Below are 47618 nucleotides of genomic sequence, written 5' to 3'. Positions count from 1 at the left end.
CATGTCGGCCGCGAAGTCGATCAGCGTCCAGTCCGTCTCGTGCCCGACGGCTGATATCACCGGGATGCGCGAGGCGGCGACCGCTCGCGCCAGACTTTCATCGTTGAAGCCCCAAAGGTCCTCGAGGCTGCCCCCGCCACGCGCCACGATCAGCACGTCGGGGTGGGGGATGGCGCCATCCCGGGTAAGCGCGTTGAAGCCATTGACCGCGCCAGTCACCTCCGTGCCGGCCGTCTCGCCCTGCACCCTGACCGGCCAGACCAGAACGTGCAGCGGGAAGCGATCCTTGATGCGGTGAATGATGTCGCGGATCACCGAGCCGGTCGGCGAGGTGACGACGCCGATGACGCTGGGCATGAACGGCAGCCGCCGCTTGCGGCCGGCATCGAACAGGCCTTCCGCCTGCAGCCGGCGCTTGCGCTCCTCGAGCAGCGCCATCAGCGCGCCGGCCCCGGCCGGTTCCAGATTGTCGATGACGATCTGGTAGTTGGACTTGCCGGGATAGGTCGTCAGCCTACCGGTGGCGATCACTTCCATCCCTTCCTCTGGACGGAATTTCAGCCGGCTCATCGTGGTCTTCCAGACCACGGCATCGAGCCGCGCGCGGTCGTCCTTCAACGCGAAATAGGCGTGGCCGGACGAGTGCGGGCCGCGATAGCCGGAAATCTCGCCGCGCACCCGCACATTGCCGAACGCGTCCTCCACCGTGCGCTTCAGCGCGCCGGAAATCTCGCTCACCGTGTATTCGGTGGCGTTGCTGCGTGATTCGGACGTGTCGCTCATCGGCCGATTGAGGGGCGGTTGCCTGTCCGCGTCAAGGCGGCGCTCAATCCTCGCTAATACAATAACGCGATCTTAAGCCCGATTTGCTTTGAGTTCGCCGTAACGCAGCCGGCCAGGAACGCATGAGCGCACGCGCAAGCCAAAGCCCATTGACGCATCAGGTCACGCTGACCGTGTTGATGCTGGCCGCCTTTGCGCTGGCCATGGTCGTCGGCTTTGGTTTCTATGCCACCGCCCAGGCCGACCATGTCTCGCTCGAACGGCAAAAGATATTCTTCGCCAATGGCTTGAAGGATCAGATCGCGGCGGTCGAGCGCGAGCAGGAGAGCGTGACCGTCTGGGATGATTCCATCATCAACGTGAAGGCGGGAAACCAGGCCTGGATAGAGGAGAACCTCAGCGTCTGGATGTACTCCTATTACGGCCACAACCGGGTCTATGTGCTGGATGCCGCAAACCGTCCGGTACACGCCATGCGGGAAGGCAAGGTGCTCGACCCGTCCGTCTATGGCGAGGATGAGCCCGAATTGCGGCCCACCATCGAAAGGCTGCGCGCAAAGATGGCCGAGCCGCCGAGTGAGGACGCTTCGGCCGCGCCGGCCAAGATGGTCGGCGAAGACCTGGTGTCGCTCGGCGGCAAGCCGGCCATACTCAGCATCATGCCGCACGTCCCCAGCACGAACCGGCTCACCCAGGCACGGGGCAGCGAATACCTCCACATCTCGGTCGAGTTCATCAACGACGCGGTCATCGGCAAGATTGCCGAAAAATACCTGCTGGCCGGCGCGCATCTGCTGCCGCTCTCGCAAACCAGCGGCTCGGCCGCCATTCCGCTGGTCGATTCTCGCGGCGTCATTCTCGGCTATATCGGCTGGGATCAGGAACGTCCCGGTCTGACGCTGGTGCGCAAGGCTGCCCCTGCCTTGATCGTCGGCCTGCTGCTCGCGGCGAGCGTGCTTGCATTCCTGCTGCGGCGCCTGCGCCGCGCCTCTTCGGCGCTGCAAACCAGCCAGGATCGGGCGCAGTATCTCGCCTTCCACGACACGCTCACCGGCCTGCCCAACCGGGCCCTGTTCGAGGATCGGCTGCGGCAGGCCATGCTCAGGACCGGGCAGGCCGGTCACGACATTGGGAAAGTGGCGCTGCTCTATCTCGACCTCGACCGCTTCAAGCATATCAATGACACGCTCGGTCATCCGGCGGGCGACGAGCTCGTGCGCCAGACTGCGGCCAGGCTCCAGCACACCATTCGTGAAGTCGATACCGTGGCGCGGCTGGGGGGTGACGAGTTCGCGCTGATCCTCATCGACATCCGCGATATCCGCGCCGCCGAGGACATTGCCGAGCGGCTGCTGCAGAAGTTGCAGGAGCCGTTCAAGCTCATCGGCGACCAGGTCTTCGTCAGCGCCAGCATCGGCATCGCGCTGTCGGCCGAGGCCGAGACCGATGCCGATGACCTGCTGCGCAAGGCCGACATCGCGCTTTACGAGGCCAAGAAGAACGGCCGTGGCCGGCACCAGGTCTTCGCCGGCGACATGGACGACCTTCTCTTACGCAAGCGCAAGGTTGAGACCGAGCTTCGCAAGGCCCTCGATGGCGGCACCGGCATCGGGCTCGCTTATCAGCCGGTGTTCGCGGCAAACGGCAAGACGATCCTCGGCGCCGAGGCGCTGATCCGCTGGGGGCATGAGGTGCATGGCGCCTTGCCGGCGGCGCAGTTCATCGCCATTGCCGAGGAGCGCGGCATGATCGGCCAACTCGGCGCATGGGTGCTGCAGGAAGCCTGCCGTTTCGCCGTGCGGACCGAACTGCCATGGCTCGCCGTCAATGTGTCGCCGTTGCAACTGCGCGACGCCGGCTTTGCCGAACAGGTTGCGTCGATCCTTGCCGACACCGGACTGGCGCCGCAGCGCCTGCAACTCGAGATCACCGAAAGTGTGCTTCTGGAGAACAGCGATGCCTCGAGGGCGGCTCTGGCCGCCTTGCGCCAGTCGGGCATCGGCATCGTGCTCGACGATTTCGGCACCGGCTATTCGTCGCTGAGCTATCTGCGCCGCCACGCCATCGACAAGCTCAAGATCGACCGCTCCTTCGTCCGGCTGCTCGACGGCGAAGGCAATGCGGCGGCGATCGTCAAGGCGCTGATCGACCTCGCCGTCGCGCTCGGCGTCGACGTCACCGCCGAGGGTGTCGAGACCGAGGCGCAGAAGATCCTGCTGGTCGCCATGGGATGCCGGCAGTTCCAGGGCTATTTCCTGTCGCCACCGCTCGAACCGGGCCAGTTGCTCGGTCTTTCCGGTCTGGCTTCGCCGGACGACGTCGTGCCGGCGGCCGCCCGGGCCTAGGGCATCTCTGACCCGGAAACAGGCCCTACCAGCCCGGCATGATCTGGTTTGCCTTGGTCCGCTTCATCTTGGTAAAGGCGAGCGCGGCGAAGTCGAAGTTTCCCGTCTCTTCGCCCAGCGGCACCGAGATGTTGTCGAGGCTTTCGCAGATGTGGCGGGCGAGCGCGTCGACGATCTCCGGCTGCGAGGTCTGGCCACGCATGATGCCGATGCGGCAGTCGGGCAGGGTGCCGAAGCCGTCGGCCTCGCCGAGCACGCGCATGCCGGGCCGCAGCGCGCATTCCGGTAGCACCGAGATCGCGAGGCCGGAAAGCACCGCGGCGGTGATGACGGTCGCCGAGAAACTCGAGAACAGGATGCGGTACTCGCGGTTCTGCCGGTCGAGCACGTCGACCGCGGCGCGGCGCCAGATACAGTTCGGCCGGCCGAAGGCCATCGGCAGGATTTCCTGCTCATGCGTGGCGTGGTTGGCCGAGGTCACCCACAACAGCGGCTCGCGCCGCACCACTTCCGACTGGCCGCGCGTGTCGTTGTGCGTCACCAGCGCCAGGTCGAGATTGCCGCGCTTGATGTGTTCGACCAGTCCGGGCGTCGGCTCGCAGATGACTGTCAGCTCGACCCGCGGGTTGGAGCGCGTGAAGCGCGCCATGATCTCTGGCAGGAAGCGGTCGGCATAGTCGTCCGGCGTGCCGATGCGGATGGTGCCTTCCAGTCGCTTGTCGTCGAAGGCGGCCAGCGTTTCCCGGTTGAGGAAGATCAGCCGCCTCGCATAGGAAAGCAGCCTGTCGCCTTCCTCGGTCAGCTTGTTGGTGCGGCCGTCCTTCTCGAACAGCGGCTTGCCGATCCGCTCCTCCAGCCGGCGCATCTGCATCGACACCGCCGACTGCGTCCGATGCACCTCTTCCGCCGCGCGGGTGAAGCTGCCGGTATCGGCGATCGAGATGAAGGTTTGCAACTGATCGAGATCGAGTGGCGCTTTCATCGGTCCAATCCATCATTGATGTTGATGCTAAAGATTAGAAACATTCGTTGGATTAATCAATCGCACCGTGGCACATTCTCCAACATCCACATGAAGGCATGTGAATCGAGACCGGAACGGCGCTCCTCCCAGCGACGTTTGCCCGGCTTCGCCCGCTCGACTCTGAAGGAGGACTGACATGACCACGTTTGATTTCGCCACCGAGACCTCGCGCATCACCACGCGTCCGTCCGTAGCGGCGCGCGTGGCCAATGCCATCGCTGATGCCTACCGCGCCTGGAAAAACCGCCGCCAATTCTATCGCCTCGGCGAGATGTCGGATGCCGAACTCGCCGATATCGGGCTGACGCGCGCCGACCTCCACGTCGCCGTCGCTGTGCCCTTCGGGCGTGACCCGACGGTGAAGCTGCGCGCCATCGCCAGCGACCGGGTCGGCTCGATCGAGGATCTCGCCCGCAAGGTGGCTTGATCCAGCCGGCTGGTGCATTCGGTCGCCCTGAACCTTTTCAAGGGGCGCGGCGACCAAGGTTCATGCAGGCTCCCCACTCCCTGCCGGTTCCCCCCGGCCTGCCTGCACGCTGCCCGGTCCTCCCAAGGACCGGGCTCTTCTTTTCGGGCTATCGTCGATCCATGCCGCGCTTGAACTGATCGAAGATCGATTCCATGCCCTTTTGGTACTCGTCGCGTTGCCGCGCGCCGGTCTCGAACATCTTACCGAACAGATCGTCGAACGGGTTCCTCGGCCTGCCGCTCGGGTTGGTCTGCGGTTGCGGCGCCTCGCGCTGCTGGGGTGCCTGCTGCTGTGGCACCGGCTGGCCGAACCCGCCGCCTCCGCTCTGACGCAGCATCTCCTCGAACATCTTGCCCAGCGGATTGTCGCCAAAGGGACTTTGCGTCTGTTGCGGCTGCGTCCGGCCTTGCGGCTGTTGCGCGCCGCCGAACATGTCCTGCAGGACCTTGCCGAGCGGGTTGTCGCCGTAGGGATTGGGCGCCTGTTGCGGCTGCTGCGCGCTGCCGCCCGCCTGCCGCATCATCTGCTCTATGATCTCGCCGAGCGGATTGCCGCCGCCGCCGAAGCCGCCCGCCGCCTGCATCTGGTTGGTGGTCTGCTTGAACAGCCCGCCCATCATCATCGAGGCCATCGCAGGCAGCATCTGCTGCAGCACCTGCTGGCTGAGACCGGTCGCTTGCGCGGCTTGGGCAGCCACGGCCCGCGACAGCTCCTTCGAGCCGAACAGATGGCCAAGAATGCCGTTGCCCTCGTTGATGCCTTGCGGCGAGAAGGCCCGGGTCGCGTCCTCGAAATATTTGGCGTGCTGGCCGCTCGCCATCGCCGTCATGAAAGCGCCGAGCCCGTAGGGGTCGGCCGTGTTGCGCTGCAGCCCTTGCGAAAAGGCCGGCAGCAGCGCCTCGACCGCGGCCTGGGTCTGCTGCATCGAAAGCCCGAACTGCTGAGCCAGCGCCTGCATGCCGGCGCCGTTCTGGGCCTGGGCGAATATGTCGAACAGGGAAGGCATTGGGTTCTCCTCCGGGAACATCCTCGTTGGAGAAGCCTAGTTCGTTTCCATCGCTGATTGAAGCGGCTTTTGCCGCCCTCTCCGCCGGGCGGACGGCGAAGGGTCAGTAAGCATATTCCATGAACACGGGCTCGATCGAGCCGCCCCAGCGCGTGTGGTAGGCCGACAGCATTTCTTCGGCGCTGGTCGTGCCGCGCGCCACGACTTCGTCCAGCGTGTTCAGGAACGAGGTCTCGTCATAGCCGTCGCGGTTCTTGCGGGCGCGGTTCTTCAGCCCCGAGCGCGAAATGGCGAGCACGTCGCGCGCGACATCGCGCAAGGTCGTGTTGCGGAACGGCGCCGAAATGCCCAGCTCCGGCACGGCGTTGCGCATTGCCAGCACTTCCCTGTAGGTCCAGCTCGAGGTCAGCGCCTCGGCGGCGTCCAGCGCGGCCTCGTCATAGAGCAGCCCGACCCAGAAGGCCGGCAGCGCGCAGATGCGCCGCCACGGTCCGCCATCGGCGCCGCGCATTTCGAGGAAGCGCTTAAGCCTGACGTCGGGGAACAGCGTCGACAGGTGGTTTGCCCAGTCGCCCATCGTCGGCAGCCCGTCCGGGACCTCATTGCGGGCGGCCCCTGTCATGAACTGGCGGAAGGTGATGTGCGTCATGTCGTGATAGTGGCCGTCGCGGATGACGAAATACATCGGCACGTCGAGCGCCCATTCGACATAGTCGGCGAAGCCGAAATCGGGCGAGAAGCAGAATTCGAGCAGGCCGGAGCGCTGGTTGTCGGTGTCGCGCCAGATGTCGCCGCGCCAGCTCTGCAGCCCGTTCGGGCGGCTTTCGGTGAAGGGCGAGTTGGCGAACAGCGCCGTCGACAGCGGCTGCAGCTTGAGCGAGACCTGCATCTTGCGGCGCATGTCCGCCTCGCTCTCGAAGTCGAGATTCACCTGGATGGTGCAGGTGCGGTACATCATGTCGAGGCCCTTGGTGCCGATCTTCGGCATGTAGCGGGTCATGATCTCGTAGCGCGACTTCGGCATTTTGGGCGTTTCGGCCAGCGACCATTTCGGGCTGCCGCCGAGGCCGAGGAAGCGGATGCCGAGCGGCTCGGCGATTTCGCGCACCTGCGCAAGATGCGCATTGCCCTCGCGGCAGGTCTGGTGGATCGACTCCAGCGGCGCGCCGGAGAGCTCGAACTGGCCGCCGGGCTCCAGCGAGATCGCGCCCTGGCCGGTCGGCTCGACCAGGCCAATGATGCGACCGTCATCCATGATCGGATCCCAGCCGAGCTTTTGCTGCATGCCCTCTAGAATGGCGCGGATGCCGCGCTCGCCGCCATAGGGCACCGGCGCATTGCCGTCGACATAGAACGGAAACTTCTCGTGCTCGGTGCCGATACGCCATTGGTCGCGCGGCTTATTGCCGGCGGCCAGGTAGGCGACAAGTTCGTCGACGCCCTCGATGGGCCGGAAATCGGTCGTGTCGCGCGCCATCAGAAGCCCTCCCGACGCGTGATCCGCAAGACCGATCATGCGCCAAACCATAGTGCTACAGCGTTCCTTGTGCGCACAAAAGAGCGCGGCGCTATAGGCGGCCGAACGACCGCCGGCGCTAGATGGACGAAATGTCAGTAGCCGATCAAGCGAAAAATCCTGAGCCAGGGCTCAACTCGAATTGATCACCAATCACCGATTGTCGCCTGGATCACCGCAAGCGCGGCCACCGCGGCCGTGTCGGCGCGAAGGATGCGCGGCCCGAGCGGGATGGCGGTGACGAAAGGCAGCGCCCTCAACATCTTGCGCTCGTCGTCGGAAAAGCCGCCCTCCGGTCCGACCAGCAGGCCGAGCTTGGTCTCGTCGACCGCCTGCAGCGCCGGCAGCGGATTGTTGGTCGAGGCATCCTCGTCGCAGAAGATCAGCCGCCGTTCCTTGTCCCAGCCTGTCAGCAGGCGTTCGAATTTTTCCGCCTCGAGCACCTCAGGCACCGCCAGGATGCCACATTGTTCGGCCGCCTCCACGACATTGGCGCGCAGCCGCTCGATGCCTGGCTTGGCCACTTGCGTGTGTTGCGTGATCACCGGCCGCAGGATACCGGCACCCATCTCGACCGCCTTCTGCACCAGATAGTCGAGCCGTCCCTGCTTCAGCGGCGCGAAGCAGTAGACGAGATCGGGCAGCGGCGGCTGCGGCCGCTGCAGGGAGGCAACCTTCAGCCGAACCGCCTTTTTGGACTTTGCCGCGATCGCCGCCGACCATTCGCCGTCGCGGCCGTTGAACACCAGGAGCTCGGCGCCTTCGCCGAGCCGCAGCACATGCATCAGGTAATGGCTTTGCTGTGGCCCGGCATCGAATTCAATGCCGGTTCCGAGATCGTCAGGCACGAACAGCCGCTGCATCTTGTAATTGGCGCGCATGGCCGAGCAATGGGCGAGGCGGTGTTTGCCGTCAAGCCTCGGCGGAAGGGTGCCATGCCGGCACGTAGCCTTGCCGCAGCACCGAAATGGTGGTCGCCGGTGTCAGCAGCCGGAGTGGCCGGCCGGCCAGATCGCCAAAAGCGGTCGGCGCGCCATAGCCAGCGAACGACCAGCGCAGCGCTTGGCCGCCGCGCAGGGCATAAGCCGCGTTGCCGTCAGCAACCATGGCGCCATCGGGCAGGGCGGCCAGCGCTTCCGGCTTGACCGCCGGCGGCTGGCCGCCAGCCGCCAGCCGCTCCCTGTGCAGCCGCTTGTCGAGCATCGGCGCGCGCGGCTCGGCGATGCCGAACGCTCCGCCGAAGCGGCGGACGAAGTCGCTTGCCCTTTCGCGCCGGCAGTAGAAGCAGGGCCGGTGGCCGGCGGCCAGCGCCGTCACCTCGTCGAGGAAGAACAGCTCGGTCCAGCCCGCCTTGCCACCTGGCCGGTTGCGGCCCATCGGCTCGCGCCGCACATTGCGGAACTCGCACACGCAGATGATCCACGCCTGAAGCGCCGATCGTTTCCTCAACAGCGTCTTCGTCTCGGGGTCGTGGATGATGCCGCGATTGCCGGTGAACAGGCCGCGTTCGGGCACGGCGTGGATTGCGCCGAACGGATCGACCCGGTTCTGCAGTGGCATAGGCGTTCCTTCTTGGCTGCGATGCGGGCGCCATGATATCGCTCGCGGGATCAAAATCATGTCAGCAGGGTTTCGATGCGCGTCCTGGTCGTCCAGAATTTCGACAATGAGGGCCTTGGCCAGATCGGCGCCGCACTGGTCGAGGCTGGCGCCGATATCGATCTGCGCAAGCCCTATCGTGGCGAGGCCCTGCCCGAGCACAGCGGCGAGCATGACGCCATGGTCGTGCTGGGCGGCGCCCAGAACGCGCTCGATGACGAGCTTTGCCCCTATTTTCCCGAATTGCTCGATCTGACCCGCGACTTCGCCGACAGGGACCGCTCGGTGCTCGGCATCTGCCTCGGCAGCCAGTTGCTGGCGCGTGCCTTCGGCGGCGAGAACCAGATCGGTGGCGCCACCGAGTTCGGCTGGCATCAGGTTTCGCTGACGCCGGCGGCGAAGACCGATCCGGTGCTGGCCGCCTTACCGGAGAATTTCCCGATCTTCGAATGGCACGACGACACCTTCGTGCTGCCGCAGAATGCCGTGCGGCTGGCCGGCAGCGCCGTCGCCGAGAACCAGGCCTTCCGCCTTGGCCGCGCCGTTTACGGCTTCCAGTTCCATTTCGAGGCGGATACGCCGATGGTGCGCGACTGGAGCACGTCCTTCGCCTCCCTCATCGCCGAGCGCCATCCCGATTGGAACGACCGGCTCGACCATGAAGTTGCCCGCAACGGTTCCGATGCCGACGCCGCCGGCCTGGCCATTGCCCGCGCCTGGGTGGCGACCATCTGAGGCGTGTCGATATTCAGGTGAGGCCGGCCTGCAAACAATGGCTTCCTGCGCTTCCGGTGCTCACGTACTTCAAGTATGCTCCGCTCCGGTTCTCAGAAGCCATAGTTTTCGGCTCGGCCTGACCTGAATCTCAACCCACCTTGGCGCACACCGACCTGGGGCGGCGTGACATTATTGGCACGCCACGGCAGTTCCGCCTGGGGAAAACCCTTTTCGTCCTTGGTTTGTGTCCGCCCGCCATCCTAGAAGGCGCGCGCTTTGTATCGCCGGTGCAACCGCGATGAACCTTCTGTGTGATCCGCGCGACACACCGGCGATACGGAATCTGCTTAGAAACGCGAAATCGTCGAAACATTGAGACGCATTTTATCGTTTCAACGCATTGGTAACCGGGTCGTGCACAGATGCAGGAAGCTCAACCAGAGATGACGTCCGTGAAAGCAGCGCTTCTGTCTTTTATCATGCTGTCTGCCATCGTCCTGTGCGGCCTCGGCATCTATTCGGCCGACGCCGCCAACAATCATCAGGCCGTCGACGGCTACGGCGTCACCGCCGCGCTTCGCTAAAGCCTGGTCCTTCCCGACAAACGGAAAGCTGATCCCATAGTCGGGATCATGACTGGAACGGCCGCCCTTCGACCGTCAGGATGCGCTTTTCCGCGCCGTCGACAACGAGCGCGCTGAGCGTTCCCGAATGCCATGCGAGCGTATCGACATTGACGCGGTTGGCCATGATTTCGGCCTCCGGCACCGGTGTGTGCCCATGCACGATCACCTTCGGATAAAGGCCGGGGTGATCGTGAAAGGCGTCGCGAATCCAGATCAGGTCCTGCGGACTCTGGCTTTCGAGCGGTACGCCTGGCCGGATGCCGGCATGGCAGAAGAAGAAGTCGCCGAACGCCACCGAAAACGGCAGTGAGCGCAGGAAGTCGACATGGGCTCGCGGCACGGCCGCGACCAGGGTCGCGTGTCCTTTCCGTACCGTCTCTGCCTTGCCGAACCAGCGCGCGTCCGCGACCAGATCAACGCCATAGGACTGCGCCGTCTGGACGCCGCCATAGCGCATGAACAGGCCGTCCGGATCGGGTTCGGCGAGAAAGTCGAGAAAGCCGATGTCATGGTTGCCGGCGAGCATCAGGTGGCGCGGGTCGCGCTTCTGCGCGTCGATCAGGAAATCGATCACGCCTCTGGAATCCGGACCACGGTCTGTATAGTCGCCGAGATGGATGACGCGCCAGTCGGCGGTCGGCTTGTATTCGAGCTCGCTTTCGATCCGGCGGTGCATGGCGGCCAGAAGGTCGAGCCGGCCATGCACGTCGCCGATGGCGCAGAGCCGCATGCCTTCCGGCCCGCGCGCGTCGAGATAGTGGATGCCGGTTTCGGTCACGGTGAGCGTCTTCCCGTATCGATCATCACGGGAAACTAGGGCGGATAGGTGAATAGGCCCTAGCGCCTCAGCTGGTCCTTGCCCATGTCGGTTACCAAACGCTTACCGCACAGTGCCAGCGTGATGTCCATTTCCTTGCGGATGATCTCCAGCGCCTTGGTGACCCCGTCCTTGCCCATGGCGCCGAGGCCGTAGAGGAAGGGACGGCCGATATAGGTGCCCTTGGCGCCGAGGCAGAGCGCCTTGAGCACGTCCTGGCCCGAGCGGATGCCGCCATCCATGTGCACCTCGATCCTGTCGCCGACGGCGTCGGCGATCTCCTCCAGCACCTCGATCGACGAGGCGGCGCCGTCGAGTTGGCGTCCGCCATGGTTGGAAACGACGATCGCGTCGGCGCCGGTCTGGGCCGCCATCAGCGCGTCCTCCTTGTCGAGGATGCCCTTCAGGATCAGCTTGCCTCCCCAGCGCTCCTTGATCCAGGCGACATCCTTCCACGACAGTTGCGGGTCGAACTGCTCCGTCGTCCACGACGACAGCGAAGAGACGTCGCCGACCCCCTTGGCATGGCCGACGATGTTGCGGAAGGTGCGGCGCTTGGTGCCGGCTATGCCCAGACACCAGCGCGGCTTGAGCGCCAGGTCGATGATGTTGGCGAGCGTCATCTTGGGCGGCGCCGACAGCCCGTTGCGGACATCCTTGTGGCGCTGGCCGAGGATCTGCAGGTCGAGCGTCAGCACCAGCGCCGAGCATTTCGCCGCCTTCGCCCTGTCGATCAGGTTGAGGACAAAGTCCTTGTCGCGCAGCACGTAGAGCTGGAACCAGAACGGCCTCTTCGTCACCGAGGCGACATCCTCAATCGAGCAAATGCTCATCGTCGACAGCGTGAACGGCACACCGAACTCTTCCGCCGCCTGCGCCGCCAGCATCTCGCCATCCGCGTGCTGCATGCCGGTCAGGCCGGTTGGCGCCAGCGCCACCGGCATCGCCACCTTCTCTCCGATCATGCTCGTTTCCAGCGAGCGGTTGCTCATATCGACCAGCACGCGCTGGCGGAACTTGATCTTCTGGAAATCCTCCTCGTTGGCGCGGTATGTGCTTTCGGTCCAGGCGCCGGAATCGGCGTAGTCGAAGAACATCTTCGGCACGCGGCGGCGCGCCAGGTCCTTCAGATCGGCAATGGTGAGGATGTCGCTCATGGTCTTTCCCGCTGGGTGTTCGCTAATTCGTTGTCTTGGCGCCGTCGCCGGCGTCGGAGCGCTGTCTCAGCCTCAGCCGTGACACGCGCTGCCAGTCGCCGCTGCGTTCGGCCTCGAGCATCGAGCGCTCGACATAGGAGATGTGGTCCATGGCCGCTTGCCGGGCAGCCGCCGGATCGCCGGCCTTGATCGCCGCATAGATCGCCCGGTGCTGGTGAAGCAGGGCCTCGCGCGCGCCGGGCACGCTGAACACCAGAAGCCGGTTCTGGAACACACCTTCCGACAACAGCCGGTAGCAGGAGCGCAGCGTATGCAGCAGGATGATGTTGTGCGCGCATTCCGAGATGGCGTGGTGGAACTCGATGTCGATCTCGGCCTCGTCGTCGAAATCGCCGGTGCGGTGCGCCTCGTCCATGCGCGCCATGATGCTGTCGAGCAGCGTAAGGTCTTCCGGCGTGGCGCGCCGCGCCGCGTATTCGGCGGCGACCGCCTCGATCTCGCGGCGATACTCCAGATAGTCGGTCACCGCCTTGCGGTGCATCGAGATGAGGTCGGTCACCGGCTTGGTGAACAGCTGGCCGATGACGTCGGCGACATGAGTGCCACCGCCGGCCTTGGTCGTCAGCAGCCCACGCCCCTCCAGCGCCTTCAGCGCGTCGCGCAGGATCGGCCGTGACACGTCGAACTGGCGCGCCAGCTCGCGCTCGCCCGGCAGCCGGTCACCGGTGCGCAACACGCCTTCCAGGATCAGGCTCTCGATCTGCTGCACCACCTCGTCGGCGGTGCGCGAATGCTCGATCCTGGAGAAAATATCGCTCAACGGGGTGCCTGGGAAAAGAAGCGGTTGACGTTCAGATTAAAGCCTGTGTCGCCAACTGGTCAAATTATTTATCCAATTCGTTCGGTTTGGTCCGGTTCGGCGTCGCCGCCCTATATCGCCTTCAGCTAAACTTTGCCGTTTGCGTCTCCCGGCGATTGGTCCTAGAGGACGCCGATACACGCAGGGTCAAGAACAGGGGGACCGGCCGTGTCGGACGAGACGTCCAATCTCGAATTCCAGCCACGCGCCCAGGGCAGCGTCATGGGTTTTCCGGCGCATGGAGGGCGCTCCGGCGCGCTGGGCGAGGTCCATGCCAGGCCGCATCCGCTGATCGAGAAGCCGCGCGTGCTGATCCAGCTTTCCTTCATGACCGAAGGCGGCTCCGGCGTCGACCACGCGGTGCTTTCGGAGATGTCGCGACGCCTTGGCATCGCCGCCCCCGACCGCCAGGCCCGCCACCATGCCATGAAGTGGGGCAAGGGCTCGTTGCGCTGGGAACGGCACACGGAATTCTCGACCTACCTGTGGGAAGGGCCGCTTGCCGAAAGCGCCGGATCGCAGGAGGATTCGCCTTTTGGCAACGGGTTTTCGCCGCCGGGCACGGTCATATCCGGGATCAGGCTCGAGATCCGCAAATGGACGCAGGCCAGCGAAAGACTGATCGCCGATTTCGACCCGACCAGCCTGTGCTACTCGCTGGTCGGGCGCGGCAATGCCGCCATTGTCACGGACTTCCGCCAGGACGGCGACGGCCTGACACGCATGCTGGTGCTCGATCGGGGCCTGACGCCGGCCAGCACCGGCGCGCTGTCGCAGCGGCTGATCGACATCGAGACCTACCGGACGCTGGCCATGCTCGGCCTGCCGCTGGCGCTGACGCTCTCCGGCCGCGCCCGCCGCATCGAGGACCGGCTGGCGCAGACCACGCTGGAAATGAAGGGGGCGGAGACCCGGGACAGCCAGACGCTGCTTGCCGACCTGACCGAGCTGGCCGCCGAATTGGAGGCGGATGCCGCCTCCAGCCTCTATCGCTTCGGCGCCAGCCGCGCCTATGACGGCATTGTCGTCGAGCGACTCGAGGCATTGGAGGAAGAGCCGGTGTCCGGCTACGACACCTGGGCCGGCTTCCTGCAGCGGCGCATGGCGCCGGCCATGCGCACCTGCCGCTCGGTCGAGGAGCGGCAGGCCAACCTGTCGCGCAAACTCACCCGGGCCACCACGCTCCTGCGCACCTGGGTCGATGTCGAGGTCGAGAAGCAGAACCGCGACCTGCTGGCCTCGATGAACAACCGCGCCCGCCTGCAACTGCGCCTGCAGCAGACGGTCGAAGGCCTTTCCGTCGCCGCCGTTTCCTATTACGTCGTCGGCCTCATCTCCTATCTCGCCAAGGGCGCCTCGATCTTCGGCCATGCCTTTGCGCCCGAAGTCGTCACCGCCGCCGCGGTGCCGGTCGCCATCCTGCTTGTCTGGTGGGGCGTGCGCCGCGTGCGGCGCATGCACTCCGAGCCGGCGAAACATCCGGGAGAATAATCTCCCCCTTGAGGGGAGATGTCTCCGAAGGCGACAGAGGGGGTCGCCTCGCGTGGGGCGCCGACGCTCTTCGCGACGTCAGACAGCGTTGGCATTTCACGCGCTAGGACCCCCTCTGACCGCTTCGCGGCCATCTCCCCCTCGAGGGGGGAGATTAGGGCGCAGCGGCAGATTGCCGCTGCGGAAGCGTCCGGCACTCGATCTCGATCAATGCAGAGTTTGCAACTGACGCGCTTCACTGGTAAAAGATTTTGACCAGTAAAGCGAAGAGGCAGCCCATGCCCGGCCTTGCCATGCCGAAGCCAGATGCCGCCACCATTCGCCGGCGCGCCGAGATCGTCGCCGACATGCGCATCATCGTGCCGGGCGAGGGCGTGGTCGACACGGCCAATGAAATGCGCGCCTTCGAGAGCGACGGTCTCACCGCCTACCGGCAGTTGCCCCTGGTCGTGGTGCTGCCGGAAACGGTGGCGCAGGTCTCGCGGGTGCTCAAATACTGCAACGATCGCAACATCCGCGTCGTGCCGCGCGGCTCCGGCACATCGCTCTCGGGCGGCGCGCTGCCGCTCGAGGATGCCGTGCTCCTGGTCATGAGCCGCTTCAACCGCATCCTGGAGATCGACTTTCCCAATCGAGTTGTCGTCGCCCAACCGGGCGTCACCAATCTCGGCATCACCACCGCCGTCGAGCAGGAGGGCTTTTATTACGCCCCTGATCCATCCTCCCAGATCGCCTGCTCGATCGGCGGCAACGTGGCGGAGAATTCCGGCGGCGTGCATTGCCTGAAATACGGGCTGACCGCCAACAATGTGCTGGGCATCGAGATGGTCTTGATGAATGGCGAGGTGGTGCGGCTGGGCGGTCGGCATCTCGACGCCGAGGGCTATGATCTGCTCGGCGTCATGACTGGCTCCGAGGGCCTGCTCGGCGTCGTCAGCGAGGTCACCGTGCGCATCCTGAAGAAGCCGGAGACGGCGCGCGCTCTCCTGATCGGCTTTCCGACCAGCGAGCAGGGCGGCCAGTGCGTCGCCGACATCATCGGCGCCGGCATCATCCCCGGCGGCATGGAGATGATGGACCGCCCGGCGATCCACGCCGCGGAGGATTTCGTCCATGCCGGTTATCCGCTCGACGTCGAGGCGCTGCTGATCGTCGAGCTCGACGGACCGGGCGTCGAGGTCGACCACCTGATCGGCCTCGTCGAGGCGATCGCCTACAGGAACGGCTCGACCACCTGCCGCATCTCGCAGTCGGAGCAGGAGCGGCTGAGCTTCTGGGCCGGCCGCAAGGCGGCCTTCCCGGCGGTCGGCCGCATCTCGCCCGACTATTACTGCATGGACGGCACCATACCGCGCAAGGAACTGCCGCGCGTGCTCGCCGGCATGCGCGACCTGTCGGAGAAGTACGGGCTCGGAGTCGCCAACGTCTTCCACGCCGGCGACGGCAACCTGCACCCGCTGATCCTCTACGACGCCAACGTGCCGGGCGAGCTGGACAAGGCCGAAAGCTTCGGCGCCGACATCCTGCGCCTCTGTGTCCAGGTTGGCGGCGTGCTGACCGGCGAGCATGGCGTCGGCGTCGAAAAACGCGACCTGATGCCGGAAATGTTCAACCAGGTCGACCTCGACCAGCAGATGAGGGTCAAATGCGCCTTCGACCCCAACCACCTGCTCAACCCCGGCAAGGTCTTCCCGCAGCTCCGCCGCTGCGCCGAGCTGGGGCGGATGCATGTGCATCGCGGGCAGGTGGCGTTTCCGGACATTCCGAGGTTTTGATGGGGGCCAATTTCGCATGACGGCGCAGGAACGCGGCCTATCTCCGTCTTGGGCTACGCCCGAGCCACCTCTCCCCCGCTTTGCGGGGGCGAGGAAAGGCGCTCTCCGATGACAACCTTCACCCCAATCTCATCCGCCGAAGTCCTCTCCACCATTCAATGGGCTGCAGCGGAAGAGGCGCCGTTGGAGATCCTCGGGCATGGTTCCAAGCGCGGCATCGGTCGTCCGCTGCAAGCGGAACACACGCTCGGCCTGTCGAAGCTCACCGGTATCACCCTCTACGAGCCAGCCGAATTGGTGCTGTCGGCCAAAGCCGGCACGGCGCTTGCCGAGATCGAGAGGCTGCTTGCCGAGAACGGCCAGCAATTCGCCTTCGAGCCGATGGACTATGGCCGACTGCTCGGCGGCGAGCCGGGCAAAGGCACGATCGGCGGCGTGCTTGCGGCGAATCTGTCCGGCCCGCGCCGGCTGAAGGCTGGCGCGGCGCGCGACCACATCCTCGGCGTCGGCGCCATCTCGGGTCGCGGCGAGGCCTTCAAGTCCGGCGGCCGCGTCGTCAAGAACGTCACCGGCTACGATCTCTCCAAGCTGATGGCGGGAAGCTGGGGCACGCTCGCCGTGCTCACCGATGTCACCTTCAAGGTGCTGCCGGCGGCGGAGACCGAGGTGACGCTAGCCATCCGCGGCCTGCTCGACGATGCTGCCGTCGCGGCCATGGCGCTCGCGCTAGGCTCCAGCGCCGAAGTGTCGAGCGCCGCGCACCTGCCTGAGCGCATCACAGCGCGCGTCGCTACCGGCAAGCATGGCAGCGATGCCGCGACGCTGCTGCGCGTCGAGGGTTTTGGCCCTTCCGTTGTCTATCGCATCGAGGCATTGAAGCAGCTGCTTGGCAAAGCAGGGCCACTGGAGGAGATCGCCGGCGAGGCGTCGAAGGCTATCTGGCGCGATATCCGCGATTGCATACCCTTCGCCGATGGCGGCGCGAGACCGGTATGGCGTGTGTCGATGGCGCCGTCGCAGGCGCATCACATGGTGATGGCCCTGCGCATGCAGGCGGCGGTCGACGCTTTCTACGATTGGCAGGGCGGTCTGGTCTGGCTGTCGATGCGCGAGAACGATCCCGAGGCCGACCTGCTGCGCGGCCTGATCCGCAAGCATGGCGGCGGCCACGCGACGCTGGTGCGCGCCGCACCCGCGCATCGCGCCGCTCTGCCGGTGTTCGAGCCGCAGCCACCGCATCTGGCGGCGCTGTCGGCGCGGCTGAAGGCCGAGTTCGACCCCAAGCATATCCTCAACCCCGGTCGAATGGCGCCGGGTTCCAGCTCTGCTACTCTGGCCCGATCATCGGAAGGAGCAGTACAATGAGCAACATCAATCAAGGCCCGGGCGGCGGACCGCGCCAGACCGATCGCTGGCTGGAGCCAGGTTCGACCAACGCCCTGGTCATCTATATTCTCTATCTCGCGGGCCTCGTCATTGGCGTCACCGGCATTGTCGGCATCGTGCTTGCCTACATCAACCGCGGCAAGGCTGGCGGCTTCGTCGAAAGCCACTACACCTTTCTGATCAGGACCTTCTGGATCGGTTTGCTCTACGCGCTGATCTCCGTGGTCCTTATGATGCTCGTGATCGGCTTCCTGCTGATGTTTGCCGCTGCTGTCTGGTTCATCGCCCGCTGCATCCTCGGGCTGCAGGCGCTGCAGCGCGGCGAGCCGGTCAAGAACCCGCAAAGCTGGCTCCTCGGACAATAGGACTCCCCGGTGCAGACCAACTTCTCAGCCGCCCAGCTTGCCGATCCGCACGTCGCGGAATCGGAAAAGATCCTGCGCAAATGCGTGCATTGCGGCTTCTGCACCGCCACCTGCCCGACCTATGTGACCTTGGGCAATGAGCTGGATTCGCCGCGCGGGCGGATTTATCTCATCAAGGACATGCTCGAGAACGGCCGGCCGGCCGACAAGGAGATCGTCACCCATATCGACCGCTGCCTGTCCTGCCTCGCCTGCATGACGACATGCCCTTCGGGCGTCAATTACATGCATCTGGTCGACCATGCTCGCGCCCATATCCAGCAAACTTACAAGCGGCCGCTGCTCGACCGGCTGACGCGCGCCATGCTGGCTTTCGTGCTGCCCTATCCCTCGCGCTTCCGTGCGGCATTGAAGCTGGCCGGGCTCGGCAGGCCGTTCATCGGCCTGTTCGAAAAGCTGCCGGCGCTAAAGCCTGTCGCCGCCATGCTCAGGCTTGTGCCATCCTCGATCCCGGCGGTGTCGGCAATGGCCTTGCCTGGCGTGCACGCCGGGCAGGGCACGCGCAAGGGCCGCGTTGCCATCCTGACCGGCTGCGCGCAGTCGGTGCTCGATCCGGCCATCAACGAGACGACCATCTCGCTGCTGACAAGGCTCGGCGTCGAGGTGGTGGTGCCGGAAGGCGAGGGCTGCTGCGGCGCGCTCGTCCACCATATGGGCCGCGAGGAGGCAGCCCTTGCCTCGGCGAGGCGGAACGTCGACGCTTGGACGCGCGCCATCGACCAGGGCGGGCTCGATGCTATCGTCATCACCGCATCGGGCTGCGGCACCACGATCAAGGACTACGGCTTCATGCTGCGCCTCGATCCGGCCTATGCCGAAAAGGCCGCGCGGGTCTCGGCGCTGGCCAAGGACATCACCGAATATCTGGCCGGTCTCGACCTGCCCGAACCGCTGCGCAAGCCCGGCACTGTCGTCGCCTATCATTCGGCCTGCTCGATGCAGCACGGCCAGAAGATCACCCGGCAGCCGAAGGAGCTGCTGGCCAGGGCGGGCTTTGTCGTGCGCGAGCCGCGCGAAGGGCATCTTTGTTGCGGCTCGGCTGGCACCTACAACATCCTGCAGCCCGAGATCTCGGCAAAACTGCGCGACCGCAAGGTGAAAAATATCGAGGCGACAGGCGCCGAAATCGTCGCCACCGGCAACATCGGCTGCATCACCCAGATCGCCTCCGCCGCGAAACTGCCGGTGGTGCATACGATAAAACTGCTCGACTGGGCCTATGGTGGCGAGCCGCCCAAAATGAGTTGACCACGCAGCGTTTGCCGAGGACGATGCGGCGATGTCCAATCCACGACTGCAAGATATTCAAACCGCAGTTCGTCTTCTAACAGACCTGTCGCGTTCGACGTTTCAGGGTCGCTATGCCGACTGCGAAGCCATTATCGCCCAACACTTGAAAGACGGATCGGCGTTCCTGCTTGAGCTGATCAAGGCGGCTGTGGAAGCGGGCGTTCACCAGGTCACTCTGATCGAAGACGCGGTTTCGTTCCTCGACGATGCGGACTTGGCCCGCCTGGCATTTTTCCTCCAAAGCGCAGCAAGCCGCGGGACGGATGTCGAAGACTTGTTGTCTCACGCTTTGCTGCAGGCTCCAGACTTGTTTCCAGACGCCGCGCTGGCGACCAGTTACGATTTTGCGGACTGGCAGCAGCATACCGATCTGCGGTCAGCCCCAGCGTGCAAACATTTTATCTTCGAAGGGGGTTCTCCGAGCGACTCGCCCTTTCCGACGCGCCGCAACCACCCCACTTGGCATCTGCCGACCACCGGCGGACCACTTGCGGTTGGCGGCAGAGGTTCGGCGACATGTCCAGTCTGCCGGCAGAAATTGACTCACTTGGTTACACTGGACAGTTCTGAGGAGAAGTCTGTTCCTGGGCTTTCCATCGAAACCTGCGCGAACTCTCTCGAGCCGACCTATTATTCGCACGATGCCGAGGGCAGGCCGACGCCCATTGGCCCATTTCATTCCGATGATGGTTCCGCAATCGAGCCGGCTTCGCTTGTGAGCACCGTGCGCGTGGCGGCCACGCCGCCACGCTGGCTCAGACAGTCCTATGGAATAAGCAATTCGCGGCAGAACCTGTTTCGGCTCGGCGGACTGCCGTCCTGGGTCCAAGGACCGCAGTTCCCGCTGGTTCCTGGAACGGATCGGGAAATGAAATTTCTGCTGCAGTTCGACTCGCTGGCCGGCTTCTTCTGGGGCAGCGGCGGCATGCTTTACGTCTTCTGGGACGAAGAAAGCCGGATCACATGCCATGTGTCGCAGTGGACCTGACGACAGCAGTTACTCCGCCGCGAGCTTGTCCGCCACGCCGTAGGTCGCCTGGTAGAGGGCGCGCTGGCGGCTGAGCGCCACCATCGTGTTGCGCAGCAGGATCGCCACCGTGATCGGGCCGACGCCGCCCGGCACCGGCGTGATCCAGGAGGCGACCTCCTTGACGCTGTCGGTGTCGACGTCGCCGACGATGCGGGTCTCGCCGTCCGGTCCGATCTCGGAATTGATGCCGATGTCGATGACGGCGGCGCCCGGCTTCACCATATCTGCCTTGATCAGGCGCGGCTTGCCGACGGCGACGAACAGTGCGTCGGCGCGCCGCGCGTGTGCTGCCACCGAACGCGTCATGTGATGGCAGACCGTCACCGTCGCGCCCTCGCTCATCAAGAGGAAGGCGATCGGCTTGCCGACGATCTCGGAATGGCCGACGACGACCACCTCGAGCCCCTTGAGGTCGAGGCCGGTCTCCTTCAAGAGCTCGACCGAGGCGGCCGCCGTGCAGGGCGCCAGATCGAGCTGGTTGTAGACGATATTGCCGATCGAGGCCGGATGCATGCCCTCGACGTCTTTCAGCGGATGCACCGCCGCCTGCAGCGTCTTGATCGGGATGTGCACCGGCACCGGCCGCTGGATGATGATGCCGGTGACGCGTGGATCGGCATTGAGGCCGTGGATCGCGGCCTCCAGTTCGCCGGCGGTGATGTCGGCGGCAAAGCGCCGCTCTTCGAAGCCGATGCCGGCCAGTTCCGCCTTGGCGCGCTGGTTGCGCACATAGACATCGACTGCGGCGGTGTCGCCGACGGTGATCGACACCAGCTTTGGCGGAAACCCCTCGGCTGTGGCGATCGCGGCGTCCTCGCGCACGGAGGCGATGATGCGCTGGGCCACCGGCCCACCCTTGAGATAGCGGCTGTCGTCGGACCGGGACATGGCTGACCTTTGGTGTCGGGAATTGTGCGCTGCAATAGCAGAGGCCGTCCGGGAAATCAGCCCCCGAAAACGAAACGCTCTGCCTTCAGCGCGACGCGTTTTGCCTCGAAAGGCGAAAGGGCAGCGCGGTTTCCCGCGCTGCCCTTTCGTGACCGGCCGCATCCCCACACGGCCCGTCCCCCGTTAACTCGTTGCCAGTCTAAGCACGTCTCCCGAATATGCGCTATGGCTTGGGAGCAACAGCTGGCGCCAAAATTAGTCGGCGCTGCCTGACCGATAGATTCGCAGTCCCTATATCACCACCACCGTCGTTCCGACATTGACGCGCTCGTAGAGGTCGACGACGTCCTCGTTGCGCATGCGGATGCAGCCGGAAGATACGGCGCCGCCGATCGTCCATGGCTGGTTGGTGCCATGGATGCGGTATTCCGTCGTGCCGAGATAAAGCGCACGGGCGCCCAGCGGGTTCTCCTCGCCGCCGGCCAGATAGGTCGGCAGATAGCGGCCCTTGGCGGCCTCGCGCTTGATCATCACCGCCGGCGGGCGCCAGTCCGGCCAGACGCGCTTGTCGGTGATCTTGTGCGTGCCCGACCATTCGAAGCCCGGCTTGCCGGTGCCGACGCCGTAGCGCCGCGCCTTGCCGTCCTTCTCGACCAGATAGAGGAAATTCTGGTGCGTATCGATGACGATGGTGCCTGGTTTCTGCGGCCCGTCGAACGCGACTTCCTGCGGCAGGTAGATCGGGTTGATCTGCGGCCGCATCGCCGTGCGCCGGGCCGGCTGCTGCACCGCCGCCGTGCGCTGCTGGTCGGGCTGGACCTGCAGATAGCGCCGCTGCGGCTGCTGCACCATCTGGCGGGTCTGCCGCACGATGCCCGGCGCGCGGCCAAGCTGCAGCACCCAGGGCGCCGAAAGGTCGGGGCTCACCATCACAGGTGGCCTTTCGGCATAGCGGTCATCGGCATTGGAGGCGGTGGCGCCGGCGGCAAGAACCGCCACGGCACCCAGCAGGGAAACCAAGACTGTCTTCATCGGAACGCACCTTGATCGTCGAACGGACGGAGGCGCGAACTTGCCCCCGGTTGCGCGATCCTTGGCGCGAAGCGGCAACCGAAACATGAATCGGAATGCGTAAAATGCCGATGTGTCAGTAAACCTTTTGGTGTGGTTACCGGCCGGTTCAGGAATCTGGTAAAGCCACGGTAAAACAGGCGCCGAGGCGCATTAACGAACGGATTTCTGGCAATGGGAACTGAAAATGCCGGCCTGCTCGACGGCCCCGACGGCAAGGCGCGCTGCTTTTGGCACGGCAATCTGCCGGACTATATGCACTACCACGACCGCGAATGGGGCCGGCCGGTGGTGGACGACCGGCGGCTGTTCGAGAAGATCTGCCTCGAAGGCTTCCAGTCCGGCCTTTCCTGGCTGACCATCCTGCGCAAGCGCGAGAATTTCCGCGAGGCCTTCGCTGGCTTCGACTTCGACAAGGTGGCTCAGTTCACCGACAAGGATGTCGAGCGCCTGCTCGGCAATGCCGGCATCATCCGCCATCGCGGCAAGATCGTCTCGACCATCAACAACGCCAAACGGGCGCGCGAAATGGTTGATGAGTTCGGCTCGCTGGCGGCCTGGTTCTGGAAGTTCGAGCCGGGCGCGGGCGAGCGCCCGGAGATCGTCGACCTTGCCCATCTGCGCGCCAATCCGACGACGGCGGTCTCGGTCCGCATCTCGAAGGAGCTGAAGAAGCGGGGCTGGAGCTTCGTCGGCCCGACCACCGTCTACGCCTTCATGCAGGCGATGGGCCTTGTCAACGACCATCTCGAAGGATGCGTCTGCCGCAACGCAGTGGAAGCGGAGCGGAAGAGGTTCAAACGGCCGAGGTAGGACCTTCCTTCTCCCCGTTCCACGGGGAGAAGGTGCCCGAAGGGCGGATGAGGGGCAGCGCCCGCCTGCGAGACTAGATGCCGCTGGCGCCGGTGAGGAACAGGCCGGCGACGATCGCCGCCAGCGCGGCGAAAGCCGGATAGATCACCAGCAGGCCGGTCATCAGCGCATCACGCATGGATGAGCCCCGGCGCGGATCCACCTCGAACGGCCCGGCTGCCTGGCTCACCGTCACGGGCGCCTGGTGGTCGGCCGGGCGCAGCCGGATGGGCAGTTCGCGCGTGCCGCCGTTGATGGTGTCGAATTGTCCCGTGGTGCTCATAGCCCCGAACTCTTTGTTTTCGGTGCGCTTTATCGACTGCGATTGTGTCGACACGATGCCGCGCCGATGGCGGAATTGTTTCCTTTTGGCGCCGTTTGTTTCCGTGAAGGTGCAAACCCTTGCCGCTCCAAGCCGCATGGGCTAGGACACGCGCGCCCGCAACCAGCCAGCATCTATCGAACGAAAAGACCCCATCCCATGGCCGACAAATCGGAAAAGACGAAAGCGCGGCTGCCGCGCGGGTTTGCCGACCGCGGCGCCGATGACATCCGCGCCGTCGAGAAGATGATGGCCACGATCCGCGGCGTCTATGAGCTCTACGGCTTCGAGCCGGTCGACCAGCCGATGATCGAATACACCGACGCGCTCGGCAAATTCCTGCCCGACCAGGATCGGCCGAACGAAGGCGTCTTTTCCTTCCAGGATGACGACGACCAGTGGCTGTCGCTGCGCTACGACCTGACCGCGCCGACGGCACGCTTCGTCGCCGAGAATTTTGACAAGCTGCCCAAACCCTATCGCAGTTACCGCTCCGGCTGGGTGTTCCGCAACGAGAAGCCCGGCCCCGGCCGCTTCCGCCAGTTCATGCAGTTCGACGCCGACACGATCGGCACGCCGGGCGTCGCGGCTGACGCCGAGATGGCGATGATGATGGCCGACGTCATGGAAGCGCTCGGCATCAAGCGCGGCGACTACCTTATCCGCGTCAACAACCGCAAGGTGCTCGACGGCGTGCTGGAGGCGATCGGCCTCGGCGGCGACCAGAACGCCGGCCGCCGGCTCACCGTGCTGCGCGCCATCGACAAGCTGGACAAGATCGGGCCGGAAGGCATCGCGCAGTTGCTGGGAACTGGTCGCAAGGACGAAAGCGGCGACTTCACCAAGGGCGCCGGCCTCGATCGCAAGGCGATCGTGACGGTGCTCTATTTCATGAACTACGAGCCGGGCGGCGCGGCCGGTGAGTGGCGTAAGCTCGAGGTTGCGGCCGACATCTCGCCGAACGCCGCCCAGGTCCGCTGGCTGAAGACGCTGGACTATTTCGCCGACACCGGTCGCGAAGGCGTCGAGGAACTGGCGGCGATCGCCGCCATGGTTGACGCCGCGGGCTATAGCGGCCGCGTGCTCATCGACACGTCCGTCGTGCGCGGCCTGGAATACTACACCGGCCCCGTCTTCGAAGCCGAGCTGCTGGCCGAAATCCCCAACGAGGACGGCCAGATCGTGCGCTTCGGCTCGGTTGGCGGCGGCGGCCGTTATGACGGGCTGGTCTCGCGCTTCCGCGGCGAGCCGGTGCCGGCGACCGGCTTTTCGATCGGCGTCTCCCGGCTGATGACGGCGCTGAAGAACCTCGGCAAGCTCGACATCTCCGACGTCATCGCTCCGGTCGTCGTTCTGGTCATGGACAAGGACACCGAAAGCCTCGGCCGCTACCAGAAGATGGTGGCGGAGCTGCGCGCGGCCGGCATCCGTTCGGAAATGTATCTCGGCGGCGCCGGCATGAAGGCGCAGCTCAAATATGCCGACCGCCGCGGCAGCCCGGTCGCCATCATCCAGGGCGGCGACGAGCGCGCCAGGGGTGAGCTGCAGATCAAGGACCTGATCGAAGGCGCCCGCATGTCGGCCGAGATCGCCGACAACGCCGAATGGCGCGCCGCGCGGCCGGCGCAGGTGACGGTGGCGGAGAGCGAGTTGGTTGCCGAGGTGAAGAAGATCCTGGCGGCTCAGTCTGCCGACCGCGCGAAGGGTGGCGCTTGAACACCCCCCTCTGTCCTGCCGGACATCTCCCCCTCAAGGGGGGGGATTGGATGTCCCGTGTGGTTTCGCAAATCTCCGGTGTTGGAGTAAGGGTGCGGCGCTCGAAGCTGCCGATCTCCCCCCTTGAGGGGGAGATGGCCGGCAGGCCAGAGGGGGGTGCCTCGCGCCCAACCTATCCATGATCTCCCGCTACCCCGCCATCGCCGCCGACATCGCCAAGCTCTTCGCCGCGCGTGACACGCACGCGGTCGAGGTCGCCGTGCTGCAGCCGGCCGATCCGTTCCTCGACATGGCCGGCGAAGACCTGCGCCGCCGCATCTTCCTCACCGAGAGCGAGACCGGAAAGACGCTGTGTCTCAGGCCCGAATTCACCATTCCCGTCTGCCTGGACCACATCGCCAGCCAGGCGGGCACGCCGCGCCGCTATTCCTATCTCGGCGAGGTGTTTCGCCAGCGCCGCGAGGGCGGTAACGAGTTCTTCCAGGCCGGCATCGAGGACCTCGGCGATCGCGACACCGCCGCCGCCGATGCCCGCTCGCTGGCCGACGCGCACGCGCTGCTGACGCTGGCGCTGCCAGGCCAGGCGCTGGCCGTCACGCTTGGCGACCAGACCGTCTTCGAGGCGGTGCTGGCAGCCCTTGGCTTGCCGCGCGGCTGGCGCATGCGGCTGGCGCGGGCCTTCGGCTCGGCGCCGATGCTGGAGGCGGCATTGGCCGACCTCGCCAACCCGCCGCGCAACAGCCAGCTTGCCGGCTCGGTCGCGACGCTGGTGCTCGACGGCGACATCGAGGGCTTGTCGGCGCACATCGCCGGCGGCATGGAAGAGGCAGGCCTGTCGGCTTCCGCCGGGCGCTCGCCCGCGGACATTGCGCGGCGGCTGATCGAGAAGGCCGAATTGCGCAGCGTGCGGCTATCGAACGAGGCGTTCTCGGCCTTGAAAGGGTTTCTGGCGATCGATGTGCCGCTCGATGGCGCACCTCAGGCCCTCGAAAGCTTCGCGGCCTCTGCCGGTCTCTCGCTGGGCGCGGCGCTGGACAATTTCGCCGCTCGCGCCAGGACGATCGAGGCGCATGGCCTGCCGGTTGCCGGCATTCGCTATGACGCGGCCTTCGGCCGTCCGCTCGACTACTATACCGGACTTGTCTTCGAGATCGCGGCTGAAGGCGGCGACAGGCCGCTGGCCGGCGGCGGCCGCTATGACCGCCTGCTGACGCTGCTCGGCGCGAAGACGCCGATCCCCGGCGTCGGCTTCTCGGTCTGGCTCGACCGCATCGAGGCGCTGCGGGAGAAGGCCGAATGATAACGCTCGCTCTCCCATCGAAAGGCCGGTTGAAGGAGCAGGCGCTGGAGGTGCTGGCCAAGGCCGGCCTCACCGTCAGCCTGCCCGGCGACGAGCGCAAATACCGCGCCCGCATCGAGGGCATGGAGGCCGTCGAGGTCGCGTTTCTCTCCGCGTCGGAAATCGCCGGCGAGATCGGCCAGGGCTCTGTCGACCTCGGCATCACCGGCGAGGACCTTTTGCGCGAAAACCTGGCCGACTGGGAAGCGCGCGCCGAGATCGTCGCCCGTCTTGGCTTCGGCCATGCCGATGTCGTGGTGGCGGTGCCCGACATCTGGCTCGACGTCGAGACCATGGCCGACCTCGACGATGTCGCCGCCGACTTCCGCCAGCGCCACGGCAGGCGGCTCCGGATCGCCACCAAATACTGGCGGCTCACCCAGCAGTTCTTCTCGCTCAAGCACGGCATCCAGGTCTATCGCATCGTCGAGAGCCTCGGCGCCACCGAGGGCGCGCCGGCGCAGGGGCTGGCCGATGTCATCGTCGACATCACCACCACCGGTTCGACACTGCGCGCCAATCACCTCAAGGTGCTGGCTGATGGCGTGGTGCTGCGATCGCAGGCCTGCCTTGTCGCCTCCAGGAAGAAACGCACAGCCGCCGATGAGGCGCTCTTGCGCGATATCGGCGCGAAGATGAGCGCCCTTCCTCCCCCTTGAGGGGAGGGTGCCTCGCCAAGCGAGGCGGGTGGGTCGTCTCACGTCGAGCAGGCCCCCTCACGTCCATCCGCCGTCGGCGGCTGTCCACCCTCCCCTCAAAGGGGGACATTGGTGGGATTTCCTCTGCCCCGGCGGACTGATAGGCTCGGTCTATCCCGGGAGGAGACGGCGATGGCGATCAAACTCGACGAGCTCATGAACGCCACCAATCTGCGCGGGCGAAGCGCGAGCGGCACCTTCATTGCCCCGGTCAGTGGCAAGGCGCACGTCTCGGGCGACAACTCAGTGCCCTTGCTCGACAAGACCATCCCGGAACTGTTCTCCGACACGGTCGCGAAATACGCCACGCTCGACGCCGCAGTCTTCGTCGGCCAGGACAAGCGCTTCACCTGGAGCGAGCTGTCGGACACGGTGGATGCGCTCGCCGCCGGCTTCCTGGCGCTCGGGCTCGAAAAGGGCGACCGCGTCGGCATCTGGTCGCCCAACCGCTGGGAATGGCTGGTGACGCAATTCGCCACCGCGCGCATCGGCCTGATCCTGGTCAACATCAACCCGGCCTACCGGCTGACCGAGCTGGAATATGCCCTCAACAAGGTCGGCTGCACGGCGCTGGTCACGGCCGCCAGCTTCAAGACGTCCGACTATCTCGGCATGATCGAGACACTGGCGCCGGAGATCGCCACCGCGACGCCAGGTAAGCTCAACGCGAAGAAGCTGCCGGCGCTGAAGATCGTCATCCGCATGGGCGAGGACAATTCGCCCGGCATGTTCAATTTCGGCGACGTGCTGGCCATGGCCGGGCGTGACGAGCATGACAGCCTCGACCGCATTTCCGAGCGGCTGAAACCGAATGAGGCCATCAACATCCAGTTCACGAGCGGCACGACCGGTGCGCCGAAGGGTGCGACGCTCACCCATTTGAACATCGTCAACAACGGCAATTTCGTCACCGCGGCGATCAAGCTCACCGTCGACGACCGGCTTTGCATCCCCGTGCCGCTCTACCACTGCTTCGGCATGTCGATGGGCACGATGGGCTGCGTCACCAAGGGCGCCACCATGGTGTTTCCGGGCGAGGGCTTCGATGCCGGCGCGACGCTGAAGGCCGTGGCGCAGGAGCGCTGCACCGGCATCTATGGCGTGCCGACCATGTTCGTCGCCATGCTCGACCATGCCGATTTTTCGAGCTTCGATCTTTCCAGTCTGCGCACTGGCATCATGGCCGGCTCGCCATGCCCGATCGAGGTGATGAAGAAGGTGGTGTCGCTGATGCATATGTCTGAGGTGACCATCGCCTACGGCATGACCGAGACCAGCCCTGTGTCGTTCCAGAGCGGCGTCGACGATCCGCTGGAAAAGCGCGTCTCCACCGTCGGGCGCATCCATCCCCATGTCGAAGTCAAGGCCATCGACGCCGATGGCGCTACCGTCGCGGTTGGCGCGCCGGGTGAGCTCTGTACGCGCGGCTATTCGGTGATGAAGGGCTACTGGGAAGACGCCGAGAAGACCCGCGAGGCGATCGACGCCGACGGCTGGATGCACACTGGCGACCTAGCGACGATAGACGTCGAGGGCTATTGCAACATCGTCGGCCGGGTCAAGGACATGGTCATCCGCGGCGGCGAGAACGTCTATCCGCGCGAGGTCGAGGAGTTCCTCTACCGCCATCCCAAGATCAAGGAAGTGCAGGTCTTCGGCGTCCCGGACGACAAATATGGCGAGGAGCTATGCGCCTGGGTCGTGCTGAAACCCGGCCAGGTTGCCACGGAGCAGGAGATCAAGGCCTTCTGCGCCGGCCAGATCGCGCACTACAAGGTGCCTCGCTATATCCGCTTCCGCACCGAACTGCCGATGACGGTCACCGGCAAGCCGCAGAAATTCCTGATGCGCGAGGCGATGATCGAAGAACTGGGTTTGGTGGTGCAGAAGACGGCGTGAAACGGCATTTATGGACAACGAGTTTCCGAATTTCGCGGCGCTGAAGGCTGCCAAAACCGAAAACATAGATTTTCGCATAGTCGTCCGGCGCGGAGGGCGAACCGGCAGTGCGATCGTCATGGCCCCGCATGGCGGCAAGATCGAGCCCCGCACCTCCCTGATCACCGAGACGATAGCCGGGCGCGATCTCGATATGTATTGCTTTGAAGGGCTCATGCCGGAAAGCAACCGAGAGCTGCACATAACATCCAGGAACTTTGACGAGGCAACCGCGCTGGAACTGTTGCGGACCAAGTCCACGGTCGTCGCTATCCACGGTCGTCGGGATCGGGACGATCCCTCGACAGTCTACCTCGGCGGCAAGGACGCCGCGTTGGTTTCGGAGATAGCCTGGCGTCTGCAGGACGCCGACTTCCAGACGCAAAAGGACAACCATCCCTTTCCAGGTATCCAGGATTTGAACATCGTCAACCGAGGCTTGACGGGGAAAGGAGCACAGCTGGAAGTGCCCTTGTCGTTGCGCCGTCGACTGGGGAACGAGTTGGAACTTCTGGAACGATTTTGTGGGGCGGTTCGCAACGCCATCGAGACATTCGATGCGCAAAACGGTGCCCAGGCCTCAATCGTGTTTTGAATGGTGCGCTTGGCAGGCAAAGATGCCTGTGAGAGGTGCCCCCGCCGCCCTTTTCCGCTAAGTTCGCGGAAACGCGCGGCGTTCGGGGGCTCGGATGACAGGTTTCGGCCGATCGGTGACGTCCTATGCGATGCCCTTGGTCGCCCTGGCGATGGCCGTCGCGGTCAGAGCCAGCGGGATGTCGGTGGACGCAGGTTCGCCGAGCGTCAGGATCCTAATCGGAGCGCTTTCGAGCGCGATCATGTTCATCACCATTTTCATCGTGCTCGAGCATGCCGAGGCGGTGGCTCGGCGGGTGGGCGAGCCATACGGCACGCTGGTGCTGACCTTTGCCGTGACGGCGATCGAGGTGTCGATCATCGTGTCGATGATGCTGCATGGAGAGAACAACCCGACGCTTGCCCGCGAGTCCGTCTTCTCGACTGTGATGATCACATCCACCGGCGTTGTTGGCCTGTGCCTCGTGCTTGGCGGCTGGCGTCACCGCAAGCAGGCAATCGTTCGACAGGGGACCAGCGCCTACCTGGCGGTCCTGATCGCGCTGACGGTGATGACGCTCATCCTGCCGACCTACACCCGGACCACCGATCCCGGCACGTTCTCGGCCGCCCAGCTTGGCTTTGTCAGTGTGCTTTCGGTTCTGCTTTACGCGGCTTTCGTTTTCGCGCAGACAGTCCGGCACCGCGGCGATTTCATCGAAGGACAGGCGCGCGACGTCTTGATCGCAAGCGCCCCTCACGAAGGCATCTACGCCAGCGCCGTGCTCCTGTTCATCGGGTTGATCGGCATTGTCATGCTCGCTGAACAGGTCGCCGCGAGTGTCGAAGATGCGCTCGTTGCCTATCAGGTGACTCAGGCGGACAGCATCGTGGGGGCGCTGATCGCGGGGCTGGTCTTGATGCCGGAGGCCATTTCGGCGGTTCGCGCTTCACTCAGCAACGAACTGCAGCGCGGCTTGAACGTCGCGTTGGGTTCGGCTTGCGCCACGATTGGTCTCACGATACCGGCGGTCGCCGCCGCCAGCCTGCTGACGGGACGAGGCTTGACCCTGGGGCTACCGGCGGCTGACGCAGTCCTTATGGTTTTGGCGCTTTTCGTTTGCAACGTGAGCTTCAGCACCGAAAGAACGACATTCCTGACGGGCATGGTTCATGTCGTGGTGTTTCTTACGTATGTGTTTCTGATATTTGTACCCTGAAGGCTTGGTCCATGCTGGCAACCGGATGCAGGGATGAGACGGCCACCGGTTGGGAATCGCTGGCGCTTTCATTGTTCACGGAAACGCTGAACCGCTCTATCTCTTTGTTTTGACGCAATTCCGGACGGAAAGCCGTTTCACACTTTTTCCTGGAATTGCTCTGTCGGGGCGCATGCCACAAGACAGCGCTGCGAGCTGGTCAGTCTCCTCGCTAAAGCCAGCCGCTGCTTGCCCTATCGCCGATCTTATGGCCGGCTTGCCCTGCGTTCATCAAAGGGTCGCCAGCCGCGAATTCGGCATGGTCTTTCCGTAGGCCCGGCGCAGGGTCAGCTTCTCTTCCAGCGCAACGATGACATGTGTGGCAAAATCAGTCTTGTACATGTCCGCGAGCCGCGACAGCCCGCCTGGCGTGAACACATTGATCTCGAGAAGTTTGTCGCCGGCTATGTCGAGCCCAACCAGAAACATGCCGTCGCTCACCAATTTGGGGCGTACCATCTCGGCAATGCGCAACATCGTGTCCGTCACCTTGACCTTGCGGGCGGTTCCGGCGGCGTGGATGTTGGAGCGAACATCGCCCTTGGCGGGGACGCGGCGAAAGGCTGCATAATTGCCATCGCGCATCAGTGGCAGGCCGTTCATCAGGAAGAGACGCACGTCACCGGCCTTGGCCTCCGGGATGTAGACCTGGGCGATGAGATAGCCGTCACCGCTGGCCGCCTCGAAAATCTGGTTCAGGTTGGAATCAGCAGGCGTTGCGATATGGAAGACGTTCTTGCCACCCGATCCCTGGAGTGGCTTGACGATGCAGCCCTTTGCGTTCTTGTCGATAAACGCGCGGATCTCGACAATGCTGCGCGATATCAGGGTCGCCGGCCGAACTGCCTCGGGGAAGGTCTGCAGGTAGAGCTTGCTTTGTGCCTGCGCCAGACCGTCCGGATCGTTGACGACGACGACGCCGCGTTCCGCAGCGAGCCGCCCGAACATAACGCCTGCGTTGGCGGCCCATGGTCGATCGGTGGCGTCGAGCGACGGGTCGTTGCGCAGAAACAAGATGTCGACTTCGCCTGTCGGGAAGGTCTTTTTCTGCTTCGCGGCATCCTTCAGGGCAGCATACAGCTTGTCGGTCGTCCTGTAGGGAGCGTTCGGCAGGACAGCGACGCTGACAGCCAGATTGTCATCCGGACGCAGTATGAAGTCGCCAGGTTCAACGTAGACAACAGAATGACCGCGCTGAACCGCGGCCTGCGCCAGCGTTGTCGTCGTGTAGCCGGGCGTCTCGCTCTCAATCGAATTGACGAAGAACGCAATGCGCATCGGGGGCTCCGCTCACGTCTCAACCATATCGATCGGATCGATCCCCGCCATCGCCTTCTTCAGGCGTGGACGCGCTGCGTCGGAAGAGAGGAACGCAGGTTCGAGCCGCGGCGCCCGCAGCAAGCCGCGCGCGTTGAGTTCCTGGATATCGGCGAAATGCGCCGCGGAGATCTTGCCGATCCAGAACGGCGTGAGACTGCCGCCACTCTTCAGATGATCAAGAACCTGCGCCACGCCACGCAGATAGATGGCGTCTTTTGCCAAGCCGCCGCCTCGAAAGACGCGCAGAACGACGTTGAAGGCGCTGCGATCATCGAGACCGAAATCACCATGCAGAACGCGGAACGTATACTCAAACGGTGCGCCGGCGAGCATCGCCTGACACGCGATAACCCTTGCCGCGATCAGTCTCAGCCGCGCCGCGGTCATGCCGCCGACCAGATATTCCGCCAGCACGGCCAGTCCCTCCTGCATGCCCTCGTAACCGGCTAGCCCGTTGCGGAAGATGGCGAGCCCTTGCGCATCGCCGTTGAAATAGGTCAGCAGATGAACACCGATCTCGTGACTGAGCAGTGCGGTCAGTCGCTCCGGTGGAAGATTGGTGTCGCGCGAAACCAGCAGCCGGTTCCGAGAGACGAGGAGGCCGGCCGGCAGGTCGGCGCGGACCTCCACGGAAGCGTCGAAATCGGCGTAGGCGGCACTGTATCCGGCGATCATGTCTCGCGCGGCCGCGGCGACAGCGTCGGCGCCCAGGCCCTTCTGTCGGGCCGTCGAAGCAACGCGGGGCGTCTTTTCGAGAATGGTGCGTGCCCTCGCCGCCAGGCTAGGCTCGACGCTGCCATACAGTGCTCGACCGAGTTCGACGAAGCTGGGCGTTTCGCGTGCCGCGAGCATCGACAGTTGAAGATCGAGTTCCTGCTGCTTTTCGGACAGCAGCCTGGTCAGGAGCGGATCTTCCAGGTGATCAAGGGAGACCGAATAGAGCTTCCGCTTCTGCGCGGCAACCTCGAACTCGAGCGGCCTGTAGAGCAGCGCGGGCATCCGCTCGAAGCCGCCGGCCTGGAATTCCTGCCAGGCTGGTTCGGCGTTGATCGGTGTGACGGCAAGCAGAAAATCGAATGTCGACGCGACGCTGTCGAGCGCCCGGTCGGCGCGCACGACAGCGTCGATATAGGCGCGTCGCCCCAGCGAACGATGGGTTGCCGGCGGTTCCAGCTTTGATGCCTTCAGAAAGGCGCTGACGGCCTGAAGCGCCGAATCCACCATGTTGGCGACGATGAGGTCGCGTAATTCAGGATAGACGCGCTCGGTGCCTGGCACCCTGTAGATTGGCGCGAAGCGCACCGTCAGGCGCGCCACATTGCCGAGATGGTCCGGGAGCCGTGCTTCGGCGCGTGTCGTGGGATTGAATTCGTCCACGCGGGGCGTGCGGTATTTTGCGTCGCGTCCGGACGCGGCGGCGGCGAAGCGCTTGAGCGCTGCCTTCTCAGCCGCCGTGCCGCCGCCGGCCAGTGCAATCTCGAAAGGCGGCAGGAACGGAACGTCCTCCGTCAGGAACCGGTCTTCGGCCAATTCGCCGATGTCGAGTACGAGGAATGCGCCGCAACGATCGCGTATCCTCTTCGCCATCAGCCGCGCAACCTCGCCGGCGAAGCCGGCATTGGCCACGATCAGATAGGACGCACTGGCGGAAACAACATCGAGTGCCGCATCCTGCTGCGAGCCGACATGGACGCAGAGAAAGGGCAGCGGCCGATCGATGTGCAAACGGTCGCCGTCGCCGAACTCGCGGCGGATCGGCTTACCGTCCCGGAAAAGTGCGTCGAGGTCCGATTCGATTGTCGCCAACGGAGAGGCAGCCTGGACCAGCTTCGGTTTCATGTCATGCCCCGCAGCGCTGCCTCGAGCACGGGCACCGTCGACGCAAGCATGGCGCGCAGTCGTTCGATTGCCGCCCAGTCGGGCTCGCCGCTCCATTCGTCCATGAAAATCTTCTTGAACTCGACCGCGATGGCACACCCCGTCTCGGGGAAATTGGCATGGACGAAGCGGGTCTGTTCGCCCTTGCCCTGGAAAGACACATTTTCGCGCACGTCGATCGGGTCACCATGGAAACGATGGCCGCGCAGCGTTTCCACAAAGGCGTCGACGACCGGCGCCCAGCGCGTGCGGTCCATCGAGAATGTGCCGATGTTGATGTCAGGCGCGACATCTTGCGGCGCAGCCGCTGCCTTCGGCCCTTCGCGTCGGTGGTTGTAGCTGTGGACGTCGACCAGGACGAACTTGCCGTAACGTTTCTCGACATCGGAAAGGACACGCTTGAGTTCGCCGTAGAACGCGTCGTGAAAGGCAACGGACTCGTCGACAATGTGCTCGGCAGGCGGCTCTCGCCATACGTTCAGACCCCAGGACTGATCCGCCGACCGATAGACCGCAGCCGCGCGCGCGCGGTTCAGATCGACTTGGAAGCGCGATCGATGAACAATGATCTGGGTTGGGAAATCGGCGATAAAGTGCTCGGTGAAGGGGTCTTCCTCCCTCCGGCGGTCCGAGTTGGAAATGCACAGGAGCGATTGGCAGGTCGGCCCGACGTCGGAGCCGCTGTGGATCGCCGTGCCAATGACGGGGGAATCACCGAGCTTGATTGTCCAGCCTGCCGGCCCGCCCCGATTGGTATTGAACGTTGGCTTGTTCACGATCCACCGAAATGCACGGAGAGGGCGGACGGTTCCAGTCCGTCACACCAGCATAGCGGGTTGACGCTTGCGAGCAGAACCACATTGTCTCGCAGGCGTTGTCGGCCTGTGCCTCTCGCCTGGGGGCTGGCGTCATCGCAAGCAGGCGATCGTTCGACAGGGACCGGCGCCTATCTGGCGGTTCTGGTCGCGCTGACCCTCCTCCTGCCGAAACGGCGCCAACAAGTCACGAAGAAATCCGGAACCGGATCAGATACCAGAGCGCCTTCATCCCGTCGCGCCAGCCAATCTTCTTGCCCTCGTCATAGGTCCGGCCGTAGTAGCTGATGCCTACCTCATAGATGCGCAAGCGGCGCGCGCGTGCGATCTGGGCGCTCAACTGGATTTCACAGCCAAAGTCGTCGCAGGTGAGACGCAGGCGGTCTTTGACCTCACGTGTGAACATCTTGTAGCAGCATTCGATGTCGGTGAGCGTCTGGTTGTAGAGCAGGTTGAACATCAGCGAGATGAACCTGTTCGCCAGATAGTGGTGGAAATAGAGTGACCGATGCGGCCGGCCATAGAAGCGCGAGCCGTAAACCACGTCAGCAACCTTACGCCCGGTGATCAGGTCGTACATCACGGTCCAGTCCGCGGGGTCGTATTCGAGGTCCGCGTCTTGAATGACGATGACATCCCCGCTGGCGGCCGCGAGCCCGCTCCTCACTGCGGCGCCCTTTCCCCTGTTGCGCTCCTGGTAGTGCGGTCGCACGGTAACTCGAGCATCCGCCGCATCGTCGGTGAAGACGAGATCTCCGTTGGCACCGACCACCATGCCGGAGGCCGAGCGAGGCCCGTCTGGAAAATTCCTTCGCAGCAGCTCGCGGGTCCCATCGGTCGATCCGTCATCGACGACGATGATTTCCTTCTCGATGCCGGGAAGCGCGCTGCTGATGACGGACAGCACGCTTGGCAGCGTCGCAACTTCGTTGAAGACAGGAACGATTACGGAAAGCATTGGGAGGGGCGGGCCTAGGCAAGAAGCGCTGCTGCGAGCATCAGCAGTCCGATGATCGCAAAGAACGCTCGATACTGTCCCTGAAGCCGGATCAGGCTTTCGTAGGTGAGGCCCTCGCGCAAGGCCCGCAACGATGCCAGGACATGCAAGGGGCAGAGGGCCGCGGCCAGAACGAGCACGAGGGGTACAAGGCCCAACAGCGCGAGCGCAACCAGAAGGGCATAGGCCACCGTGAACAAGGCAAGCCCGGCAAAGAAGCTCTGCCTCTTGCCGAAAGCCACGGCGTTCGTGCGGATCCCGTTGAGGTCGTCACTCTCGTGATCGCGCGTTTCATGCGTGAAATGGCCTGCGGTGAACACCAGCCCGAAGAAGCAGCTGATGGCCAAGCCGCGTGCGTCGATCGCCGTGAAGGTTGCGTAGCCGAGCAGAAAGTGCAGCGCCCCGCCGGCAAGATGAAGCGCCGAGCTGAACAAAGGCGCGCCCTTGAGGTGAACGGGAGGGGCGGAGTAGAGCGCGCTGAGGCCGGCAATCGCTAGCCCGAGCAGGAGAGTGTTCTGGCCGACCAATCCGAACAGAAGGAGGCTGAGCGCCAGAAGCGACAGCGCCAGGCAGCCGATTTCGGTGCGGGTCAACCCTCTGGCGGCAAAAGTCCCGGAGGCACGCCGGGGGTTGTTGAGGTCGCCATCGATTCCCGACCAGTCGTTGAACACAAAGACATGCGCGACCAGACAGAAATTGCCGCTCATGAGAGCGGCGATCTCCAGCAGGTTGCCGCTTGTCAGGGTGCCGATCGATAGGACCGCCCCAAGCAGCGGCGCGCCTTGAAGCGCCAGCACTTCATCGAAGCGGACGCAGGACAACAGCCGATATGCGGACAATCCTGGCCGAGGACGCGTCGCAATGGCCGTTTCGATTGGAATTCGTGTCACTTTTCACCGCATCGCTGCTGGAGACTGTCGGAGCGGCAGCCAGCCTTGGTCTGCCTGGATCGGTTTTCGAAATCGAGCCTCAGCCACAATGCATATCCTAGCTCTTGCGACCAGTAGAATCGCCGCACCGAGGCAGTCAGATCATTATGATAGAAGAGCGGAGGGGTGCTCCTGAGCAAGGAAAAATCATCGGCGGCGATCTTGTCCAGAAGTTCTGTTGCCTCGTGGTGGGTGTCGGCCGTGGCCGCGCCGTCCTCCGTCAACTGCAGAAGCTGAATGGCTCTGATCCAAATCTCTTGCCCGGGAACTGTCGTGCGCAGGCGCGACGATGGCAGCTGTAGCGGGCAGCCGGCCTTGCGCAGATCGGCGAGCCGCAGGATGAGCAAAGGCGGGGCATCGGCGTAGTACACCCAGACGTCGCCATCGGCCGCTTTCCGGGTCATGGCCTCGCACAGTGCTTTTGCCGCGGGGGGATCTTCCTTGGCGAGCAGCATGAACACATGCATCTGGATGCCGAGATCGGCTGGGTTTGGATCCCTCCCCGGGTCGAGGCATTGATAGCGCTCCGTCGGCGCGAGCCAGGTCCTGTAGAGGCCGTCGGCCCTGCGATATTGCGCAAGGGTGGCGAGCGCCGGGGCCAACAGCGTCCTGTCCGTGCTCGGCGCTACGCGCCAGACGAGTGCCGTGTCGTCGGCGTCCGGTGTTATGGCGCAGCCCAGCGTGCCGATCGTCGGCGCATCGGGTCGTCCGTGATAGCGGACCAGGCCTCCGGGTTCAATCTGGTCCGTCAGATATCGCCGCGCCCGCATCAGCATGTCCGGCACGCCGGCCTCGTTCGCCATGGGCGAAAGGACGTCAACCATGACAGCGTTGAGGTAGGTGTTCAGTTCCTGGCGCGTCTGCTCGAACGCTGTGCCACTGGTGAAATCCGTCAGCCAGTAGCCGGGCGCCTGTTGTCTCTCGGCAAGTGCCTGAACCGCGCGTTGCTCGGTAGTCGGCGGCGGTGCCAGGGTGAACTTGCGCTCCATGATGAGCCGCGGCTCGCCGCCTTGCCACGGATGCACCAGGATGCTCACCACATGGTCGCCCGGCGCGAGCTTACTGGCGGGAAACGAGATTCGCCAGCCGGCGGCATTCGTTGAGCCGAGTGCCTGACTGACGTCGGGACGATCGAAGAACGCGTTTGTGCCGGCTATGCCTTGGCCGTCGACCATGGCGTTGACATCGACCGGAGTCATCGCATCAGCGAGCGCCCATCCGACGATCTCGACCTGGCGCTCGGTCGCCTGGCCTCCCGCCGCCGACGCCTCGATGACCCTGATCTCGTCCAGATAGCCGCGCATCCGGGTCAGGAGGTCCATGGGCGCGGGCGGATGCTTCAGCTCGGCGATAAAGGGAGCGTTGTTGATGTCCCATGCTGGCCGCATTCTGTCGGGACCGCGCGCCGCCACCACGTGCGCATCCGCCACCCCGAGGTACCAGAACGCGCCGACGACCTCGATCGCCACCGCCGCCAATGCGGCTGCTGCAAACAGAACCCGGCCCGCTCGCGGCAATGCCGCCAGCACGGGCGGCAGCATCCAGACAAGCATCGGCGCCATATCCGTGAGCCAGCGCGGCCCAAAGGACATGCCCTGGCGCCAGTCTATCATGCTGTAGAAGATCACCTGGACGACCATGGCGCAGCCTATCGCGATGGTCAGGCCGCGCATCTTCCGGTCTCGCAGCACCTGGCGCAGGAAGCAGGGTACAAACAGCAGGAAAGGCGAAAAGACGAAGAGCCCGTGCGTGGGGCTGAACAGGAGGCCGGCAATGCCGCCCAGAACGCCGTCACTGTACTTGTCCGGCGGATCGATCAAGGCGTAGGCACCGGCGATATTGCCGACGAAATGGAGATTGTAGGCGACCACCAGGCCCACTGGGATCAGCCCTGCGGCCACGTAGAGGGGGATTTTGCGTCCCGCCCACCAAAGTCCATAGAGGCCGAGGCCCGCCGCCAGAATGGCATCGGGTTGGCGGTTGACGGCAATGAGCGCGCAGAGAAAACCCGTTGCCGCGGCGCGAAGCGCGGTGACCGGCCCGGTCAGCAACAGCATGGTCGCGATGACAAGGAGCTGAGCCAGCCCATGCATCCAGAGCGCCTGGCTGCTGATGACCCATGTTGTCGTGCCGAAAGCATAGATGGCAGTGAGAAAAACGGCGGTCCGCGGCTCGCAGCGGCGCCGCAGCAGCAGATAGAAAAGCATGACCGAGCCCGCGGCCATGAGCGAGGCGCAGAGCTTCTCCATGACCCGGGCAACCTTGTCGAACAGCAGCGGTTCCCAGCCCCTGGCCGAGAGGAAATGAACGGCCGGAAGGTACAGCGGAGCGACAACGACAGGGACGGCAACCGGGTATAGGGAGACCAGGTGGCCGCCGGGCCCCTTCAGCATCCAAGCCGCGGTCTCGACTTGCCCTTGAGCCTCCGGCGGCTTGCGCCCCTGGGCGACCTCCCTGACGATGGAATCCAGCACCACCTTGTGGTCGCGCAGGATCGAGAACGGCAGATATCGCGCCGCATAGGTATCGGCGGCCGGGATCGACCGCAGGTTTGCGTTGTAGACGACAAAGGCGAAAAGCCCGATCAGGACCGCGATCGCGACATCCCGAAAGGCGCTTCGGCGCGATATCCGCGATTGTCGTTCTTGCCCCGCTGCATGGGCCGTGTCGGTCGGCAATACCCTCAACCCCATGCGACTTTTCAGGGACCCTATAGTGTCGCCGCGGTCGGCTTCAACGGATATGCCTATGCTTCAACAGAATTGTCCGCTTGCCGTAGCTCGCTTCAGTCGTCCAATCCGGCCTTTCGAAGCGCGTCGAACAGGTGGTCGAAATCCGCCTGGTCCTGATACTCGAAAGCTCCGTGCCAATAGGGCTCCCAGTTGGCGAGCTTGCGGCCGGGAAAGACCGCCATGTCTTGTTCCGCAACGCGCAGGAAATGCTCCAGCGCCGATCTGGCTTCCTGCAAAAGGCCGGCTTGGGCATAGCTGGCTGCAAGCCAGCCGTGCACTTCATTGATGGGATTGCGGGCCTGTTTGAGTGCGGTGATCGCCTCCTGATAGCGGCGGGCTGTGAAACAGACGATCCCCATGTCCCATGGCACCCAACGCGTATCGAACGGATTGAGCCGTCTCCCCAGCTCGATTTGAGCGATGCCGCTCTCAGCGTTGCCGGTCGCGGCAAGGAACATGCCGTAGTAGCGCCGCGCCAGGAAATCGTTGGGATTGAGAGCCACGCCGGCTAGGATTTCTGTATGAGCCTGGTCGAATTCCCGTCTGAACAGGTGCACTATGCCAAGCAATGTATGGGCAAAACTGTCGGTTTCATCGAGCAGAACGGCGCGCTGCGCATAGTCGAAAGCTCTTTGAAGCGACGCGCCGGAGTCACGGGTCCATTTGGCCATGTATTCATAGAAGAGGCACCATGCGGCATGAGTGCATGCCACAGCGCTCTTGGGATCCAGCGTCGCCGCGCGCTCGGCGAATTCGCGAGCCTGCGCATTCTCGCTTCGCGTATAGTTAAGCGTCAGGAACTTGGCGCGCAGCACCAGGTCATAGGCCCGCAGCGTGTCCGGGCTCATACGCTCGACCCGGTCCCGGCTCGCCACGTCCACCCGCCCGCAGACGGCCGCGGCCACGGACCTCGCGACGTCATCCTGAACAGCAAAGATATCGACAAGCTCCCGGTCGTACTTTTCCGCCCATAGCTGGGTGCCACGACCAGCATCCACCAGTTGCGCGCTGATGCGCACCCTGTCGCCCACCCGGCGGAAACTGCCCTCGACCACATAGGCCACGCCCAATTCTCGCGCGATTTCCTGCACCTTGACCGGCCGGCCCTTGAACGCAAACGAAGAGTGTCGCGCGATCACGAACAGCGACCTGAACCGCGACAGCTCGGTGATGATGTCCTCGGAGATGCCATCGCTGAAATACTGTTGGTCGGCATCGCCGCTGAGATTCTCGAAGGGCAGCACGGCAACCGCCGGCCTCTCGGGGAGCGGCATCTCCGCAGTCGAAGGCAAGACAGGGCTGACAGCAGAAACGGGCTCCTCAGCGGCGCGATCCCGGATGGCTTCGTAGAGGCGAATTGTCTCTGGCGCCGGCTTGACTCCGAGCTCCGCGCGAAGGCGATCGCGCAGTCCTTCGTACCGCCTCAACGCCTGAACGGTTTGGCCCGCCTCGGCCTCTGCCTGCATGATTGCCCGGCTGGCCGCTTCGTTGAGAGGATCAAGCAGGAGGAGTCGCCGCGCGGCCTCCGCGGCAAAACCCAATTCGCCGTTGGCGATCGAATCGGCAATGGCTCTCGTCAGCGCAGCTTCGAGAAGATGTCGGAGGCGCCGTCGCTCGAGAAGCAGCCAATCCTCGAACGGGGGACTTCGGACGCTGACATCCTCGATGATTTCCCCGCGGTAGAGCGCAGCCGCGGCATGGAGCGACTGCGGCGTTCCTTCACGCAAAAGCCGCTCGAACGTCGCGACGTCCGTCTTCACCGCGGCGGGATCGAGCTTCACCGTTCGCCGGTCCGCAACGATCGGAGATGCCGCCGATGCCTGCAGGCCGTGCCGGACGCGCGTTAGGGCGTGTTTCAAGCTGTCGCGGGCCTGCTGATCTCCTCGGTCGCACCATAACAGGTTTGCCAGCTTGTCTCGCGTGTGGTTCGTGCCAGGCGATAGCGCGAGGAACGCAAGCAGGGCACGGTCTTTCTGGCCCGGCAGGTCGATATCCTGGCCGGTCGCAAGCTTTAGCCCGAAGTCTCCGAACAACGTGATTTCTACGGCCACGACGCCCACCAGCCAGCTGGGTCGCTGTCATCCAAACCCTTGGCTCCACAATTAACGCGCAATTCCCGGGAGGCACAACGGATACCGATCGAATCCCGCTGGCTTCCCGCTGGCTGCCACGGATGCATCCCTGCACGGCGATACAAGAGGTTTGAAGGCGCGCGATGATTTGGGGCGAATGACAATGACGGCTGCGGTTGAAAGTCTTCCAAAGGATCACCGACAGATTGGCCGGGCTTTGGCCCCGCTTCGCCATCGCCAATCCATTGGCACGGCCATGGTCATCTTATCGTCGGTTGCGATAGCCGTCGTGCCGAGCTTCGCCAGGCTGGCCTACGACGGGGGCAGCAACGTCATGTCCGTCATAACGCTGCGATGCCTGTTAACCGTCGGAATGACCTGGATCTTGATGGTCTCGCTCGGCCAAACCCTTTGGATAGTCCGAAAATCTTTGATCGTCAGCTGCGTTGCCGGCGTGTCCTACGCCGTCATGCTGTTCGGATTTCTGGGAGCGGTCAAATACATCCCCGTCAACATGGTCATCCTGATCTATTTTTCGCACCCTCTGCTGGTAGGGGTTGCCGCGGCGCTGCTCGGCGACGGGGCGATGAACATGAGAATGATGATGGCGTTCACAGCGGCATTCGCGGGCTTGGGCCTGGCCATTGGTTTCTCGCTCAGCGCCTTGAATGCCACGGGGCTTTGCCTTGCCGCTCTCGGAGCGGTCACCTGCGTGTTCGTTATTGTTGGAAGCGCCCGCGCCATGAGACAGGCCGGCGGCCTGGCTGTGGCTTTCTATATGATGGTGTCGGCAACGATAACGCTGGCGCTGCTGTTTCCGTTCATGAGTGTATTCGCGTTGCCGCAGACTGTTGCGGGGTGGGTCGGGTTTGCAGGTGTCGCGATCGGTTCCACCATCGGAACGTTGGCTTTCCTTTGCGCGTTCCCGATTGTCGGCTCTGTGCGCGCCACGATGATCAGCAATGTCGAGCCCCTGCTCGGCATAGTCTTTGCCGTCCTGGTTCTCGGCGAGACGATATCGGCGATGCAGTTGGGCGGCATTGCCATGGTGCTCGCCGCTGTCATTTCAACTGGGCCGATAGGAACGAAACCCGATGGCACGGATGGGGACAAGTCGGTTGATCGCGGGTCAGATCGCCAGTCGCCAGAAGCAGACATCCGGTCGGACACGACGCTTCTCAGTTCGCCAGCACAGCTTCGCCAAGCCCACGGATGATTTTCGCCAACTCCACGCATTCGTCATGCCGCGCCTTGTTGCGGCGCCAGGCGAGGCAGATCATGCGCAGCGGCATCGGTTCCTGGAACGGGACGATCTTGAGGTCGGGGATGGTGCCGGCCGGCCGCATCGCCATCTCCGGCACGAGCGTCACGCCCAGTCCATGCGCCACCATCTGCAGCAGCGTCGTCAGGCTGGTGGCGCCGTAGCTTGCCATCGCCACCGGACGGACATTGCCGCACACGGCCAGCGCCTGCTCGCGCAGACAATGGCCTTCCTCCAGCAGCATCAGCCTTTCCAGCGCCGGGCTTTCCGGCGGCACCGGCGGCGAGGCGAAGGCCGGATCGCCTGACGGCACGGCAAGGAAGAAGCGGTCAGGGAAAAGTTCTTCGCTGACTAGGCCGGGATGGTCGAGCGGCAGCGCGGCGATGAAGGCGTCCAACCGGCCGGAAGCTGTGTCCTCGACCAGCGACGCGGTCACCGCCTCGCGCAGTTCGAGTTGCAGGACCGGGAAATGCTTTCTCAATTCCGGCAACACATGCGGCAGCAGATAGGGCGCGACCGTGGGAATGATGCCCAGGCGGAAGCGCCCTTCCATGGCGGGGCGGCCGCGCCGGGCCGTCGTCTCGACGTCACGGATATCGGCGAGGATGCGCTCGATGCGTGGCTGCAAGGCCAGCGCCTCGTCGGTCATTCGCACCGTCTTGCCGCCGCGCTCGAACAGACGGCAGGCCAGCCGCTGTTCCATCTCCGCGATCTGCGCGGAGAGCGCCGGCTGACTGACGCCGGCGAGCTTGGCGGCGCGGCCGAAATGCAGCGTCTGCGCCAGCGCGTCGAAATATTGCATCTGCCGGACGGTGAGGCCAATCATAAGGAAATCCTATCGGAAAAAACAGGAAAGGCAATTTGTCTTTATCGTCTCGCCGGCCTAGTCTGGAATCGTTCCAGATTGGCGCGGCCGCTGGCAGCCCCTGGTGAAAAATCAAATCTCGGCAAAAATCGGAGAGTAAGATGGACGCGAAACCGATGACAACAGCGCGGGCAAATGCCCTGTGGCGCATGGATCCGCCGGCCGGACCAACCGTGACTGGTGGCCGAACCAGCTCGACCTCGGCGTGCTCCACCAGCAGTCGAACCTCTCGGACCCGATGGGCGAGGATTTCGACTACGCCAAGGAGTTCAAGAGCCTCGACCTCGATGCGGTGATCAAGGACCTGCACCATGTGATGACGGATTCGCAGGACTGGTGGCCGGCTGACTTCGGCCATTACGGGCCGCTGTTCATCCGCATGGCCTGGCACAGCGCCGGCACCTATCGCATCGGTGACGGCCGCGGCGGCGCCGGCGCCGGCCAGCAGCGTTTCGCGCCGCTGAACAGCTGGCCGGACAACGCCAATCTCGACAAGGCGCGCCGCCTGCTCTGGCCGGTCAAGCAGAAGTATGGCCGCAGGATCTCCTGGGCCGACCTGATGATCCTCGCCGGCAACGTCGCGCTGGAATCGATGGGCTTCAAGACCTTCGGCTTCGCCGGCGGCCGCGCCGACGTCTGGGAGCCCGAGCAGGACGTGAACTGGGGTTCCGAGGCGAAGTGGCTGGGTGACGAGCGCTACTCCGGCGACCGCGAGCTCCATGGCCATCTCGGCGCCGTGCAGATGGGCCTGATCTACGTCAATCCCGAAGGCCCCAACGGCAATCCGGATCCGCTGGCCGCGGCGCGCGACATCCGCGAGACCTTCCGCCGCATGGCGATGAACGACGAGGAGACAGTCGCGCTGATCGCCGGCGGTCACACCTTCGGCAAGACCCATGGCGCCGGCGATGCCGCACTTGTCGGCGCCGAGCCGGAAGGCGCCGGCATCGAGGCGCAGGGCCTCGGCTGGTCGAGCAAATACGCCACCGGTATTGCCGGCGACGCCATCACCTCGGGCCTCGAGGTCACCTGGACCACGACGCCGACGAAGTGGAGCAACAACTTCTTCGACAACCTCTTCAACTACGAATGGGAGCTGACGAAGAGCCCGGCGGGCGCCCATCAATGGACGCCGAAGGCCGGCGCCGGCGCCGGCCTGGTGCCGGACGCGCACAATCCGTCCAAGCGCCATGCGCCGGCCATGCTCACCACCGACCTTTCGCTGCGCTTCGACCCGGCCTACGAGAAGATCTCGCGGCGGTTCCACCAGCATCCCGCTGAGTTCGCCGACGCCTTCGCCCGCGCCTGGTTCAAGCTCACCCACCGCGACATGGGTCCGGTCGTGCGCTATCTCGGCCCGCTCGTGCCGAAGGAAGAGCTGATCTGGCAGGATCCGATTCCGGCGATCGACCACGAGTTGGCGAGCGAAGGGGACATCGCTGCGCTGAAGGCCAAGATCCTCGCCTCCGGCCTGTCGGTCTCCGACCTGGTCTCGACCGCCTGGGCCTCGGCCTCGACCTTCCGCGGCTCCGACAAGCGCGGCGGCGCCAACGGCGCGCGCATTCGCCTGAGTCCCCAGAAGGACTGGGAGGTCAACCAGCCCGCCAAGCTGTCGACGGTACTGGCGAAGCTCGAAACTATCCAGCAGGAGTTCAACGCAGCGCAGACCGGCGACAAGAAGATCTCGCTCGCCGACCTGATCGTGCTCGGCGGCGTCGCCGCGGTCGAAAAGGCGGCGAAGGACGGCGGCCACCAGGTGAAGGTGCCGTTCACCCCGGGCCGCATGGACGCCTCGCAGGAACAGACCGACGCCCAGTCCTTCGCCGCACTCGAGCCGGTCGTCGATGGCTTCCGCAACTATGCCAGGGGCAAGCTGCCACTGTCGGTCGAGGCGTTGCTGGTCGACCGGGCGCAGCTCCTGACCCTGACAGCGCCAGAAATGACGGTGCTGGTCGGCGGCTTGAGGGTGCTCGGCGCCAACTCCGGCGGCTCGAAGCACGGCGTGTTCACCGACAGACCAGGCACGCTGAGCAACGACTTCTTCGTCAACCTGCTCAGCATGGCGACGGTCTGGGATCCGGCGTCGGGCTCCGACGAGATCTACGAAGCGCGTGACCGCAAGACCAAGGCGGTCAAATGGACCGGCACCCGCGCCGACCTGATCTTCGGCTCGCACGCGCAACTGCGAGCGCTTTCCGAGGTCTACGGCTCGGTCGATGCCAAGGACAAATTCGTCAAGGATTTCGTCAAGGCGTGGACCAAGGTGATGAACCTCGACCGCTTCGAGATTGCCTGATCCTCGAAAGAGCGTGCACTCCAACAAAAAGGCGCGGGGCCAGCCCCGCGCCTTTTCGCATTCAGGCTTCAAAAAAAATCAGTCCTTCTCGAAGATGCGCGCCTTGGCGACGACGCCGGCGATGGCGCCGCCGATCAGTGGCGCGACGATGAACAGCCACAGCTGGCTGAGCGCCGCCGCGCCCGAAAACAGCGCCGGACCGATCGAGCGGGCCGGATTGAGCGAGGTGCCGGTGACCGGGATGATGGCGAAGTGCAGCCCGGCCAGCGTCAGGCCGATGACCAGCCCGGCGAAGGTCGTGCTGTGATTTTGCGCCGTGACGCCGAGGATCACGGTGACGAAGGTGAAGGTTGCGATCAATTCCCACAGGAAAGCCGAGCTGACGCCCCATTTCGCTTCGTCCCAGCCATTGGCGCCGAAACCGCCAGTGTGGCCGCCGACCTGGCCGGAGACGATGATCCACAGCGCCAGCGAGGCGATGATGGCGCCGATGATCTGCGCGATCCAGTAGGGAACGACGTCCTTTGCCGGCAGCCGGCCGGCGAGGAAGGCGCCAAGCGTCACAGCCGGATTGAGATGCGCGCCCGAGATCGGCCCGATCGCATAGGCCGCCGCGATGAGGCCGATGCCGAACGCCAGGCCGATGCCTTCCTGGCCAAGCGGCAGCGCGCCGCCGAAGCCGCCCGTGACCACAGAAGCCGTGCCGATGAATACCAACAGGAATGTGCCTAGAACTTCCGCAAGATAAGTCTTCATTGCCCTCTCCTCGTATCGATCCGCAAAACCGCCTTTACTGCGTCGCGAATCACGGCTGAGAGAGTATTCGCAACCCGAAATCTTGGAAAGCGGAGTGGTTAAGCCCGCGGGCTTGCTTGTACTCGTTAGTAAAAATATTAGACATATTTCATGTTCCGGTTGATTTGTTCTTGTTTTCCGCTGAGGACCGACTGCATCGAAAAGCGTTCCGTATGTCGTACGCAGGATGGCATTGGACCGGCCGTTTTGGCCTCACCGCAACAGAACTGTTTCAATCGGAGCAGGAAAGGCTCTAAGAGCAGGACTGAAGGCAACGGTTGACGGAGCAGGAATGAGACTGGGCGGAAGGCTGGCGGCGGCCATTGAGGTTCTGGAAGACATCGGCCGGCGGCACCGGCCGGTGGCCGACGCCCTGCGCGACTGGGGCCTGTCGCACCGCTTTGCCGGCGGCGGCGATCGCGCGGCGATCGGCAACATCGTCTATGACGCGCTGCGCCGCAAGCGTTCCGCCGGCTGGCTGCTCGGCGAGGAAACCCCGCGCGCAATCGGCTTCGGCGCCCTGCTGCTCGAATGGGGCCAGACGGCACAGTCGCTGAACGATGCGCTGGACGGCGACAGGTTCGCGCCGCCGCTGCTCAGCGACACCGAACTGATGGCGGCGGCCGATCGCCGCCCGGCCGATGCGCCGGACGCGGTACGAGCCGACATTCCGGACTGGTGTGTGCC

At 64.4% G+C, this 47618-nt stretch carries 40 protein-coding genes and 2 pseudogenes; 20 read left to right on the top strand and 22 right to left on the bottom strand.

What is annotated here, in order from left to right; genetic code table 11:
• Window positions 1–783: exodeoxyribonuclease VII large subunit (gene xseA, locus EN745_RS02500; protein WP_127420461.1), on the bottom strand; the 783-nt coding region annotated here is incomplete at its 3' end.
• Between the two features lie 122 nt (window positions 784–905).
• On the opposite strand from xseA, the gene EN745_RS02495 reads away from it, so the two are divergent.
• Window positions 906–3128 (top strand): EAL domain-containing protein, encoded by a 2223-nt coding sequence (locus tag EN745_RS02495; protein ID WP_127420460.1) that lies wholly within the window; start codon window positions 906–908, stop codon window positions 3126–3128.
• A 25-nt stretch (window positions 3129–3153) separates the two neighbouring features.
• Here EN745_RS02495 and EN745_RS02490 read toward each other — a convergent pair whose 3' ends face one another.
• A complete protein-coding gene (locus EN745_RS02490; protein ID WP_126056420.1) occupies window positions 3154–4110 on the bottom strand; it encodes a LysR substrate-binding domain-containing protein in 957 nt (318 codons plus the stop codon).
• A 178-nt stretch (window positions 4111–4288) separates the two neighbouring features.
• Here EN745_RS02490 and EN745_RS02485 point away from each other — a divergent pair, with 178 nt between their 5' ends.
• Window positions 4289–4579 carry a DUF1127 domain-containing protein gene (locus EN745_RS02485; RefSeq protein WP_126056419.1) on the top strand — a complete coding sequence of 97 codons (291 nt, stop codon included), beginning with the start codon at window positions 4289–4291 and terminating at the stop codon, window positions 4577–4579.
• Window positions 4580–4727: 148 nt separating this feature from the next.
• Here EN745_RS02485 and EN745_RS02480 read toward each other — a convergent pair whose 3' ends face one another.
• From EN745_RS02480 to EN745_RS02465, 4 genes are all read right to left on the bottom strand, one after another.
• Window positions 4728–5627: a DUF937 domain-containing protein gene (locus EN745_RS02480; RefSeq protein ID WP_127420459.1), complete on the bottom strand. Its 900-nt coding sequence runs from the start codon at window positions 5625–5627 to the stop codon at window positions 4728–4730.
• A 103-nt stretch (window positions 5628–5730) separates the two neighbouring features.
• Window positions 5731–7104: a glutamate--cysteine ligase gene (locus EN745_RS02475; protein WP_127420458.1), complete on the bottom strand. Its 1374-nt coding sequence runs from the start codon at window positions 7102–7104 to the stop codon at window positions 5731–5733.
• 185 nt (window positions 7105–7289) lie between these two features.
• Complete coding sequence (locus tag EN745_RS02470; RefSeq protein ID WP_127420457.1) at window positions 7290–8024, bottom strand: 16S rRNA (uracil(1498)-N(3))-methyltransferase; 735 nt, start codon at window positions 8022–8024, stop codon at window positions 7290–7292.
• Between the two features lie 31 nt (window positions 8025–8055).
• On the bottom strand, window positions 8056–8703 hold the full coding sequence (locus EN745_RS02465; protein WP_127420456.1) for a hypothetical protein: 648 nt from the start codon (window positions 8701–8703) through the stop codon (window positions 8056–8058).
• Window positions 8704–8778: 75 nt separating this feature from the next.
• Between EN745_RS02465 and EN745_RS02460 the strand changes: the two genes are divergently transcribed.
• Entirely contained in the window at window positions 8779–9477 is a 699-nt protein-coding gene (locus EN745_RS02460; RefSeq protein ID WP_127420455.1) for a type 1 glutamine amidotransferase, read from the top strand.
• Window positions 9478–9902: 425 nt separating this feature from the next.
• Window positions 9903–10043 (top strand): hypothetical protein, encoded by a 141-nt coding sequence (locus EN745_RS02455; protein ID WP_189340537.1) that lies wholly within the window; start codon window positions 9903–9905, stop codon window positions 10041–10043.
• A gap of 46 nt (window positions 10044–10089) precedes the next feature.
• On the opposite strand, the gene EN745_RS02450 is transcribed toward EN745_RS02455, so the two are convergent.
• Genes EN745_RS02450 through EN745_RS02440 form a run of 3 tightly spaced genes read right to left on the bottom strand, consistent with a single transcriptional unit; the run spans window position 10090 to window position 12879 of the window.
• Complete coding sequence (locus EN745_RS02450; protein WP_127420454.1) at window positions 10090–10863, bottom strand: metallophosphoesterase; 774 nt, start codon at window positions 10861–10863, stop codon at window positions 10090–10092.
• 59 nt (window positions 10864–10922) lie between these two features.
• Window positions 10923–12059 (bottom strand): alpha-hydroxy acid oxidase, encoded by a 1137-nt coding sequence (locus EN745_RS02445; protein ID WP_126056411.1) that lies wholly within the window; start codon window positions 12057–12059, stop codon window positions 10923–10925.
• A 22-nt stretch (window positions 12060–12081) separates the two neighbouring features.
• Complete coding sequence (locus EN745_RS02440) at window positions 12082–12879, bottom strand: FCD domain-containing protein (RefSeq protein ID WP_126056410.1); 798 nt, start codon at window positions 12877–12879, stop codon at window positions 12082–12084.
• A gap of 207 nt (window positions 12880–13086) precedes the next feature.
• Between EN745_RS02440 and EN745_RS02435 the strand changes: the two genes are divergently transcribed.
• From EN745_RS02435 to EN745_RS02410, 6 genes are all read left to right on the top strand, one after another.
• Window positions 13087–14409 (top strand): DUF3422 family protein, encoded by a 1323-nt coding sequence (locus EN745_RS02435; RefSeq protein ID WP_126056409.1) that lies wholly within the window; start codon window positions 13087–13089, stop codon window positions 14407–14409.
• 278 nt (window positions 14410–14687) lie between these two features.
• Window positions 14688–16184, top strand: coding sequence for an FAD-linked oxidase C-terminal domain-containing protein (locus tag EN745_RS02430; RefSeq protein ID WP_126056408.1), 1497 nt, complete (start codon window positions 14688–14690; stop codon window positions 16182–16184).
• A gap of 108 nt (window positions 16185–16292) precedes the next feature.
• On the top strand, window positions 16293–17549 hold the full coding sequence (locus EN745_RS02425) for an FAD-binding protein (RefSeq protein ID WP_127420453.1): 1257 nt from the start codon (window positions 16293–16295) through the stop codon (window positions 17547–17549).
• A complete protein-coding gene (locus EN745_RS02420; RefSeq protein WP_126056406.1) occupies window positions 17546–17935 on the top strand; it encodes a DUF4870 domain-containing protein in 390 nt (129 codons plus the stop codon). The genes EN745_RS02425 and EN745_RS02420 overlap by 4 nt, the downstream gene beginning before the upstream one ends.
• A gap of 9 nt (window positions 17936–17944) precedes the next feature.
• Complete coding sequence (gene glcF, locus EN745_RS02415; RefSeq protein ID WP_127420452.1) at window positions 17945–19243, top strand: glycolate oxidase subunit GlcF; 1299 nt, start codon at window positions 17945–17947, stop codon at window positions 19241–19243.
• 31 nt (window positions 19244–19274) lie between these two features.
• Window positions 19275–20273, top strand: a complete 999-nt coding sequence (locus EN745_RS02410; RefSeq protein ID WP_127420451.1) for a hypothetical protein — start codon at window positions 19275–19277, stop codon at window positions 20271–20273.
• A 9-nt stretch (window positions 20274–20282) separates the two neighbouring features.
• Here EN745_RS02410 and EN745_RS02405 read toward each other — a convergent pair whose 3' ends face one another.
• Both EN745_RS02405 and EN745_RS02400 read right to left on the bottom strand, forming a co-directional pair.
• Window positions 20283–21203, bottom strand: coding sequence for a bifunctional 5,10-methylenetetrahydrofolate dehydrogenase/5,10-methenyltetrahydrofolate cyclohydrolase (locus EN745_RS02405; RefSeq protein ID WP_127310603.1), 921 nt, complete (start codon window positions 21201–21203; stop codon window positions 20283–20285).
• A gap of 291 nt (window positions 21204–21494) precedes the next feature.
• Window positions 21495–22235 carry a L,D-transpeptidase gene (locus EN745_RS02400; RefSeq protein WP_127420450.1) on the bottom strand — a complete coding sequence of 247 codons (741 nt, stop codon included), beginning with the start codon at window positions 22233–22235 and terminating at the stop codon, window positions 21495–21497.
• Window positions 22236–22448: 213 nt separating this feature from the next.
• On the opposite strand from EN745_RS02400, the gene EN745_RS02395 reads away from it, so the two are divergent.
• Window positions 22449–23087 (top strand): DNA-3-methyladenine glycosylase I, encoded by a 639-nt coding sequence (locus tag EN745_RS02395; RefSeq protein WP_127420449.1) that lies wholly within the window; start codon window positions 22449–22451, stop codon window positions 23085–23087.
• 73 nt (window positions 23088–23160) lie between these two features.
• Here the strand turns inward: EN745_RS02395 and EN745_RS02390 are convergent, their stop codons facing one another.
• Window positions 23161–23409, bottom strand: a complete 249-nt coding sequence (locus EN745_RS02390) for a hypothetical protein (RefSeq protein ID WP_126056400.1) — start codon at window positions 23407–23409, stop codon at window positions 23161–23163.
• Between the two features lie 198 nt (window positions 23410–23607).
• On the opposite strand from EN745_RS02390, the gene hisS reads away from it, so the two are divergent.
• From hisS to EN745_RS02360, 5 genes are all read left to right on the top strand, one after another.
• Window positions 23608–25164: a histidine--tRNA ligase gene (gene hisS, locus EN745_RS02385; protein ID WP_127420448.1), complete on the top strand. Its 1557-nt coding sequence runs from the start codon at window positions 23608–23610 to the stop codon at window positions 25162–25164.
• Between the two features lie 178 nt (window positions 25165–25342).
• Window positions 25343–26464: an ATP phosphoribosyltransferase regulatory subunit gene (locus EN745_RS02375; protein WP_127420447.1), complete on the top strand. Its 1122-nt coding sequence runs from the start codon at window positions 25343–25345 to the stop codon at window positions 26462–26464.
• Entirely contained in the window at window positions 26461–27162 is a 702-nt protein-coding gene (gene hisG, locus EN745_RS02370; protein WP_126056397.1) for an ATP phosphoribosyltransferase, read from the top strand. Before EN745_RS02375 ends, hisG begins: the two co-directional genes overlap by 4 nt.
• Before the next feature lie 171 nt (window positions 27163–27333).
• Window positions 27334–29100, top strand: a complete 1767-nt coding sequence (locus EN745_RS02365; RefSeq protein ID WP_127420446.1) for an AMP-binding protein — start codon at window positions 27334–27336, stop codon at window positions 29098–29100.
• Between the two features lie 10 nt (window positions 29101–29110).
• The gene (locus tag EN745_RS02360; RefSeq protein WP_127420445.1) at window positions 29111–29734 is read left to right on the top strand and encodes a poly-gamma-glutamate hydrolase family protein; all 624 of its coding nucleotides are present in this window, start codon (window positions 29111–29113) and stop codon (window positions 29732–29734) included.
• A gap of 123 nt (window positions 29735–29857) precedes the next feature.
• Here EN745_RS02360 and EN745_RS37435 read toward each other — a convergent pair whose 3' ends face one another.
• On the bottom strand, window positions 29858–29983 hold the full coding sequence (locus EN745_RS37435; RefSeq protein ID WP_281033066.1) for a hypothetical protein: 126 nt from the start codon (window positions 29981–29983) through the stop codon (window positions 29858–29860).
• On the opposite strand from EN745_RS37435, the gene EN745_RS02355 reads away from it, so the two are divergent.
• Window positions 29976–30932, top strand: coding sequence for a calcium:proton antiporter (locus tag EN745_RS02355; RefSeq protein WP_245487605.1), 957 nt, complete (start codon window positions 29976–29978; stop codon window positions 30930–30932). The two genes, EN745_RS37435 and EN745_RS02355, sit on opposite strands and share 8 nt — an antisense overlap.
• A 270-nt stretch (window positions 30933–31202) precedes the next feature.
• Here the strand turns inward: EN745_RS02355 and EN745_RS02350 are convergent, their stop codons facing one another.
• The 7 genes from EN745_RS02350 to EN745_RS02315 all read right to left on the bottom strand — a co-directional run bounded on the left by EN745_RS02350 (window position 31203) and on the right by EN745_RS02315 (window position 41693).
• Window positions 31203–32249, bottom strand: a complete 1047-nt coding sequence (locus tag EN745_RS02350) for a glutathione synthetase (RefSeq protein ID WP_126056393.1) — start codon at window positions 32247–32249, stop codon at window positions 31203–31205.
• 12 nt (window positions 32250–32261) lie between these two features.
• Window positions 32262–34130 carry a flavohemoglobin expression-modulating QEGLA motif protein gene (locus tag EN745_RS02345; protein WP_127420443.1) on the bottom strand — a complete coding sequence of 623 codons (1869 nt, stop codon included), beginning with the start codon at window positions 34128–34130 and terminating at the stop codon, window positions 32262–32264.
• Window positions 34127–34945: an N-formylglutamate amidohydrolase gene (locus EN745_RS02340; protein ID WP_245482261.1), complete on the bottom strand. Its 819-nt coding sequence runs from the start codon at window positions 34943–34945 to the stop codon at window positions 34127–34129. The genes EN745_RS02345 and EN745_RS02340 overlap by 4 nt, the downstream gene beginning before the upstream one ends.
• Before the next feature lie 226 nt (window positions 34946–35171).
• On the bottom strand, window positions 35172–35942 hold the full coding sequence (locus EN745_RS02330) for a glycosyltransferase family 2 protein (protein WP_126056390.1): 771 nt from the start codon (window positions 35940–35942) through the stop codon (window positions 35172–35174).
• A 14-nt stretch (window positions 35943–35956) separates the two neighbouring features.
• Complete coding sequence (locus tag EN745_RS02325; RefSeq protein WP_189362933.1) at window positions 35957–36802, bottom strand: UbiA family prenyltransferase; 846 nt, start codon at window positions 36800–36802, stop codon at window positions 35957–35959.
• Between the two features lie 65 nt (window positions 36803–36867).
• Entirely contained in the window at window positions 36868–39588 is a 2721-nt protein-coding gene (locus EN745_RS02320) for a hypothetical protein (RefSeq protein ID WP_127420441.1), read from the bottom strand.
• Window positions 39589–39695: 107 nt separating this feature from the next.
• A complete protein-coding gene (locus EN745_RS02315; RefSeq protein WP_189362932.1) occupies window positions 39696–41693 on the bottom strand; it encodes a BTAD domain-containing putative transcriptional regulator in 1998 nt (665 codons plus the stop codon).
• A 184-nt stretch (window positions 41694–41877) separates the two neighbouring features.
• Here EN745_RS02315 and EN745_RS02310 point away from each other — a divergent pair, with 184 nt between their 5' ends.
• On the top strand, window positions 41878–42930 hold the full coding sequence (locus EN745_RS02310) for a DMT family transporter (RefSeq protein ID WP_189362931.1): 1053 nt from the start codon (window positions 41878–41880) through the stop codon (window positions 42928–42930).
• Here the strand turns inward: EN745_RS02310 and EN745_RS02305 are convergent.
• Window positions 42893–43801, bottom strand: a complete 909-nt coding sequence (locus EN745_RS02305) for a hydrogen peroxide-inducible genes activator (RefSeq protein WP_126056384.1) — start codon at window positions 43799–43801, stop codon at window positions 42893–42895. The two genes, EN745_RS02310 and EN745_RS02305, sit on opposite strands and share 38 nt — an antisense overlap.
• 151 nt (window positions 43802–43952) lie before the next feature.
• Between EN745_RS02305 and katG the strand changes: the two are divergent.
• A pseudogene (katG, locus tag EN745_RS02300) lies at window positions 43953–46136 on the top strand (catalase/peroxidase HPI); the annotation flags it as partial.
• A gap of 78 nt (window positions 46137–46214) precedes the next feature.
• On the opposite strand, the gene EN745_RS02295 reads toward katG, so the two are convergent.
• Window positions 46215–46892, bottom strand: a complete 678-nt coding sequence (locus EN745_RS02295; protein ID WP_126056382.1) for an MIP family channel protein — start codon at window positions 46890–46892, stop codon at window positions 46215–46217.
• 331 nt (window positions 46893–47223) lie between these two features.
• On the opposite strand from EN745_RS02295, the pseudogene EN745_RS02290 reads away from it, so the two are divergent.
• A pseudogene (locus EN745_RS02290) lies at window positions 47224–47618 on the top strand (MFS transporter); the annotation flags it as partial.

It is taken from the genome of Mesorhizobium sp. M4A.F.Ca.ET.022.05.2.1 (assembly GCF_003998845.1).
Classification (GTDB): Bacteria; Pseudomonadota; Alphaproteobacteria; order Rhizobiales; family Rhizobiaceae; genus Mesorhizobium.
The sequence above is the reverse complement of the archived record's forward strand: the minus strand, read 5'-3'. Positions and strand labels throughout refer to the sequence as shown.

Bases quoted from the DNA above. Each gene is read 5' to 3' on its own strand.
- EN745_RS02345 (WP_127420443.1), bottom strand. From the start codon at position 34,130: ATGAAACCGAAGCTGGTCCAGGCTGCCTCTCCGTTGGCGACAATCGAA.
- EN745_RS02310 (WP_189362931.1), top strand. From the start codon at position 41,878: ATGACGGCTGCGGTTGAAAGTCTTCCAAAGGATCACCGACAGATTGGC.
- EN745_RS02365 (WP_127420446.1), top strand. From the start codon at position 27,334: ATGGCGATCAAACTCGACGAGCTCATGAACGCCACCAATCTGCGCGGG.
- EN745_RS37435 (WP_281033066.1), bottom strand. From the start codon at position 29,983: ATGAACATGATCGCGCTCGAAAGCGCTCCGATTAGGATCCTGACGCTC.
- EN745_RS02455 (WP_189340537.1), top strand. From the start codon at position 9,903: ATGACGTCCGTGAAAGCAGCGCTTCTGTCTTTTATCATGCTGTCTGCC.
- EN745_RS02390 (WP_126056400.1), bottom strand. From the start codon at position 23,409: ATGAGCACCACGGGACAATTCGACACCATCAACGGCGGCACGCGCGAA.
- EN745_RS02430 (WP_126056408.1), top strand. From the start codon at position 14,688: ATGCCCGGCCTTGCCATGCCGAAGCCAGATGCCGCCACCATTCGCCGG.
- EN745_RS02410 (WP_127420451.1), top strand. From the start codon at position 19,275: ATGTCCAATCCACGACTGCAAGATATTCAAACCGCAGTTCGTCTTCTA.
- EN745_RS02425 (WP_127420453.1), top strand. From the start codon at position 16,293: ATGACAACCTTCACCCCAATCTCATCCGCCGAAGTCCTCTCCACCATT.
- EN745_RS02330 (WP_126056390.1), bottom strand. From the start codon at position 35,942: ATGCTTTCCGTAATCGTTCCTGTCTTCAACGAAGTTGCGACGCTGCCA.
- EN745_RS02490 (WP_126056420.1), bottom strand. From the start codon at position 4,110: ATGAAAGCGCCACTCGATCTCGATCAGTTGCAAACCTTCATCTCGATC.
- EN745_RS02460 (WP_127420455.1), top strand. From the start codon at position 8,779: ATGCGCGTCCTGGTCGTCCAGAATTTCGACAATGAGGGCCTTGGCCAG.
- EN745_RS02360 (WP_127420445.1), top strand. From the start codon at position 29,111: ATGGACAACGAGTTTCCGAATTTCGCGGCGCTGAAGGCTGCCAAAACC.
- EN745_RS02420 (WP_126056406.1), top strand. From the start codon at position 17,546: ATGAGCAACATCAATCAAGGCCCGGGCGGCGGACCGCGCCAGACCGAT.
- EN745_RS02445 (WP_126056411.1), bottom strand. From the start codon at position 12,059: ATGAGCGACATCCTCACCATTGCCGATCTGAAGGACCTGGCGCGCCGC.
- EN745_RS02465 (WP_127420456.1), bottom strand. From the start codon at position 8,703: ATGCCACTGCAGAACCGGGTCGATCCGTTCGGCGCAATCCACGCCGTG.
- hisG (WP_126056397.1), top strand. From the start codon at position 26,461: ATGATAACGCTCGCTCTCCCATCGAAAGGCCGGTTGAAGGAGCAGGCG.
- EN745_RS02375 (WP_127420447.1), top strand. From the start codon at position 25,343: ATGATCTCCCGCTACCCCGCCATCGCCGCCGACATCGCCAAGCTCTTC.
- EN745_RS02295 (WP_126056382.1), bottom strand. From the start codon at position 46,892: ATGAAGACTTATCTTGCGGAAGTTCTAGGCACATTCCTGTTGGTATTC.
- EN745_RS02470 (WP_127420457.1), bottom strand. From the start codon at position 8,024: ATGCGCGCCAATTACAAGATGCAGCGGCTGTTCGTGCCTGACGATCTC.
- EN745_RS02495 (WP_127420460.1), top strand. From the start codon at position 906: ATGAGCGCACGCGCAAGCCAAAGCCCATTGACGCATCAGGTCACGCTG.
- EN745_RS02395 (WP_127420449.1), top strand. From the start codon at position 22,449: ATGGGAACTGAAAATGCCGGCCTGCTCGACGGCCCCGACGGCAAGGCG.
- EN745_RS02485 (WP_126056419.1), top strand. From the start codon at position 4,289: ATGACCACGTTTGATTTCGCCACCGAGACCTCGCGCATCACCACGCGT.
- EN745_RS02405 (WP_127310603.1), bottom strand. From the start codon at position 21,203: ATGTCCCGGTCCGACGACAGCCGCTATCTCAAGGGTGGGCCGGTGGCC.
- EN745_RS02350 (WP_126056393.1), bottom strand. From the start codon at position 32,249: ATGCGCATTGCGTTCTTCGTCAATTCGATTGAGAGCGAGACGCCCGGC.
- EN745_RS02475 (WP_127420458.1), bottom strand. From the start codon at position 7,104: ATGGCGCGCGACACGACCGATTTCCGGCCCATCGAGGGCGTCGACGAA.
- EN745_RS02400 (WP_127420450.1), bottom strand. From the start codon at position 22,235: ATGAAGACAGTCTTGGTTTCCCTGCTGGGTGCCGTGGCGGTTCTTGCC.
- EN745_RS02305 (WP_126056384.1), bottom strand. From the start codon at position 43,801: ATGATTGGCCTCACCGTCCGGCAGATGCAATATTTCGACGCGCTGGCG.
- EN745_RS02355 (WP_245487605.1), top strand. From the start codon at position 29,976: ATGTTCATCACCATTTTCATCGTGCTCGAGCATGCCGAGGCGGTGGCT.
- EN745_RS02480 (WP_127420459.1), bottom strand. From the start codon at position 5,627: ATGCCTTCCCTGTTCGACATATTCGCCCAGGCCCAGAACGGCGCCGGC.
- hisS (WP_127420448.1), top strand. From the start codon at position 23,608: ATGGCCGACAAATCGGAAAAGACGAAAGCGCGGCTGCCGCGCGGGTTT.